At 34.3% G+C, this 45677-nt stretch carries 44 protein-coding genes and 2 riboswitches (1 of these 46 only partly in view); of the genes, 26 read left to right on the top strand and 18 right to left on the bottom strand.

What is annotated here, in order from left to right; genetic code table 11:
- Positions 1 to 316 precede the first annotated feature (316 nt).
- From RTY06_RS09050 to RTY06_RS09030, 5 genes are all read left to right on the top strand, one after another.
- Positions 317 to 949 (top strand): peroxiredoxin, encoded by a 633-nt coding sequence (locus RTY06_RS09050; RefSeq protein ID WP_116036891.1) that lies wholly within the window; start codon positions 317 to 319, stop codon positions 947 to 949.
- Positions 950 to 1001: 52 nt separating this feature from the next.
- On the top strand, positions 1002 to 1310 hold the full coding sequence (locus RTY06_RS09045) for a thioredoxin family protein (RefSeq protein ID WP_312824374.1): 309 nt from the start codon (positions 1002 to 1004) through the stop codon (positions 1308 to 1310).
- A 10-nt stretch (positions 1311 to 1320) separates the two neighbouring features.
- A complete protein-coding gene (locus tag RTY06_RS09040) occupies positions 1321 to 1569 on the top strand; it encodes a DUF6952 family protein (protein ID WP_027381819.1) in 249 nt (82 codons plus the stop codon).
- Positions 1570 to 1695: 126 nt separating this feature from the next.
- A complete protein-coding gene (locus tag RTY06_RS09035) occupies positions 1696 to 2703 on the top strand; it encodes an adenosine deaminase (RefSeq protein WP_312824372.1) in 1008 nt (335 codons plus the stop codon).
- A gap of 24 nt (positions 2704 to 2727) precedes the next feature.
- Positions 2728 to 3000: a hypothetical protein gene (locus tag RTY06_RS09030; protein WP_312824371.1), complete on the top strand. Its 273-nt coding sequence runs from the start codon at positions 2728 to 2730 to the stop codon at positions 2998 to 3000.
- Between the two features lie 107 nt (positions 3001 to 3107).
- Here RTY06_RS09030 and rsgA read toward each other — a convergent pair whose 3' ends face one another.
- The 9 genes from rsgA to RTY06_RS08985 all read right to left on the bottom strand — a co-directional run bounded on the left by rsgA (position 3108) and on the right by RTY06_RS08985 (position 16051).
- Positions 3108 to 4034 carry a ribosome small subunit-dependent GTPase A gene (rsgA, locus tag RTY06_RS09025; protein WP_312824378.1) on the bottom strand — a complete coding sequence of 309 codons (927 nt, stop codon included), beginning with the start codon at positions 4032 to 4034 and terminating at the stop codon, positions 3108 to 3110.
- A 102-nt stretch (positions 4035 to 4136) separates the two neighbouring features.
- On the bottom strand, positions 4137 to 5216 hold the full coding sequence (locus RTY06_RS09020; protein WP_312824370.1) for a chorismate mutase: 1080 nt from the start codon (positions 5214 to 5216) through the stop codon (positions 4137 to 4139).
- A 427-nt stretch (positions 5217 to 5643) separates the two neighbouring features.
- Entirely contained in the window at positions 5644 to 5949 is a 306-nt protein-coding gene (locus RTY06_RS09015; RefSeq protein WP_312824369.1) for a hypothetical protein, read from the bottom strand.
- A gap of 311 nt (positions 5950 to 6260) precedes the next feature.
- Positions 6261 to 7343, bottom strand: coding sequence for a DNA polymerase III subunit gamma/tau (dnaX, locus tag RTY06_RS09010; RefSeq protein ID WP_312824368.1), 1083 nt, complete (start codon positions 7341 to 7343; stop codon positions 6261 to 6263).
- Positions 7344 to 7556: 213 nt separating this feature from the next.
- Positions 7557 to 8081, bottom strand: coding sequence for a hypothetical protein (locus tag RTY06_RS09005; protein ID WP_312824367.1), 525 nt, complete (start codon positions 8079 to 8081; stop codon positions 7557 to 7559).
- Between the two features lie 82 nt (positions 8082 to 8163).
- Positions 8164 to 9396 carry a 2-oxoglutarate dehydrogenase complex dihydrolipoyllysine-residue succinyltransferase gene (gene odhB, locus RTY06_RS09000; RefSeq protein ID WP_312824366.1) on the bottom strand — a complete coding sequence of 411 codons (1233 nt, stop codon included), beginning with the start codon at positions 9394 to 9396 and terminating at the stop codon, positions 8164 to 8166.
- Positions 9397 to 9459: 63 nt separating this feature from the next.
- The gene (locus RTY06_RS08995; RefSeq protein ID WP_312824364.1) at positions 9460 to 12273 is read right to left on the bottom strand and encodes a 2-oxoglutarate dehydrogenase E1 component; all 2814 of its coding nucleotides are present in this window, start codon (positions 12271 to 12273) and stop codon (positions 9460 to 9462) included.
- Positions 12274 to 12399: 126 nt separating this feature from the next.
- Positions 12400 to 13434, bottom strand: a complete 1035-nt coding sequence (locus RTY06_RS08990) for a polyketide cyclase (RefSeq protein ID WP_312824363.1) — start codon at positions 13432 to 13434, stop codon at positions 12400 to 12402.
- Positions 13435 to 13453: 19 nt separating this feature from the next.
- Entirely contained in the window at positions 13454 to 16051 is a 2598-nt protein-coding gene (locus RTY06_RS08985; RefSeq protein WP_312824361.1) for a BamA/TamA family outer membrane protein, read from the bottom strand.
- Here RTY06_RS08985 and RTY06_RS08980 point away from each other — a divergent pair.
- The gene (locus RTY06_RS08980; protein ID WP_312824359.1) at positions 16037 to 16765 is read left to right on the top strand and encodes an RNA methyltransferase; all 729 of its coding nucleotides are present in this window, start codon (positions 16037 to 16039) and stop codon (positions 16763 to 16765) included. The two genes, RTY06_RS08985 and RTY06_RS08980, sit on opposite strands and share 15 nt — an antisense overlap.
- A gap of 3 nt (positions 16766 to 16768) precedes the next feature.
- Here RTY06_RS08980 and RTY06_RS08975 read toward each other — a convergent pair whose 3' ends face one another.
- The 5 genes from RTY06_RS08975 to porQ form a co-directional block, all read right to left on the bottom strand.
- Positions 16769 to 17263, bottom strand: a complete 495-nt coding sequence (locus RTY06_RS08975) for a phosphoribosyl-ATP pyrophosphatase (RefSeq protein WP_312824357.1) — start codon at positions 17261 to 17263, stop codon at positions 16769 to 16771.
- A gap of 3 nt (positions 17264 to 17266) precedes the next feature.
- Positions 17267 to 17575, bottom strand: coding sequence for a hypothetical protein (locus RTY06_RS08970; RefSeq protein WP_116036664.1), 309 nt, complete (start codon positions 17573 to 17575; stop codon positions 17267 to 17269).
- A gap of 91 nt (positions 17576 to 17666) precedes the next feature.
- Positions 17667 to 18044 (bottom strand): YtxH domain-containing protein, encoded by a 378-nt coding sequence (locus RTY06_RS08965; RefSeq protein WP_312824355.1) that lies wholly within the window; start codon positions 18042 to 18044, stop codon positions 17667 to 17669.
- An 87-nt stretch (positions 18045 to 18131) separates the two neighbouring features.
- A complete protein-coding gene (gene cmk / locus RTY06_RS08960; RefSeq protein ID WP_312824353.1) occupies positions 18132 to 18809 on the bottom strand; it encodes a (d)CMP kinase in 678 nt (225 codons plus the stop codon).
- Between the two features lie 67 nt (positions 18810 to 18876).
- A complete protein-coding gene (porQ, locus tag RTY06_RS08955) occupies positions 18877 to 19875 on the bottom strand; it encodes a type IX secretion system protein PorQ (RefSeq protein ID WP_409450838.1) in 999 nt (332 codons plus the stop codon).
- Between the two features lie 182 nt (positions 19876 to 20057).
- Here porQ and pyrH point away from each other — a divergent pair, with 182 nt between their 5' ends.
- Complete coding sequence (gene pyrH / locus RTY06_RS08950; protein WP_116036668.1) at positions 20058 to 20765, top strand: UMP kinase; 708 nt, start codon at positions 20058 to 20060, stop codon at positions 20763 to 20765.
- 96 nt (positions 20766 to 20861) lie between these two features.
- A complete protein-coding gene (gene frr, locus RTY06_RS08945; protein WP_116036670.1) occupies positions 20862 to 21416 on the top strand; it encodes a ribosome recycling factor in 555 nt (184 codons plus the stop codon).
- Between the two features lie 68 nt (positions 21417 to 21484).
- Here frr and RTY06_RS08940 read toward each other — a convergent pair whose 3' ends face one another.
- Together RTY06_RS08940 and RTY06_RS08935 are read right to left on the bottom strand one after the other, a co-directional pair.
- Positions 21485 to 22210, bottom strand: coding sequence for a LytTR family DNA-binding domain-containing protein (locus tag RTY06_RS08940; RefSeq protein WP_312824347.1), 726 nt, complete (start codon positions 22208 to 22210; stop codon positions 21485 to 21487).
- Positions 22207 to 23286 carry a histidine kinase gene (locus RTY06_RS08935; RefSeq protein ID WP_312824345.1) on the bottom strand — a complete coding sequence of 360 codons (1080 nt, stop codon included), beginning with the start codon at positions 23284 to 23286 and terminating at the stop codon, positions 22207 to 22209. The genes RTY06_RS08940 and RTY06_RS08935 overlap by 4 nt, the downstream gene beginning before the upstream one ends.
- Positions 23287 to 23471: 185 nt before the next feature.
- Between RTY06_RS08935 and RTY06_RS08930 the strand changes: the two genes are divergently transcribed.
- The 12 genes from RTY06_RS08930 to RTY06_RS08875 all read left to right on the top strand — a co-directional run bounded on the left by RTY06_RS08930 (position 23472) and on the right by RTY06_RS08875 (position 33938).
- Positions 23472 to 23900 carry a hypothetical protein gene (locus RTY06_RS08930; protein WP_312824344.1) on the top strand — a complete coding sequence of 143 codons (429 nt, stop codon included), beginning with the start codon at positions 23472 to 23474 and terminating at the stop codon, positions 23898 to 23900.
- Between the two features lie 3 nt (positions 23901 to 23903).
- Positions 23904 to 24869, top strand: a complete 966-nt coding sequence (locus RTY06_RS08925; protein ID WP_312824343.1) for a DUF6268 family outer membrane beta-barrel protein — start codon at positions 23904 to 23906, stop codon at positions 24867 to 24869.
- Between the two features lie 38 nt (positions 24870 to 24907).
- The gene (locus RTY06_RS08920) at positions 24908 to 25921 is read left to right on the top strand and encodes a YncE family protein (RefSeq protein ID WP_312824342.1); all 1014 of its coding nucleotides are present in this window, start codon (positions 24908 to 24910) and stop codon (positions 25919 to 25921) included.
- 12 nt (positions 25922 to 25933) lie between these two features.
- Positions 25934 to 26266 (top strand): multidrug efflux SMR transporter, encoded by a 333-nt coding sequence (locus RTY06_RS08915; RefSeq protein ID WP_312824340.1) that lies wholly within the window; start codon positions 25934 to 25936, stop codon positions 26264 to 26266.
- A 93-nt stretch (positions 26267 to 26359) separates the two neighbouring features.
- Positions 26360 to 26920, top strand: a complete 561-nt coding sequence (locus RTY06_RS08910) for an AraC family transcriptional regulator (protein WP_312824339.1) — start codon at positions 26360 to 26362, stop codon at positions 26918 to 26920.
- An 18-nt stretch (positions 26921 to 26938) separates the two neighbouring features.
- Entirely contained in the window at positions 26939 to 27475 is a 537-nt protein-coding gene (locus RTY06_RS08905) for a DUF2199 domain-containing protein (RefSeq protein ID WP_312824337.1), read from the top strand.
- 5 nt (positions 27476 to 27480) lie between these two features.
- On the top strand, positions 27481 to 28020 hold the full coding sequence (locus RTY06_RS08900) for a helix-turn-helix domain-containing protein (protein ID WP_312824335.1): 540 nt from the start codon (positions 27481 to 27483) through the stop codon (positions 28018 to 28020).
- 88 nt (positions 28021 to 28108) lie between these two features.
- Entirely contained in the window at positions 28109 to 29020 is a 912-nt protein-coding gene (locus tag RTY06_RS08895; RefSeq protein ID WP_312824333.1) for a hypothetical protein, read from the top strand.
- Positions 29021 to 29089: 69 nt separating this feature from the next.
- Positions 29090 to 29986, top strand: a complete 897-nt coding sequence (locus RTY06_RS08890; RefSeq protein ID WP_312824331.1) for an EamA family transporter — start codon at positions 29090 to 29092, stop codon at positions 29984 to 29986.
- Positions 29987 to 30005: 19 nt separating this feature from the next.
- Entirely contained in the window at positions 30006 to 30440 is a 435-nt protein-coding gene (locus RTY06_RS08885) for an Imm63 family immunity protein (protein WP_312824329.1), read from the top strand.
- Between the two features lie 87 nt (positions 30441 to 30527).
- On the top strand, positions 30528 to 31013 hold the full coding sequence (locus RTY06_RS08880) for a hypothetical protein (protein ID WP_312824328.1): 486 nt from the start codon (positions 30528 to 30530) through the stop codon (positions 31011 to 31013).
- A 228-nt stretch (positions 31014 to 31241) separates the two neighbouring features.
- On the top strand, positions 31242 to 33938 hold the full coding sequence (locus RTY06_RS08875) for a copper-translocating P-type ATPase (protein WP_312824327.1): 2697 nt from the start codon (positions 31242 to 31244) through the stop codon (positions 33936 to 33938).
- A gap of 209 nt (positions 33939 to 34147) precedes the next feature.
- Here RTY06_RS08875 and RTY06_RS08870 read toward each other — a convergent pair whose 3' ends face one another.
- On the bottom strand, positions 34148 to 36928 hold the full coding sequence (locus RTY06_RS08870; RefSeq protein WP_312824325.1) for a TonB-dependent receptor domain-containing protein: 2781 nt from the start codon (positions 36926 to 36928) through the stop codon (positions 34148 to 34150).
- A 103-nt stretch (positions 36929 to 37031) separates the two neighbouring features.
- A riboswitch (SAM riboswitch) is annotated at positions 37032 to 37134 on the bottom strand.
- A 481-nt stretch (positions 37135 to 37615) separates the two neighbouring features.
- Between RTY06_RS08870 and RTY06_RS08865 the strand changes: the two genes are divergently transcribed.
- The 4 genes from RTY06_RS08865 to RTY06_RS08850 all read left to right on the top strand — a co-directional run bounded on the left by RTY06_RS08865 (position 37616) and on the right by RTY06_RS08850 (position 42602).
- Positions 37616 to 38311 (top strand): NAD-dependent deacylase, encoded by a 696-nt coding sequence (locus RTY06_RS08865; RefSeq protein WP_312824323.1) that lies wholly within the window; start codon positions 37616 to 37618, stop codon positions 38309 to 38311.
- 297 nt (positions 38312 to 38608) lie between these two features.
- The gene (locus tag RTY06_RS08860; RefSeq protein WP_312824321.1) at positions 38609 to 40120 is read left to right on the top strand and encodes a carbon-nitrogen hydrolase family protein; all 1512 of its coding nucleotides are present in this window, start codon (positions 38609 to 38611) and stop codon (positions 40118 to 40120) included.
- A gap of 67 nt (positions 40121 to 40187) precedes the next feature.
- The gene (locus tag RTY06_RS08855) at positions 40188 to 40988 is read left to right on the top strand and encodes a DUF4197 domain-containing protein (protein WP_312824319.1); all 801 of its coding nucleotides are present in this window, start codon (positions 40188 to 40190) and stop codon (positions 40986 to 40988) included.
- 122 nt (positions 40989 to 41110) lie between these two features.
- A riboswitch (SAM riboswitch) is annotated at positions 41111 to 41211 on the top strand.
- Between the two features lie 89 nt (positions 41212 to 41300).
- Positions 41301 to 42602 carry an aminotransferase class I/II-fold pyridoxal phosphate-dependent enzyme gene (locus RTY06_RS08850; RefSeq protein ID WP_312824317.1) on the top strand — a complete coding sequence of 434 codons (1302 nt, stop codon included), beginning with the start codon at positions 41301 to 41303 and terminating at the stop codon, positions 42600 to 42602.
- Positions 42603 to 42693: 91 nt separating this feature from the next.
- On the opposite strand, the gene RTY06_RS08845 is transcribed toward RTY06_RS08850, so the two are convergent.
- Positions 42694 to 43347 (bottom strand): CoA transferase subunit B, encoded by a 654-nt coding sequence (locus RTY06_RS08845; RefSeq protein WP_312824316.1) that lies wholly within the window; start codon positions 43345 to 43347, stop codon positions 42694 to 42696.
- A gap of 277 nt (positions 43348 to 43624) precedes the next feature.
- Between RTY06_RS08845 and RTY06_RS08840 the strand changes: the two genes are divergently transcribed.
- Together RTY06_RS08840 and RTY06_RS08835 are read left to right on the top strand one after the other, a co-directional pair.
- Positions 43625 to 45424 (top strand): ABC transporter ATP-binding protein, encoded by a 1800-nt coding sequence (locus RTY06_RS08840; protein WP_312824314.1) that lies wholly within the window; start codon positions 43625 to 43627, stop codon positions 45422 to 45424.
- 57 nt (positions 45425 to 45481) lie between these two features.
- On the top strand, positions 45482 to 45677 hold the start of the coding sequence (locus tag RTY06_RS08835; RefSeq protein WP_312824312.1) for a hypothetical protein. 860 nt of this gene lie beyond the right edge of the window; the window shows 196 of its 1056 coding nt (coding positions 1–196); its start codon is at positions 45482 to 45484; the stop codon falls past the right edge of the window.

The following is a 45677-nucleotide window of genomic DNA, read 5'->3' as shown; positions in this document are numbered from 1 at the left end:
TTTCCTATCAAAATATTATTTAATTTTGTCTAAACTTTTGGGTGCAGTCTATTTTAAGTGGTGTTTTTTTATTTCAAAAATTTGAATTTTCTGACTTTGCTCATTTTATTTGTTAAGTAATTGTTTGAAATTTGGAAAGAATTATAATCATTTTTTGATATAAAATAGTCATTTATACCTTAAGACACTGATATAACACTGTTAATTTAGAGTCATTTGGCTTGATAGATTTTATAAATCAAATTTTAATATTCAATTCACAAAACCTTTGTAATTTCGCTTCTGTTAATTTTAAACAATTTAAAACTTAAATATTATGTCATTAGTAGGTAAATTATTCCCAAGTGTTGCGATCGATGCAATGAGCGAAATGGGCGATGATCTTAAGATCAATGTATTTGAAGAAGCAGTGAATAATCAGCAAAAAGTGATTTTGTTCTGGTATCCAAAAGATTTTACTTTTGTTTGCCCTACAGAATTACACGCTTTTCAGGAAGCTTTACCAGAATTCCAAAAAAGAAACACTGTAATAATTGGTGCATCTTGTGACACAAACGAAGTTCATTTCGCTTGGTTAAACACACCAAAAGACAACGGAGGAATCGAAGGTGTAACTTATCCAATCCTTGCTGATACGCACAGACAATTGGCAAACATCCTTGGGATTGTTGACCAAGATTTGGATTATGATGAGGAAGGAAACGAAGTTTTCACAGGTTCTAACGTAACTTACAGAGCAACTTATTTGATCGACGAAACTGGAAAAATCTTCCACGAATCAGTAAACGATATGCCATTGGGTAGAAACGTGAAAGAATATCTTAGATTGATTGATGCTTATGCACACGTTCAAAAACACGGAGAGGTTTGTCCAGCAAACTGGGAAGAAGGTAAAGAAGCTATGAGTGCCAACAGAAACTCTACTGCTGAATATCTTGCTAAAAACTAATTGATTTTTTAAAATCAATTATCATTTATTATTAACCATTAATAATTGTAAAATGTACATAGAACTAACAGAAGATAACTTACAACAGATTGTAAGTGAGAATGACAAGGTAGTAGTTCAATACGGCGCAACTTGGTGTGGAAACTGCAGAATTATGAAACCAAAATTCAAAAAATTGGCTTCTGAAAATGACGGAATTCCTTTCTACTATGTTGATGCAGAAAAATTACCGGAAAGCAGAAAGTTAGCAACTGTTGACAATTTGCCAACCTTTGCAGTATTTCAAGGTGGAACTTTGAAAAATCAGGTTCAGACCAATCAAGCAGAAAGTCTTAACAATCTTTTCAACGAGATTAAATAATTGAAATAGTATGAAATTACCAATTATAAGACAGTTTTATCAAAACCAAACGCCAGAAAATCTGGAAGCAACTTTGGAAGTTTTGGAAAGTTTTTCAGAATTCCGAAATGTTTCTGAGGAAGACTTGAACGTTACTGGAGAATTGATTACAAACATTTGCGGTGCTTTGGAAGTTCACGCCAACGTTAATAACGGAATGAGCGAAAAAGATGCTTTGAACTCCTTTGCTCAAAAAGTAATGGGTTCAATAGACAAATAAATAGTTTATTTTTTGTAGAAAAAGGCTTTGGAAAGAGATTTCTAAAGCCTTTTTTAATTTTATTAATTTCTTAATGTTTTAAAATTATTCTTTTCTTATTTTTACTTTTCAACAAATCAAAAAACTATGAAAGATTTTATATCAGCTTTACCAAAGGCAGAATTACATTTACATATCGAAGGAAGTTTTGAACCGGAACTGATGTTCGAAATTGCCCAACGAAACCAAATCGAAATCCCATATAAAACCATTGATGATGTTAAGAAAGCTTATCAATTCTCTTGCCTTCAGGATTTTTTGGACATCTATTATGCTGGAGCAGGCGTGTTGATTCACGAGAAAGATTTCTATGATTTGGCAATGGCTTATTATCAGAAATGTTATGAAAACAATGTGATTCATACCGAAATAATGTTCGACCCACAAACGCATACACAAAGAGGAATCGCTTTCGAAACTGTTATCAATGGATTACAAAAAGCAAGATTGGATGCGAAGGAAAAATGGGGAATCAATTCCTTATTTATAATGAGTTATCTAAGACATTTATCAGAAGAGTCCGCTTTTGAAACTTTGAAACAATCACTTCCATATAAAGATTTGATTACTTCTGTCGGTCTGGATTCTTCCGAAATGGGAAATCCTCCCTCCAAATTCAAAAATGTATTTGAAGCGTCTGTAAAAGAAGGTTATACTCCTGTTGCTCACGCCGGAGAAGAAGGCCCATCTGAGTATATTTGGGAAGCTATTGACATTCTCAAAGTTGCAAGAATTGACCACGGAAACAGATGTCTAGAAGATGAAAATCTGGTTCAGGAAATTGTGAAAAGAGATTTAGCTTTAACAATTTGTCCACTTTCCAATCTTGAATTGAGAAATACAGATGTAATGACCAATCATTCACTAAAAAAGCTTTTAGACAAAGGCATCAAAGCTACAGTTAATTCCGATGATCCGGCTTATTTTGGAGGTTATATGAATGCTAACTTTGAAGCAGTTCAAGAAGCATTGAATCTTTCAAAAGAAGATATTATTACCTTGGTTAAAAACTCTTTCAACTACTCTTTTGCAACCGATGAACAGAAGAAATCTTATCTTGAAAAAGTGGATGAGGTTGTTGCTGATTTTAGATAAAACTTAAATATAAGCTTTTTAGAAATGAAACAAATTTTCTTTCTGTTTTTCTTAACATTATCACTAATAGCTTTTTCTCAAAAGAAAATTAACGATACTATCAACTGTAGTTTTAGAGAAAATAAAAGCTCAGTTTGCCCAATTTGCAAAAGTGATAAAAAGGTTTTACCTATATTTTATGGTTTAACGACCGGAAAATTTATGAAGAAAAATAAAAAGAAATATTATTTCGGAGGTTGTGAACTTACCGGCTGTGATCCTCAATATTATTGTAAAACTGATCGTTATAAATTTTAACATTATTCAATTCTTAGGAATTATGTTCTCATTTTTAAATAAGCTACTCCTTAAAAAGACATTAAATATTTTTAATATATGAGACCTTAATTATGATGTGTGTTTTTTTATTTCTGATTAATTTCTTCTGCTTCATCCATCAACTTAAGATAAGTGCTATATCTCGTTTCATCTATTTCTCCAGTTTCTAGTCCTGCAACAACAGCACATTTAGGTTCGTTGATATGCATACAATTATGATATTTGCAATCTCTTCCTTTTTGGAAAATCTCTGGGAAATAATGCTGAATCTCTTCTTTCTCAACATCTATCATCGCAAATTCCCGAACACCAGGCGTATCGATAACAGAACCTCCAAAATCCCAAAAATGCATCTGAGCAAAAGTTGTTGTATGTTTTCCTTTAAGAACAGATTCCGAAATTTCTCCAGTTTTGATGTGTAAATCAGGCTGTAATGCATTAACTAAAGTAGATTTCCCACAACCAGAATGTCCAAAGAAAACGGAAGTTTTGTCTTTTATCTTTCCAACAAGCAAATCGAGATTCAGCTTTGAATAAGAAGATATTTCCAAAGTATTGTAACCAATGTTTTGATACATAGCTTCAATATTTTCTACAATTTCTTTTTCTTCAACACTCAAAGTATCCATTTTGTTGAATAAAATTAATGGAGAAATATTGTAAGCTTCGCAACAAGCTAGAAATCTATCCAAGAATCCTAAGGAAGTCTCAGGGAATTTCAAAGTATAAATAAAGCAAGCAATATCTACATTAGAAGCAATAATATGCGCTTCTTTGGAAAGGTTGACCGATTTTCTGATGAGATAATTCTTTCTTGGGAAAATCTTGGTAATCCAAGCTACATCATCCTGTTCCAAAGAAAACTCCACCTCGTCACCTACAGCTAAAGGATTTGTAAGTCGGGTTTTTATCAATTTGAATTTGCCTCGAATTCTGGCTTCAAAGATTTGTTTTGTCTCAGATTCCAAAACCTGATACCAGCTTCCGGTAGATTTGATGATGATTCCTTTCAAACAGTAGAATTTTGTATTGGGCAAATTTAGAAATTTAAAACTAGCATCTACAAAAAAAGAAGCTAATAATTAGCTTCTTTTCTTTTTATACAATCAATCAGATTATTTATCAATCATAATATGGTTTTGAACCTCGATACTTTCTTCGTGAATAGCTTTGAAAACTTTCTCGATAAACTCTTGAGACATTCCTGTTTCATTCGCCTTTTGAGTCGCGTATTCTGTAATCACTTTCCAACGTTCTGGTTGGAAAATAGCGATATTATTTTCTTTCTTAAGCTTACCAATTTTTTCAGAAACTTTCATTCTTTGAGACAAAAGCTCAATTAATTGAAAATCCATATCACTGATTAAAGTTCTGTGTTTTCCCATATCGTCTTCGTATCCAGAGATATCAGAATTACGAACCTGAAGATTATTAATCATTTCTGCTAAAACTTCTGGTGTGATTTGTTGAGAAGCATCACTCCAAGCATTATCCGGATCACAGTGACTTTCGATAATCGCACCTTGATATCCTACGTTAAAAGCTTCTTGAGCAACTCCAGCCAAGCCAGTTCTGTTTCCACAAATGTGTGAAGGATCAATAAACAAAGGAACATTTGGGAATTGATTTTTGAAGTCTAAAGCAATTTGCCAGTTCGGGATATTTCTGTATTTAGTTTTTTGATAAGTTGAAAAACCTCTGTGGATTGCACCGATGTTTTCCACACCTTGACCTAATAATCTTTCCAAAGCACCAATCCAAAGCGCTAAATCTGGATTCACTGGGTTTTTAACTAAAATTGGTTTATTAGTTCCTCTTAAAGCTTGCGCAATTTCTTGAACCGTAAATGGATTAACAGTAGAACGCGCTCCGATCCAAAGAATATCAACATCCGCTTCCAGCGCTGCAAAAACGTGATGCGCATTAGCAACTTCAGTCGCTGTTTTGAACCCGAATTCTTCCTTTACCTTTTTCAACCAGTTAAGACCAATTACGCCTACTCCTTCGAAACCATTGGGTTTTGTTCTTGGCTTCCAGATTCCAGCACGGAAAGCAGAGATTTCTGCACCGCTTTCTTTCAGTCTTTTGGCAGTTTCCAACATTTGAGATTCACTCTCTGCGCTACAAGGTCCTGCGATGATCATTGGATTTGCAAAGTCATTGATCCAATCGTTTTTTAATTCATTAAGGTTCATATTTTAAATTTTATATATTTTTAAATTAATGCAATAGTATATCTGTTATAAATCTTGATTTATAATTCTTTTCCAAAAAGTTACGTTTAAAAGTTTTAAATGAGTCACAGGAAATTGAATATTCCCGCAGTTTTTTGAGAAAGAAATCTAGTTAGCTAAACCAATAAAATCGGTAATAGTTTCTAAAATTTCTGTGATAAGTTCCAAAAAAGCTAAATAATCCGTCCCAGTAAAAGACAGATTGTGCAGTTGTAAAATATGGAAATTTGTTTAATTCCATTTTATTAATTCCTTTACTTCAAGGAATTTTAGCTTATTTTAATTAATAATATTTCTTCTTGTCTTGAAGAAATCTTGAACAAAGATATAAATTAATACGACATATCAACTATCAAAATAATTATTTGTTGACAGAAATCATAAATTTTTACGACAAGTCAAATCGCATCAAGTCATCCAAATCTTTGAGTAACGGATTGATTTCAACAAATCTTTCGAAGATTTTGCGCTTCGTCATCACTTCTTTTTTGATTGTCAAATCAGTTGCATAATCGATTTCAAATTTAAAATTATTGACTTTGTGTCTGAAATGATTAAAAAACTCTGGACTTACTCTATCAAATTCTGACTTAGCAAATTCTGAAGAATACTTTACAGTCACCTGGTTTTCATCAGATTTTTCTATCTTAAAACTATTGATAGCATTATAGACAAACGTATTGGTCTTTGCCAAATTTTTCACAAAAATCTCCCACTCTCTATCTAAATCTGTTTGTGAGAAATGATTGGAAGGAAGATTCTCATCTTTAATCTCAGAGAATTCATCTTTCTTGATTTCTTCTTTTTTCTCTAAAGCAGCTTTTATACTGAATTTGGAACCGGAGTTAGTTTTCGCAATTGGCGCAGACGCTTTCTGAATTTCTTTCTTTGGTTCCTCCCAAACAGATTTAACAGGTTCAGGCTTTGATTCAGCTTGAACTTTTGTTTCAGGAGAAACAGTTTTATTTTCGGAAATTAAATTAGCTTCAAGAAGTGGCGCTAATATTAAGAACTTTTTTTTTTAGCTTCTAAACCTGCTGTTAGACTTGATAATTGCATTAGCGCAATTTCTACTGTCAATCTCGGGTTTTTGGAATTTTTATAATTGATGTCTGCAAAATTGCAAATCTCAATTCCGTCAATCAGTTGCTGAGCAGACCATTTTTGAGATTGTTCTGCAAACTTAGCTTTGGTTTTCTCTCCAACTTCAATTAGATTCAAAGTTTTCGGATTCTGAGCCATCATCAGGTCGCGGAAATGATTTCCTAATCCGGCAATGAAAATATGTGGGTCGAAGCCTTTTTTCACAATCTCATCAAAAGCTGTCAAAACTCCTGGAATGTCATTTTCTTTTGCTAAATCTACAATTCTAAGATATTGATCGTAATCGAGAATATTCAGAACTTCTGCAGCTTTCTCAAGCGTAATATTCTTTTGGGAAAACGTACTTAGTCTGTCAAAAATAGACAAAGCATCTCTCAAAGCACCATCTGCTTTCTGAGCAATCAGATAAAGTGCATCATCTTCGTAAGTGATACTTTCCTTTTCAGCAATTTTTCTAAGATGCTCTTGAATATCTTCAATCGTAATTCTTTTAAAATCATAAATCTGACATCTCGAAAGAATCGTTGGAATAATCTTATGCTTCTCTGTTGTTGCAAGAATGAAAATAGCGTGCGCAGGCGGTTCTTCCAAAGTTTTCAGGAATGCGTTGAAAGCAGCCTGAGACAACATATGAACCTCGTCGATAATATAAACTTTGTATTTACCAACTTGAGGCGCAAATCTTACTTGATCAATCAATTCTCTGATATCATCAACAGAGTTGTTGGAAGCCGCATCTAATTCATAAATGTTAAATGCAAATCCATCATCATCTGCTGCTCCAGATTTTTCATTGATTTTTCTTGCTAAGATTCTGGCGCAAGTTGTTTTACCAACACCTCTTGGTCCACAGAATAACAGAGCCTGAGCTAATTGACTTTCATCAATAGCGTGTTCCAAAGTATCGGTAACGTGAGATTGTCCAACGACAGTGTCAAACTCTTGCGGACGGTACTTGCGTGCAGATACGATGAAATTTTCCATTGTCCAAAAGTAAGGATTAATTGTGAATTTTGGAAATGGTTTTACCAGATTATTTGTAATTGGGATTAGTATTTTCAGCCTCTGTATTTATTAAAGACAAGTTCTTGCGACAGATTAAATTTGAAGAATTAAATTAGTACAAAAATTAATTATTGATAATTAATCAATGACATTTCAACAGAACTTATCTTTTATATTTAAATTAAGAAATTACTAATTATCATCATTGTTCAGAAATCGTTCGAAACTATCATCATCATTATCATCATCGTATTCGTTCAGCAAATCAGCAATATCATGAGGATTTTGAACATAATCTATAGAAATTCCCGGTGGATTGAAGAGACCCCATCGGTCAGTAACGAACTGCTTTTGATCGAAACCAGCTACCCATTGTAAAAAAAGAGTTCTAAATTCCTCTATCTGACGATAAACAATTGAAAAATATTTACTGTCTTTAAAACCGCGTTTGTTCATTAGATTTCCCAAACCCTCAATATCCAAACAACCACTTCTAATTAATGCAGCACAATACATTTTAGTGTCATATCGCTTGCTCTCCTCTGCTCTAATTAGGTTTTGCGTTATTCTAGAACTAGCTCTAACTATGAGACCATTAAGAAAAACTAAGAATACTTTATTTTCCGGAATCAGTTTAGAGATTGATTGAAGCGTTTCGTCTATTTCCTCTGCCTTTTGATATAAGGGCGATTCGAAAAAAATTTCCATTGGATCCATTTAATGTTTTTTTAGAAAGTAAAGATAACAAAAAAAAGAGAGCAAAAATTTGCTCTCTTTAAAATATCTTGATTGTAAATTTTTACAATTCTAATGCTTTTCTTTCGTCGCCATCCATTAGGAATTCTACCGGATTGTCAATCGCTTCTTTCACAGCCACCAAGAAACCAACAGATTCTTTTCCGTCGATGATTCTGTGGTCATAAGACAATGCAACATACATCATTGGTCTGATAACAACTTGCCCGTCAATTGCCATTGGTCTTTGAAGGATATTATGCATTCCCAAGATTGCAGATTGAGGAGGATTGATAATTGGAGTTGACATCATAGAACCAAAAGTTCCACCGTTGGTAATAGTGAAAGTTCCCCCAGTCATTTCGTCAACACTGATTTTACCATCTCTTACTTTTATTGCCAAATCTTTGATATTAGCTTCAACACCTCTCAATGTCATATTTTCAGCATTTCTAAGAACAGGTACCATCAAACCTTTTGGTCCGGAAACTGCGATAGAAATATCTGTAAAGTCATAATTCACTTTGAAATCTCCATCGATAGATGCATTAACGTCTGGATAAAGTTTCAATGCTCTAGTTACAGCTTTTGTAAAGAAAGACATAAATCCAAGTCCAATCCCGTGTTTTGCAGCAAATTCTTCTTTGTATTGTTTTCTAATTCTGAAGATTTCTGACATATCAACCTCGTTGAAAGTCGTCAACATTGCAGTTTCGTTTTTAACAGAAACCAATCTTGCAGCTATTTTTCTTCTAAGAACTGAAAGTTTTGTAGTTGATTGAGATCTACTTCCACCAGCTGGAGCACTTCCCATTGCAGGAACAGAAGCCGTTACAGCATCATCTTTTGTGATTCTGCCATCTCTACCAGACCCCGTTACTTGGCTTGGCGCAATTCCTTTTTCGTCAAGGATTTTCTTAGCAGCAGGAGAAGGTGTTTGAGCAGCGTAAGTTTCAACTTTTGGAGCTTCTGCTTTTACTGGAGCTGGCTCTTCTTTTTTAACTTCTGCTTTTGGTTCTTCTTTAGGAGCTTCAGCAGCACCTCCTGCAGGTTTTGCAGCATCCATATCGATAAGACAAACCACCTGACCAACTTGCACCACTTCTCCTTCTTCTGCTTTCAAAGTGATAACACCACTCTGTTCAGCAGGAAGTTCCAAAGTCGCCTTGTCAGAATCTACTTCTGCAATTGGCTGGTCTTTTTCTACATAATCACCGTCTTGGACTAACCACGTTGCAATTTCAACTTCTGTGATTGATTCTCCCGGTGAAGGAACTTTCATTTCTAATATTGACATACTAATAATTGTTTTTAATTTCAGAACAGCCGAAACTGTTATTCTTTATAGTTTATTAATTTATTAAGCCGTTACTGGTTTTTTTGCAGGTTCATCATTGCATTGAAAAACCGAATTGATAATTTTGGTTTGGTTTTTCTCAAACATCTTATGACTTCCCGGAGCTGGTGTTCCACTAGCAACCGGAGAAATCAACTGGATATTTGTATCACGGAAGTTTCTTAAGATGAAACTCCAAGCACCCATATTTTCAGGTTCTTCCTGAGCCCAGATTAATTCTTTTTTGTTAGAATACTTATCAAAGATTGAATTGATTTTCTCAAAATCCAATGGATAAACCTGCTCCAGCCTTACCAAGGCTACTTTATCATCATTGATTTCTTCTTTTTTAGCCAATAAATCGTAATATAATTTACCTGTACAAAGTACTACTCTTTCTACTTTTGAAGCATCGGCAGTTGGGTCATCCAAAACAGTCTGGAAACTTCCGTTTGCTAAATCTTCCAATGGAGAAACTACTTTTGGATGTCTCAATAGAGATTTAGGTGTCATAATAACCAATGGTTTTCTGAATCCGAATTTCATCTGTCTTCTCAACAAATGGAAATAGTTTGCAGGAGAAGTAATGTTTGCAACAATGATATTTTCGTTTGCCGCTAGTGTCAAGAATCTTTCTAGTCTTGCAGAAGAGTGTTCCGCACCTTGACCTTCAGACCCGTGAGGTAACATCATTACCAATCCGTTTTGGATTTTCCATTTTTCTTCAGCAGCTACCAAATATTGATCAACAATAATCTGAGCTCCATTAGTAAAATCTCCAAACTGAGCTTCCCAAATAGTCAATGTTTTAGGCGCTGCCATCGCATAACCGTAGTCATAACCTAGAACACCATATTCTGACAAATGAGAATTATAAACATCAAATCTTTGCTCGTTGATGTGACGAAGCGGGATATATTCTTCTTCTGTATCTTCTGTTTTCACAACCGCATGACGGTGAGAGAACGTCCCTCTTTCCACATCTTCTCCAGAGATTCTCACATTGTAACCTTCTGTTAAAAGTGTAGCATAAGCTAACAACTCTCCTACTGCCCAATCCAAAGAATTATTCTCCACCATTTTGATTCTGTTCTCAAAAAGACGGGTAATTTTATTAATGAATTTCTTGTCTCCTGGAAGTGTAGAAATCTTAACAGCTAATTCTTTAAGTTTTTCTAAATCGTATTTTGTATCAACATCAGATTTAGAAATACAGCCTTTACCTCCAAGTGGGAAATCTGTCCAGTCATCTTTCATAAAGATGTCCATTGTATTTTTCTCGATTTCTTTGGAAGCATCAAAGTTTTCATCAAGCAAAGCTTTGAACTCCTGCTCCATTTTTTTCAAAACTTCGTCAGAAACAACATTTTCTTTAATCAAAAGCTCTTTATAGATCTCTCTTGGATTCTGATGTTTTGAAATCGTTTTATAAAGATTTGGTTGAGTAAACCTTGGTTCATCACCTTCGTTATGTCCATATTTTCTATATCCTAAAAGATCGATATAAACATCTTTACCAAACTTAGCACGGAAATCTGCAGCAAATCTAATTGCGTGAACAACAGCTTCTACGTCATCAGCATTGATATGCATCACTGGTGAATCTGTCACTTTTGCAATATCTGTACAGTAAACTGATGATCTTGCATCCATATAATTGGTTGTGAAAGAAACTTGATTATTCACAACAATGTGAACTGTTCCTCCTGTTCTGTAACCTTCAAGATTCATCATCTGAGCAATCTCGTAAACAATACCTTGTCCAGCAATTGCCCCATCACCGTGAATGATAATTGGTAAAACTTTGGAATAATCGTCTTTGTAAACGTTATCTACTTTCGCTCTACAAATCCCTTCTACAAGAGCACCAACCGTTTCAAGGTGAGATGGGTTTGGAGTAAGGTTGATTCTTACTTCTTCTCCATTTGCAGTCGTGATTTTTTTAGAAGAACCCAAGTGATACTTAACATCACCAGAGAAAACATCTTCTTCAAATTCTTTCCCTTCAAATTCTGAGAAAATCTGTTTGTAAGACTTTTGGAAAATATTAGTCAAAACATTTAGACGTCCTCTGTGAGCCATACCAAGCACAACTTCATCAACACCTAATTGTGAAGAACGCGTAATCAATTGATCAAGTGCAGGAATCAAAGATTCGCCACCTTCCAAAGAGAAACGTTTTTGTCCAACGAATTTTGTATGAAGATAATTTTCAAATGCAACCGCTTGGTTCAGTTTGAAAAGGATTTCAGTTTTTTCCTGAGCAGAAAGACTTGGATGGTTTTCGTTAACATTAACCCATTCCATAATCCATTTTTTCTCTTCTACATTCTGGATGTGCATATATTCTACACCGATAGAATCACAATAGATGTTCTGAAGGTGAGTAATAATTTCCTGCAAAGTTGCAGGACCTGGCATCCCAGTCTGAGTTGCAGAATTAAATTTTTTATTCAAATCATCCTTGGACAATCCGAAATTTTCTATATCAAGTGTTGGAAAGTAATGTCTTCTTTCTCTTACTGGATTGGTTTTTGTGAAAAGGTGACCTCTTGAGCGATAAGCTTCAATTAGATTAACAACCTTAAATTCTTTTGAAATATCTTCAGAAACTGAATTATTCGTAACAGCTTGTTGCGCATATTGAACAGGAGCGGAAGATTGTGGTTTTGAAACTTCAATCTCTCCATCTTCTCCATAATATTCTAATGCGAAATCAAAACCTTGAAAAAAAGATTTCCAAGAAGCTTCCAAAGAGTCTGGGTATTTTTGGTACTGCGCATACATGTCGTCTATCAACTGAGCATGTACGGCATTTAGAAATGAAAATTTATCCATTATTACAGATTATCTGTTATTTTTTTAATATTAAATAATTGTCAACAAAATTACTAAATTTTTGCTGATCAACATTAAATGTACTGATTTATTCCGTTAAATATACGTGATATTTATCAGATTTTTTTAACGAAAAACTGGAAGTGACAATTTTAGTTTTACATCCTGAATATCAGCAGGTTCTTCCAAAAACTCTTCGATTAACTGACCATTTCTGAGCGTATCCTTCTTTGCCATTTTTAGTAGTTCCTGGATGTTCTTCACTCTATCATTGTAATTTCCTTGAAAATAAATCACATAAGTTTTGGAGGCATTAAGAGTTTGAAAGTTGAAATTATTATCACTTACAGAAACTCTTTTTGACAATGGAATACCATAGAAATAGGAAATCTCTTTATCTTTTAGATTAGCAGGGTTAATTAACAAGACAGGATTACCAAACTCATCATCTTTTTTTGCCAAATCGGATTTCACAAAGTTAAGAACCTTACTATGATTCATCATCACGTTTTTGAAGAGAATTTCCTTTGTATTTCTCGTACTAACATTGACTCCCAAAAGCAGCCCTCCTTCTCGGTTTTCTACCATTACGCTATCGTATTTTACAGAAGCCAAAAGTTGATCTTTATCCACTTTGTTACCCAAAAGTTGGAAAAGATTTTTCATACTTTTATCAATATTCTCTACAAAAAAATCTTCTGCAACTAAGTTGAGTGACCTTTGCAAATAATCCCTTTTAGGCGTATGAATATTCCAAATCAATTTTGTTTTATCACCAGACGGAATGAACTTTACATCTATCAAATAGGGATTATCGCTATCTCCTTCAAAAAGTTGGTAACGTATTGAACGATTCTCATTAGAGTATCTAATAAAAAGATCGCCATGATCATTATTTTTTGGATCAGAAAATTTCATCGCACTTCCCAAACCTTGATAAGGTGTAAAGAAACTGTAACTAGCATCTTCTTTTTCATTAAAAAAATCATTCCAAGAAGTGAAGTTCTGAAGATTGTTAAACTGAGGAAAAACCTTATCTACGGGATAAGCAATCTCCGAATGATGAACAAAACTCTTGCTTTCATCCACAAAATTCATAGAAAGTGAGTAAATCCCGAATAGAGCGAGAATTATAATGATGATAAATTTTAGAAAACGCATTTTTGTATAATACTAATTTTTAGAATGGATAACCTATTGCAAAGTTAAAAGTTGGTTGTAAAAGCTTGATTTTGTCAACAACCCATCTCTCACCCTCTGGTCTATTTGGATCGTGCATTTTGTAAGCCATATCCAATCTGAGATTTACATAAGCTATGTTCATTCTAATCCCGAATCCACTGCCAACTCCCATTTGGCTAATGAATTTTTTGAATTTGAACTGATCTCCAAAACCATTATCCTTGAGTCCCCATATGTTTCCAGCATCTGTAAAAAGAGCAGCTTCAAATGTATCTGTTAAGGGAAGCCTGTACTCTATACTAGTTGTCAATTTAACATTATCCATTGCATAAGAACGTATCCTTCTGTCTAATTGAGAATCTGCAGGTCCTAACCCACCAAAAGCCATCCAGGCTCTAATATCATAAGCTCCACCGTTGAAATAAGATCTTATAAAAGGCATTGACGAAGAATTACCGTACGGAATCCCAATCCCTACAAATTGACGAAACGCCAAAGTATGAGGCTTGGCTCTATCATTGAAAAAAGAGAAATATTTCTTAAAATCAAAATCAAATTTGATAAATTGAGAAAAAGGAATCTTGAATATCGTTTTGGAATTCCCAGACAAGACACCATCCTCTTGTTCTCTTTTAGACAGCATATTAAGAACATTACCGGCCACCTCTACTTTCCCACTAAAAAACATTGGGTTGGCATAATCTTTTTTCCCAATCTCATTGTAGATGAAACTATAAATAGTAGAAGAGATGATGACATCCTGCGTCTGACGATCTTTATTAATAAGAGATTGTCTAAAAGCATTCATTGTATCTTGATCTGCTTCTGGAATAGATGCTAAGAAAGCCTGATCATTAACAATCATTTTTGATATCTGATCATAAGAATAGTTATCTGTATTCACGTCAGGATAAAGTGATTGATACCAAGCAAAAACAGCTCGCCTTACAACATCTTCTGCCGGAAAATAATCGTAATAATTATCCTTATTCTGAGTTAAACTTAATTGGGTATTGAATAATGTTAACCTATGCTGAATCCTTCCATCATCAACATTAGCTGCGTAATTAAGACCTGTATTGAAGTTAATTCTTCCCAATCCAATATTATTCTGTACAGATGCTCCTAGATTAAGACTTGTTGTGGGAGAATATCTTTTAGGAACTACTTTATAATATTTTCTAAAAGGAACCAACAATCTAGGAAATTGGAGCGAAGTCTGAGCAGATAACTCATAAGCATTGAAAAGAGCGTCCGGATTTTTAGGATCTTTTGTTGTACCAATAACTCCGGAGAAACTAGTTATCAAATTCTCTGCTCCGCCAAAAACATTTCTAGTTGTAAGATCTACTGATGGAGAAAAACCAAAATTAAGAATCTGAGAATAATGAATATCCGTTGCAATATTAAACTCATATTTTGGCAAAGGTCTAAGAACATATTCTACATCGATAATACTGTCTCTTTCTGCAGCAGTTCCTTCTTTACGAAGTTCATCAGAAGCTTTTAGAATTGTAAAATTGTTCATTGCAATCAGATTTCGTCTCGTAAGATCAAGATCAGATTGTTTATAGATTTCTCCTTTTTTAATAATAACTGGTAACCAAAGAGAGTTTTTGCTATAAGCACTATCTCTTCTATTGATGTAGATCCCTCTTAAACTATCTTTGAGAGGTAGTTTATCTACATTATTAGAATTCCGAACTACAGAAACCTTAATATTTCCAATAGTAGCTTTTCTATAAGGTGTATCTAAAGAATCTTTATGAATATTCATCACCAGAGGAACATTCTTTCTACTTTTCAAAGAATCTGCAACAAAATAAATATCCTGATTATCATTATTAAATTTATAATAACCATTATCTTTCATCAAATCATTAATCCTGATGATTTCTTTCTCCAAAACACTTTCATCCAGAATTTGTCCCTTTCTTACAAGACTTTTATCTAGCCTGGATTCATATAACCCTCTGATATTTGGATCTGGAATATTATAAAAATAATCTTTGATATAGGTTGGATCTTTATGAGTGATAACATATTCTACTTCCGCTTTTTTTGCTGCAGAATCTTTTTCCAGATTAGTTTTCACCTCTGCATCCCAATAACCTCGGTTAATTAATCTATTATTGATACTTTTTGCACTTTGCTTTGTTTTAGCATCACTTAAGATTACTGGAGCATTTCCAACTGTGTGAAAGAATCTGTTCCAGAAAAGATTTTTCCCAACATATTCTGGATGATTATACTTCACAAAAAGAGAATCCCTAAGTTTCTGATTTCTCATTTCGCTTGGGTAGGTCATATACTCTTTAAGAATTGTATCATACTTAGGATTAGCTGCATTATAAAACATCAATCCTAGCGGAACAACCATCAGTGTTTTTTTATTCGGTTTCTGAGCTACTAGATCTGGAAGCTCATCACCTAAAATCTTACCATCTGTGTATTCGAATTTGTTTTTTGTAAGAAGATATTCTCCGTCAGGAACTTTTTTGGTCACATTACATGCGTACAAAATCACACTTAAAATTGCGGAGTAATAAAATATATGATATTTTTGAAAATATTTGTTACTATGCTTACGGCTCATATTATAAAGACTATACAATCTCTGGACAAAAAGAAATACAGGCAAAAATACAATTTGTTTTTAGTTGAGGGTAATAAAATCATAAAAGAACTACCCAATTCTGGCTACGAAATTGAAAACCTATATTCCATAGATCCGGAAAATATCACTTTCAAAACGCATGAAATTGAGAAAATCTTGCCTAATGATCTCAAAAAAATAAGTTTTCTTCAACATCCAAAAGATTCGGTGGCGGTTTGTAAAATTCCAGAGAACAAATATTTGGAAAATGTTTCTATTCAATTGATTTTGGATGGGATTCAGGATCCTGGAAACCTGGGTACGATTATCAGACTTGCCGATTGGTTTGGGATAGAACAGATTATTTGTAGTAATGATACAGTGGATGTTTATAACCCAAAAGTAATCCAAGCTACAATGGGTTCTTTTCTAAGAGTCAATGTTTTTTATACCGATTTGGAAGAATACCTCAAAGAATACAACCATCCTATTTTTGGGACAGATATGAATGGAGAAAACATCTACGAAACCAAATTTCCGGAACAATTCTCATTAGTTTTTGGCAACGAAGGAAATGGACTAAGACCTTCCACAGAAGATCTTATTTCCACAATGATTACAATCCCAAGATTCGGAAAATCACAGTCCACAGAAAGTTTGAATGTTTCTATGTCTGCTGGAATCATCTTAGGAGAAATCTTTTCAAAAAAATAGATTTTAGATTAATTTTTCTATACTGGATGTCGTCTTATTTTTTTGATAATCGTCCAGTTTTTTTCTGATAAACCTAAGTGCATAAGGCGCAACATAAACCAATGCAAGACCTAAAGCTTTTCTTTTCCAATTTTTATTCATCACACTTTTTTTTGCAAAATTACTTACTAGTGCCACAGTTCCCATTTTGATTGTTGTTTCCAACAACCCTGATTTCACGCCATCGTTAGCCAAATTTAAAACATTTTTTCTGGAAGCCGTCTCCTTCATCCCAGAGGAGATTTCTCGCATAATATTTTGAGTATCCAAAGAAAGAGATTTCTCACCATCCTCATCTTCTGTTTCTTTCAAGAATTTATCGGTAAGTCCATTGGTCATTACACTCAGACTTTCTTTTTTACTTTTAAATGTTAAGATATCTTCCAGCTCTTCAATTTCTTGTTTTAGAAGACGCTTTTCGCTTCTTAATTCATCAAGATTAGTATATTTGGTAGCCATAATTTATTTTTTTAAAAATTCGATAACTTGATTTGCAATTACTGTTACAATCTTTTTCTTGAGTAAGAATACAGCAATCATCAATACAAAATAAAAACCAGCTACAATAAGAAATCCATATGCCACACTCCCAATAGCTTGCCCAATTAAAAACGCAATTCCAAAATTAAAAAGAATAATAAAAAATGAGAATGCTATTAATACAATCGAAAGAAAAGCAATAATCCCGGCAGATAGTGAAGATTTCTCTGTGAATTGGAGCTTAAGAAGGTCCAGACGTTTGGTCGTATAATCTTTTATTATATCAATCATAAGAATCTTATTAAATTTAAAATTACACTTTTATTTACAAAAAAAGGAATTTAGAGACTAAATTCCTTTCCGAGAAAACTAATCATAAGGCTTATTTCAAACCGTCCAATTCAGTTTCTACGTCTTTTACAACATCAGATGTCTTAGAAACAATCTGATCTTTATATTTGTCATAGCTATCTTTTACGGTAGATGCTACGTTTTGAGCAGTTTCTTTGAAAGTAGATGACAAAGAGTTGTATTTATCTTTCACGCTGTGAGAAACTTCAGAATATTTGTCTTTTACAATTTCAGAAGTTTTACCATATTCGTCAACGGCTTTATCTTTTAGATCGTTAGCTTTGTTTCTGATTTTTTTTCTTGTTTCTTTACCTTCTTCTGGTGCATAAAGTAATCCTAAAATTACACCTGTCGCAGCTCCCGCCAACAATGCAGCTAATACCGCTGCTGAGTTTGATTTTTTTGACATTGTTATTATTTTTGTGTTAATTATATATTGATGTTTCTAAATTTACAACTAAAATGCCAAAGAAAGAAACCTATTCTTAAAATTTTGTTAAAACTTTTTAATAAAGGATAAAATGAGCTCGATGGTTTCTTCTTTATTAATGTTCGTATTATCAATAAGAATAGCATCATTTGCTTGTTTCAGAGGAGAAACCTCTCTTTCGCTATCAATTTTATCTCTGGTAATTAGGTTTTGCTTCACAGTTTCAACATCCGTTTTTTCTCCTGCTGCTTCTAATTCTAGAAAACGTCTTCTTGCACGCTCATCCTGACTTGCTGTCATGAAAAATTTGTAATCGGCATTCGGCAAGACAACAGTTCCGATATCTCTGCCATCCATTATGACTCCGCCCTTTTCTGTAATTTCGCGTTGAGTTTTCAATAAAAAATTTCTGATATCTGCCTCCTTTGCTACCTGACTTACATTATCAGAAACCTGTGGAAATCGAATCTCTTTATTAATGTTTTTACCATTAAGAAATAATTGCAATTCACCATCAATGTTTTGAAACTCAAGATTAATATTTGGAAGGTTAGAAATCAGTTTATGGATATCCAGTTTTTTGTTTTCGTCTGTACAATTCTGTAAAGCAAAGTAAGTGATTCCTCTATAAAGAGCACCTGTATCCATATGGATAAGACCTAATCTTTTAGCAATAATCTTAGAAATCGAACTTTTCCCTGTGGATGAAAAGCCATCGATAGCAATTACCGGTTTTTTTGTCATACTGCAAATGTAATAAGTATGTCAAAAAAATAAAAATTAAATATTTAAGAAAATTAAAGTATTGGAACTATCTCCTATTCCCTCCAAGTTCTATCAAATCCATTGTAAGCCCCAACATGTTGACATTAGAGGAATTGTGATAACGCATATGGGAATAATCAAAACGGAAAGAAGAAATCTTAATACTAAAACCTGCTGATAGCCCAGTAAAACTTCTTTGATCCAAAACTGCCAGTTCGCCGCCTCTTTTTACGTTGTATCCAAATCTAAGATTAAAAGCTTGCCCTGGAAACAATTCTGCTCCAAAAGATAAGTGATCCAACACTTTCCTACCAAATTTGGTTTCCTGTCCATTAATATCTGTTGTGGAGGAAATATCCATCTGTTGCAGATCGTGTGCAGTGACAGTTAATGCCACCGGAAATTGATCCAAAATTTTTGTATAACCAAGATCTACTCGGAAAGGCAACCTTTCCCTTACTCCATTGTATGGTCTTATCTGATAACCAAAATTTCTAAAAACTAAAGAAAGTGTTTCATTACTTTTATCAAAATAATAAGTTACACCCGCATTTCCAGTAATAGCAGATGATGAATAGGTATCTATTTTTGAAGTAATATAATTCGCATTAATACCAATCGTCCAATTATCCTCGAACTGATAAGCATAACCAATTCCAACAGATGCATCTATTGCAGAAAAATCTCCATTAACAACAGCATTCTCGTCTGCTCTAGGTATAGATCCATAATCCATATATCTTGCATTGAAAGACATAAGGTGCCCATAATCCAAATCCCTCACATAGCTGATACTACCAATTTTTGTATCTGCAAGATAAGATGCATAATTTACAGATAACATATTATCCATCTCAAGATTCATAAGAGCTGGATTAGCTGCCGTAAAATTGACATCGTAATCACGAACAGAAATCGCATCTCCCAAAACAGCTTGTCTTGGAGAAATGGGAATATTAAGAAATTGATAAACCGTGGTTCCTGTTTGAGAAAAAACCACACTCGAAATAACGATAAAAAAAAGATTGTAAAACTTCTTCAACACTCTATTTTAGCTTTGCAAAAATAATCTATTTTGACGCTTATCAAAATTTTCATACGACTATCTTTTTCATTAACGTAATTCTTTTCCTTTCATTATATTTGCACTGTCAAATTTTAAAATAATTTTGAAATCTTGATTCAGATGTTTCAATTGACAAAATAAAAAGTAATTACAAAATATAGATGAAATACAAAAGAATCCTCCTGAAACTAAGTGGTGAAGCACTAATGGGAGAACGCCAATACGGGATTGACAACGACAGACTGAAAGAATATGCTGTCGAAATCAAAAAAGTAGTCGACAAAGGCTGTGAAGTTGCAATCGTAATTGGTGGTGGAAATATTTTCAGAGGATTAGCTGGCGCAGCTAAAGGAATGGACAGAGTTCAGGGTGATTATATGGGAATGCTAGCCACGGTTATCAATGGGATGGCTCTACAAGGAGCTTTGGAAGATGCCGGTATAATGACTAGATTACAATCTGCTATCGAAATGAACAAAGTAGCTGAACCATTCATCAAAAGAAAAGCTGTACGTCACCTTGAAAAAGGAAGAGTCGTAATCTTTGGAGCTGGAACAGGGAATCCTTACTTCACAACAGATACCGCTGCAACTCTTAGAGCAATCGAAATAGATGCTGATGTCATTTTAAAAGGAACAAGAGTTGACGGAATCTATGACAGCGACCCAGAAAAAAATGTAGATGCAGTGAAATTCAACAGTTTGTCTTTTGACGAAGTGTTTGAAAAAAACCTAAAAGTAATGGATATGACTGCCTTTACACTAAGCCACGAAAACAAATTACCAATCATCGTTTTTGATATGAATAAATCCGGAAACTTAGAAAAACTAATCGAAGGAGAAAATATCGGAACACTGGTTAACGTTTAAATGAAGATTGATTTTTGATATTTGTATAAAAATCATTTATCATTAATAATTCATCATTCATAAAATATGTGTCAATTATCAAATTTTAAATATACAATGGAAGAATTAGAACTCATTGTAGCATCGGTAAAGCAAGAGATGGATGCTGCAATCAAGCATTTGGAACACGCTTTTCAAAAAATCAGAGCCGGACGTGCTTCTACATCTATGGTTCAGGACGTAATGGTAGAATATTATGGCGCTCCAACTCCACTTAGTCAAGTTGCCAACGTATCTGTAGTAGATGCAATGACGCTTTCTATACAGCCTTGGGACAGAACAGCTTTGGGAGCAATCAGCAAAGGAATTGTAAACTCTAACCTTGGTTTTGCACCTTCTAATAATGGTGATGTTATTATCATCAATGTACCGCCTTTAACAGAGGAAAGAAGACGTGAATTGGCAAGACAAGCTAAAGGCGAAACAGACCAAACAAAGGTGACTATCAGAAACGCAAGACAAGAAGGCAACAAAGAACTGAAAAGATTGGATGGTGTTGCAGAAGACCTTATTAAAGGTGTAGAAAAAGACATCCAAGATTTGACAGACGCTTATGTAAAGAAAGCTGATGAACACTTGAAAGTAAAAGAAGCTGAAATCTTAAAAGTATAATCTTATATTTTTAAATGAAATAAAAAAACCTCGTTTCTATTTTTTGAACGAGGTTTTTTATTGACTTTCTAATTATCCAAATTAAGCGATCCTCCAGAATAAACCCGAAAAAACTCTGCACGGAAAACCTCACCTAAAGGAATCTCCGATTCATCAACAAAAATATTATGATTGTCAAACGAATCGATGAAATTAATATTAACCACATAAGACTTACTGACACGTAGAAACTTTCCAGCGGGCAATTTCAGATGTGTTGTTTTTAGATTCATTGCTGTGATTAGCTTTTGCGTTTTCGTATGGATGACAACATAATCTTTGAGACCTTCTATGAATTTGATTTCCTCGAACTTCAATTTATAAAATCTTCTTTCGGATTTAATGAAAAGAAAATCATTGGTGTTGGATTCAATCGTATTTTTGATTGTAGATTGAGAAAGTAATTGATTATATAATTCTGCTTTTTGGATGGCTTTTTCAAGTCGCTGTTTTTCAATTGGTTTCAAAAGATAATCTATCGCGTCCAACTCATAACTTTTCAAAGCATATTGGGAATAAGCTGTTGTGAAGATAATCAAACTTTGTTTGGGAAGTTGTTCTGCGAATTCCAGACCTGTCACCAAAGGCATTTCTATATCAAGAAATATAAGGTCAACATCATTGGTTTTAAGAAATTCCAAAGCTGTCAAAGCATTTGAAAAATCCTCTAATATTTCAATATTCGATACTTCTTTTATTAGTGACCGCATTTCTGCTCTTGCCAATGGTTCGTCATCTATGATTATACAGTTCATATCGGAATGATTAGGTTAACAATGTATTCTTGATCTGTTAAAGTGGTTTTCAAATCAAATTGGTCTTGATACAAAAGTTCCAGTCGTCGTTTGATATTCGCTAATCCAAGACCTCCGCATTTTTCATTGGATAGGGAATAATTTGGATTTCGGGAATTAATACAGCTAAAATGCAAATGTTGATTTTTGATTTCTATATTAATATTCACATAAGACATTCCGCCATTTATCTCAACGCTGTGTTTGACTGCATTTTCTACAAAAGTTGTGAATAGATTCGGTGGAATAAAAGTCATGTTCAGAAGCTTTTTATATGTTTCGGTTTTGATATCAACATTGAAGTTTTCTCTCCTTATTTTCTCCAGATTAATGAAGTTGGACAAGAATTCGATTTCTGATGTTAACAAGGTTTTTTCCTCGTTATTTTCATACAATTGATAACGCAGAAACTCAGACAATTTGATGATAACAATAGTTGCTTTTTCTGGATCTGTCCTTATCAGAGCTTTTACATTATTCATCATATTGAATAGAAAATGCGGATTGATTTGGTTTCGCAATTCTTTCAATTCCATATTCAGAGTTAGATTACTAAGCTCTGTGATTTTCTGATTGTCTTTTATCCATTTCTGTAATAGTTTTACAGTTGTGCTCATAAAAATAAGCGGAATACACATTATGATGCCTTCGTAAAGTCCTCCTTTTCTATCTTCATATCTTAAAGATTCTACTCTATAATCAGAAAAAAAATGTTCAAAACAATAACCGATAAGATTAAGATTAACAATTCCCATCAAGATTAACAAAGCAAAATAGCCGATGTAATGTGACTTGAAAAAGAAAAAAGGAACAAGAATGTAAATATTCACATACATCATCACAACAAGTGATACATAAACCACAGATATAATAGCGTATCTGTAAGGTTCTTTGTACCAATGCCAAAACCTGGTAAAATAAAGCAATACAAAAAAGAAAAGCAGAAATACAATATGCCGTAAAATCTTATATTGATCTTTGATCAGCAGATCAATGAAAAAATGATCTCTTAATTCTTTGGATTTATATTTCAGCATACGATTTTGAAAATTCAAAAATAACTAATAACGGTCACAAACCTGATAATATTATACGAACCCCGAAGTTTTTTATACCAATTTTCAGGACTGGGGATTTGGTATAATTTATCAAGGTGTTTGTATAAAAAAACATTTCTCAATAGTTATTCTCCATTCCTTTGCTTTGTAAAATTTAAAAAAATATGGAGCTTAACGTTTTTCAGGAGTTAACAGACCAGATAGATTTAGAATGTTTCTATATGACACCGTCTCAACAGGAGGAGAAAGTAATTCAGGTTATTGATTTGCATCAGTTTATAGATTCTTATCATCAGAGTTTGACGGTTATCGACTATATCAGTCATCTTATCAATATCATCGAAGAAGATAATGTAAGAAAAGGAATCTTATTCTATGATTTCAAATATGATTTGCAATTGGACCTTTTGACTTCGGTAGCATTTAAAACTCAGAATCAGCTTCAGGAACTTTGGTTTGTTTTTGTGGAAGAAGATAATATTACAAACTTTTCTCGTCATTTAGATTTTATCAAAGAGAATGGAATCGATTTGTTCTACAGCAAAATATTCATTTTTAATTTCTTTCAATCTGCCATCCATTCTTTAAAATAAACTATGAAAATCCTAAATAAAATCATTCTTCCATTGGCTATTTTGCCTTTGAACAAAATCATCGCGCAGAAGAAAGACAGTATTCCGCAAAAAGTAGTAGCTTTTGTCACAGACAAATTCCCTCAAACAAGAGACCTGAATGTAGAATTCACTCAACTGACACCTTATAAATTCTCTCCCGAGTTATATGACGCAGATTTGCCAGAAAACAAAATCAAAAACTATCAGCAGGTAAAAGCCAATGCCAATGTCTATTTCATCAAGAATAGAAAATGGATGCTGAGCACAAGTCTCAATTACAGATTCACACATCTAGAGTCTGAAAACGAAATGCCTTTGTTCAACAATGAGCAAAACTTCCATTATCATTCGGAAGCGTTGAGCTTAACAAGATTTTCAAAACTATTCAACAAAATAGCCATCTATTCTGCAACAGCATCTGTGGACGGTAGCGAACAAAATTTTGAAAGAATCCGAGGAATGTTAACAGCTAGTCTTGTCTTGAAAGCTACAGCCGACACCAAAATGACCGTCGGTCTTGCTGTAATTATCGACCCAAGTGCACAAGTTCCCGCAATGCCTATTTTCACTTATGAGCATAGATTCGGTAATGGTTGGGTTGCTGATGTGATTTTACCGAAAAAGGTGGTGATGAGAAAAGATATTTTCAAAAACGGAAGACTTTCCCTTGGAACCGAGATGGACGGAACCAACTTCTATCTCTATCCCGATGGCAAACGTTACGAGTTCCGACAGTTGGAAATCAATTCCGGTGCAATGTATGAGCATAAATTGGGGAATAATCTAATTGGAACTTTGAAAGCAGGATTACGTGCAACACCTTCCTCACGGATATTTGCTAAAGAAGATTCTTTCAAGGATTATATCTTCGATATGAATGCCAAACCGTCTTTCTATTTCAATGTAGGAATCTCTTACAATCCTTTTGGAAAACCGAGACAGAAGTAAAAATCTTTCCTTAATTTAGATTCATATTTCCGAATCTAATGAAGTCTGCTTTTTATCTTATTATTCTAATCATTTCTAATTTTGTTTCTGCCCAGTCCAATTATATTTTAGCCTTATCCAAAGGTGAAAAAAGCCTAATCGTTTTAGACTACAAAACTTTAGAAGTCGTTTCCAAAATCCCTGTGGGAGAAGACCCGCACGAGATTGTCACCAATCCGGAACAAACTTTTGCTTACATTTCCCGTCCACAGATGAATGCGAGCGGACATCAGATAGAAATCGTGAATATGAAAACTCTTCAGCACGAGAAAACCATCGATACTACTCCGCTTTATATTCCGCACGGTTTGGTTTATCATGAGAATCAACTGTGGTTTACGGCGCAGGGTTCAAAAGCGGTTGCTGTTTATGACATTAATAAAAATCAGACAGAGCAGATTTTTGGGACAGGTCAGGATTTTACACATCTTCTTTATGTCACACCTGATGGCAATCGTTTCTATACTACCAATGTAGAATCTGGAACTGTAAGCATCTATGAAAAGAAAGAGATCCCACCTTATATGCCTCCAACAGGTGTTCTTCCTCCGAATGCAAAACCAAGACTAGAATGGCGACAGACTTTGGTAGATGTAGGATTAGAGGCAGAAGGTTTTGATATTTCTAAAGATGGAAAAGAATTATGGACAGCAAAACCCGACGGAAAAATCGTTATCGTTGACCTAGAAAACAAAAAAGTAAAAACCGAAATCGACACCAAAGTTTTGGGATTACATCGATTAAGAATCACACCGGACGGAAAAGCAGTTTGCATCGTAAGTGTAAAAACTGGCGATTTGCTATTCTATAATTTCAAAAATCATCAATTGGAAAAACAAATGAATATCGGACAAGGTGCAGGTATCTTTATGGATGCACCAAATAACCGAATGTTCATTTCCTGTACTCCCAACAATTATATCTCTGTTATTGATTTAATGAAAAGAAAAGAAATCAAAAAAATTAATATTGCGAGACCAGATGGTATTACTTCTACAACAACTGCTTTATAAAAACCAAAACCAATGAAAAACTACCTCTTCCTTGCAGCTGCCATTATCTGTGAAACCATTGGCACATCATTCCTCAAAAAGACAGAAAACTTTAGCAAACCTCTGCCAACATTGATATTCATTGTTGCAATAGCATTATCTTTTTACCTATTGACCTTTGCGATTAAAACTATTCCAATTGGTATCGCTTATGCCATTTGGTCGGCTGTTGGTATTGTTATGATTTCCACGGTTGGCTATTTTGTTTATAAACAATCATTGGATTTTCCTGCTATTTTAGGGATTGCTTTTATCGTGATAGGTGTGGTGATTATTAATCTTTTCTCCAAATCATCTGCGCATTAAACTTGGACACTACATTTTTTTCTTAAATCTTTGTGGCACGACGTTAAAAAACAAACATTCAATTTTTCAAGCATAATTCCTTAAATTCGTGAGATGAAAATTGCTGTCAAAAATATGGTTTGCAACCGCTGCATTTCTGCGGTGGAAGATATATTGGAGGATTTGAAAATTGAAGTTAATCAAATTTCATTAGGCGAAGTTGAAACGAAGAATCAGATTTCAGATAAAGAACTCGAGACGTTGAACTTGAAACTCAAATCAACCGGATTTGAAATCTTGGAAGATTCTTCTAAAAAGCAAATCGAGAAAATCAAAACCTTGATGATCACAAAAATTGCTGAAGAAGATTTGGGCGATGATTTTATTTTGTCTGAGTTTCTGAGTTCTGAATTATACAGAGATTACAGTTCTATTTCCAAGCTTTTTTCTCAAAACGAAAATGTGACTTTGGAACAATATTTCATTCTTCAAAAGATTGAAAAAGTGAAAGAACTTTTGCTTTACAAAGAATTGAATCTGACAGAGATTTCGCAAAAATTGGGTTACAAAAGTGTTCAACATCTTTCCAATCAGTTCAAAAAAATCACAGGTTTCTCTCCTACTCAATTTCTGAATTCTAAAGAGAAAAAGAGGATTGCGCTGGATAAGGTTTGATAAATAGATCTAATTACAATGAAACTATTTAAACTCAAAAATAAAGAGAATAAATTCAAATGTAACTGTTGTGGAAAAATCTATGACAATATTCCTATGACATTTGGAAATGATTATCCAGCTTTTTATTATTCGATTCCAGACGATGAAATTGAAAACAGAATAGAATATCAAAAAAGCCTTTGTGTTATTGATGAAAAATATTTCTTTCATAGAGTTAGGTTAGAAATTCCAATTTTAGATTATTCAGAAAATTTGAATTTTGATATTTGGACAACAATCAGTGAAGAAAATTTCATAAAAAGAAATGATGATTGGAACAATTCTGAGCGCACTGATAACGAACCATATTTTGGTTGGCTTGAAAATGAAATCCCAACTTATTTTGATACTTTTCATTTGGAAACTATTTCAAGAGAAAATGAAGTTGGCTTAATTCCATCGCTTGAAATCATTGATGAAAATCACCCATTATACTTTGACCAACAAAATGGAATTACATTAGAAAAAGCTCAAAAAATAGTTCAAAATATTTTAGAAAAACAGCATAACTGAGTCCTATGCAATCCAAAGTCAAAACCCTTCGCGAAGCCAAAAACCAGACTCAAACCGAGCTAGCGGAAAAATCCGGACTTTCGCTAAGAACCATTCAAAGAATTGAGTCCGGAAATATCCCAAAAGGTTTTACTTTGAAAGCCATTGCAAAGACTTTGGAAATTGAACCGGAAAATCTATTTTCTAAGAAAGAAATCATCCCAATCGACAGAGCAAAACTCATCAATCTTTCTGCTTTATCCGGAATGATTATTCCGTTTGGCGGGATTATTTTTCCTACGATTTTGACTTATAAAACTCAAGATTCTGTTAATCGAGAATTGGGAAAAAGTATTATTTGTGTTCAGATTATTTTGGCACTTTTTGTTTCGATTTCTTTGATATTAAGTCCGTTTATTCAGCATTGGCTTTCTATCCAATTTCCATTGTTTTTAATTCCATTAATTGCTTTTATCGTCATCAAACTTTGGATTGTAATCAAAAATGGAATCAGTCTCAATCAAAACAATACGCTCTCTATAAAACTGAAAAACAACTTCTTATAACCTAAGTCACAAAACTGACGTAAAATTGTCATATCATTTTCACAGCAATTTCGATTTCAAAAACCGAATCTTGCAGAAAAATTTGACAATGAAACTTTTTAAGAAATTAGCGTTAGGATTCTTAGCCGTTTTGGTTTTGATATTGGTTGGCGGATATATTTATTTCGACCAGAAATTTACGCCGGAAGACAATTATTTAACCGTCAAAAACGAAAGCGGAAACATCCCGATTACTTGGCTCGGAAATGAGAAAAACGTTTTGCTTCTTCCGATTCATTTTTCCGGAAATCCTGAGACTTATTATATGCAACTTGATACAGGTTCGCCTTACACGGTATTTTATTCCAATTCGATAAAAAACATTAGAGAAATTTCTATCAATAATGAACGGGCTGAAACTTCTTTCTTTATTGGAAAAACCGAGATTTCATCCAACCGATTTAAAATATTTAATAAAGGAAAAAATAAAGAAAAGGATTCGATTAAAATCCTTGGAACAATTGGTTCTGATGTTTTGGAAGACCGAAAAACCGTGATTAATTTAAAAAACAATCAAGTGGTTTTTAATCTGAATGAAATCCCGAATGAATTTAAAAATCAACTTTTTGAATTCAAATTCAAGAAAAGAAGAATTGTTATTAATGGAACTTTGAAAGGTGAAAAACGAAAATTCTTATACGATTCCGGAACCAGCGCTTACGAATTGCTGACCTACAAAGAAGAATGGCAAAATCTAAAAACACCAAATTCAAAAATCAATATCGAAAAAGAACAATCTTGGAACAACGTCCTGACAACTTACACGACTGATTGTAATGAAAATATCACATTCAAAAATCTGCAGATTCCTGTCAAACAAGTCACTTATGTTGAAGGTTTTTCCGATGCGCAGTTTTCTATGATGAAGTATTCTGGAATGACGGGAATGCTGGGCAATAAAATCTTCCTGAACAACAGCATTTTTATTGATTGTGTTGATAATAAATTTGGACTAAACTAATCCTAATTTATAATAGAATTCCTCCAAAAGATAGCTACTTTTGCAATTGATTCTAAATGAAACAACGACTTGAATAATCTAAAATTCTATCTCGCAGCAATTGTCGCTTTCTCCATTTGGGGAACATTCAGTTTGGTTTTGAAACCGCTTCATTCTTACGCTTCTTTGGACATTCTGTTTTACAGAGTTTTTAGTTGTGCGCTGATAATGACTTTGATTTCCCTACTTTTCAAAAGAAAGCAACTGAAGAATAATCTGGATTATTTCAAATCGCTTCCTGCAAAAGGCAAACAAAAGACGATTGGACTGAACGTTGTTAGCAGTATTTTGTTGACTGCGAATTGGTTTTCTTTTATCTATGTGATGAATCACGTGAATGTGAGAGCAACTTCAGTAGCTTATCTCGTTTGCCCGATTATTACAACGATTTTGGCTTATTTCATCCTCAAAGATAAACTCACAAAACTGCAATGGTTATCTGTTTTTCTGAGTTTCTTGGGATGTTTGCTTTTGTCATACACCAGTTTGAGCGATATGTTTTACAGCAGTATCATTGGTTTTACTTATGCGTGTTATCTTGTGAGTCAGACGAAGAACAGCCAATTTGATAAGTTTTTGGTTCTCAATTTCCATATGATTATCGCGGCTTTGATTTTATTACCGTTTTTTCCAGCTTATTCCGGACCGATTCCAACAGAATTTAAGTTCTACTTCTTTGTAGAAATCATTGCGGTGATGTACACGATTATTCCGTTATTACTCAATCTTTTTGCATTGAGCGGAATTGCATCTTCCAAAGTGGGAATGATTCTGAATATCAATCCAATCATTGCTTTTATCTTAGCAAGCACAGTTTACGGAGAACCATTGAGCCCGATTCAGATTTGTGCATATGCGTTGATATTTGTTGCAGTAATTGTGTTCAATGCAAAAGAAATTTTCAGATTGAAGATGGAGAAAGTTTGAATTTAAAAGATTAATAAAAATGGAAAAATTAAATATTAATGACATTCAAAATATTGTTGAAAATCTGATAAAAAAACTTCCAAATAAAGTTGATTTAAGTTCTTTTGTAACATTCGGAAATCAGGAAGACTTAGCAAAACCTAATATTGAAATTGATGGTTTACAAAATCTCCATTTCATAATTGTTGAACGTGGAAATGAATTGGAAAGAAAAATCACAAAAAATTTAGATGATTTACTTTACTGGATTTTTGATATAATTACTTTCAGGCAAGCTTTAGACTATGAATTACAAAATAGAAATGAAAATTTTGACTCTCGCAGAATCTTCTTTAGAAAACAAGAAGAATTATTATCATTGATTTCTATTGATTGGAAAGAAAAAAAGGAAAATGAACATAAGGATATATTGAAACATCATCCCTTCCGAGATAAAATTCAATATAAGTTTTAAAAAGCAAACCCTATTTAGATTCATTAAAAATAAACTTTACAACACAAGCTTTTTTAACTATTTTTACATCACAATAAATAATTAAAAATGAGAAAACTAATATTCGGAGGAATCTTGACTTTAGGAGGACTTTTGACCATCAATGCACAATGTAAGACTGTTTCTTCAATCACAGAAAATTTTGATGCTTGGAAAGATATCGACAAATGCTGGACAGTTCAAAAAGGAAAAGCAATGCTTTACGCTAGTGAGAAAAAAGTCATTTTCTATTCGATGACAAATCCAAAAGAAAATATGTATCTCATTACACCAAAAGTAAAAGCAGGAAACTATACTTTAAGTCTTGATATCACAGATAACGGTGGAGAAACTTCATTGGAGATTTTCTCAGTTGGAAAAACATCTGACCCAAAATCTTTTGTTTCCATAGCTAAACCTCAAGAAATTACAAAAGAGAAAAAAGTCATCCATATCAGTTTGAAAAAAGATAGCCACGTAGGTTTGAAAGTTCTTTTGAATGGTGTTCATCAAGCTGTTTATGTGGATAACCTATCTTTGAAACCGAGAAAATAATTTTCTTAAAAATAAATCTTACAGAACAAACCTTCAAAATTCTTGAAGGTTTTTGTTATAATTGGATATAACATATTTCCATTTATTTATAAGTTCATTCATTCTATTTTTTAGAAATTTGTATAATTAATAATAACCTGAGCGAAGCTAAGTAATCTTTGTGACCGTAAAAACATCGAATTACTAATCAAAAACCTTGTGCACTTTGTGTTAAAAAATTTAAGAAAAATGGAAAATCACAATCATCATAATCACGACCATCTACATCTTAATCAAAGAATTTCGCCAAGTTCCGTCTATTATTGCCCGATGGAATGTGAAGGAGACAAACTCTATTTCAAACAAGGCAGATGTCCGGTTTGTAATATGTTCCTAGTTCCGATAGAAGAACGCGAAGACCACAAAAACAAACCCCAAACTTATTCAAAAACCAATTTGCCGGAAAGTTTTAAAGATAAAATCGGAGACTATTTTTGTCCGATGTTCTGCGAAGGCGACAAAACTTACGAATCAGATTCCGGTTGTCCGGTTTGTCATATGCATTTGGAGCAAATCACGCAGGAACTTGTGGACAACAGTGTGACCCCTAGCGGAGCCGAAGGTACTCATCAACATCATTCTCACAATCATCATAAACCAACAATTAATCAATCAAAAAACGCTGGAAAATACTATTGCCCAATGTTCTGTGAAGGCGATAAGGTTTATGATTCCAACGTGGGTTGTCCCGTTTGCGGAATGGATTTAGTCAAAATCCCAGAAAAGAAAGCTGTTGAATACACTTGTCCAATGCATCCTGAGATTGTACAAAACGAACCCGGGAATTGCCCCATTTGCGGAATGGACCTAGTTCCAAAACCATCAAAAGATAATAACCACGAAGATGAAACTTACAAATTATTAAAGAGAAAATTCTGGACAGCTTTAGGATTTTCTGTTCCTGTTTTTATTTTATCGATGGGTGGGATGTTCATTGATTGGCCATTTTCTCAGCAGGTTCAAGGGATTTTAGAATTAATTCTGACGTTACCGGTTCTGTTTTATGCAGGTTGGTTTGTGATGAAACGAGGCTGGGTTTCCTTCAAAACCTGGAATCTCAATATGTTTTCGCTAATTGCTTTAGGTGTTGCATCTGCAATGATATTTAGTTTGATAGCATTATTTTTTCCAAATATTCTTCCTCACGAATTGGCTCACGGCGGAAACGTTCCACTCTATTTCGAATCTGTTTGTGTGATTCTGACTTTAGTCATAATGGGACAAATGATGGAAGCCAGAGCGCATATGAAAACAGGAAAAGCCATCGAAGCTTTGATGAATTTGTCACCCGACACAGCCAATGTGATTGTTGACGGAAACGAGAAAAAAGTATCATTAGCAGAAGTTAAAATCAATGATATATTAAGAGTCAAAGCTGGTGAAAAAGTTCCTGTTGACGGAAAAATCATCGAAGGTAATTCCAATGTTGATGAATCAATGATTACAGGAGAACCAATTCCTGTTGAGAAAAAATCTAATGATAAAGTCACTTCGGGAACGATTAACGGCAACGGAAGTTTTCTGATGAAAGCCGAAAAAGTAGGCGATGAAACTTTGCTTTCTCAAATCATCAGAATGGTCAACGAAGCCAGCCGAAGCAAAGCTCCTATTCAGAAATTGGCAGATAAAATCTCAAAGATATTTGTTCCGACTGTTATTGGGATTGCTGTTCTAACATTTGTTTTATGGTATATTTTCGGAGGAGAGAATAAGTTGATTTATGCGTTCGTCAATGCTGTTGCGGTTCTGATTGTCGCTTGTCCTTGCGCACTTGGTTTGGCAACTCCAATGAGTCTAATGGTCGGAATTGGAAAAGGTGCGCAAAACGGGATCTTAATCAAAAATGCGGAAGCTCTTGAAGAGATGCACAAAATCAATGTTCTGATCACTGATAAAACCGGAACTCTGACAGAAGGAAAACCAAGTCTTGACCATATTGAACCACTTGAAAATACAGATAAAAATGAATCAAGCGAAGCGTATGTTGACCAACGGGAAAAAATTTTAAAATTAGCAGGCTCATTAAATCAGAATTCTGAGCATCCTTTGTCTAATGCGGTTTTAAGTGCGCTTCGAGAGTCTCCGCGTGACAATATTGACTTACAACTAGAAAAAGTTCAGAACTTCGAAAATATCTCTGGAAAAGGTGTAAAAGGAACCATTAATCAAGAAGAAGTTTTATTAGGAAATGAGGCTTTATTAAAACATTTCAATATTGAAATTCCCGAAGATTTAAAACAAAAAGTAATTGTAAGTCAAGAGCAAGCAAAAACCATTTCTTACTTAGCAAAAGATGGAAAAGTTCTTGGATTCTTAAGTTTCTCAGACCAAATAAAAGCCACTTCAAAACAAGCCATCGATTATCTTCATTCTCAAAATATCGAAGTGATAATGATGACCGGCGACAACGAACATACCGCAAAAGCTGTCGCAACAGAATTGGGAATCCAACATTACAAAGCCAATTGTCTCCCAGAGGACAAAATGAACGAAATCAAAAAACTGCAAAGCGAAGGAAAAATCGTAGCAATGACCGGAGACGGAATCAATGATGCTCCGGCTTTAGCTCAATCTAACATCGGAATTGCAATGGGAACAGGAACTGATGCCGCGATAGAAAGTGCCGAAATTACATTATTAAAAGGCGATATTCTCGGTGTAGCAAAATCAAAAATATTGAGTGAAAAACTATTGCAAAACATCAAAGAAAATCTGTTTTTTGCTTTTATCTACAACGTTTTGGGAATTCCGTTAGCCGCTGGATTGCTCTATCCTTTCTTCGGAATTTTATTAAGTCCGATGATTGCTGCGGCGGCGATGAGTTTCAGTTCTGTTTCTGTTATTTTGAATTCTTTGAGGTTGAATAATGTAAAGCTGGAGATTTGAGTTAAACCACAAAAGTCACAAAAGGGAATGAAATTAGATTTAATTCAAGATCAAAAAAGATTAATTACAAAACTTTGATGAACTTTTTGACAAACTAAAAAAACATAAAATCTTTTGTGACTTTTGTGGTTTCAAAAAACCAAAACGGCATCGAGAAAACTCCCGATGCCATTTCAAAACAAATATAAAAACCTTAAAAAAACGTTTTATTAAAAAGAAACTGTCAGCTTACTGAACACATATCTACCATTCTGTCCAAATTGTGCTGTGGATCTAGAATAGACAAATTGGTCATTGTTAGATGATGCTGCAATGTTTCTGGTTGGATAGATATCAAACAAGTTATTAGCACCAAGTGTTAGGTTAAAATTCTTACTGATGTCATAACCAATGGATAAATCTGTAATGATTTTGTCTGTAATCAATTGATGTTCATTTGGAAGAATCACACCATCAAAATTAGCATCTACGACATCTGCCCCGTAAACTTTTCCATAATAAGTGTTTCTTAAATAGAAATTAAAATCGTTCCATTTCAAGTTATTAGAAAAACTAGCTTTGATTTTTGGAACAGAATCCTCCAGATAAACTCTAGATCTTTCACCAAAATAAGAAGTCTCCAATCCTGCATTTTTCAACAAATCGGAAGCATGGATATCTCCTACTTTTTTGGTCTCGTTAAAATTGATAGCAAAATCATTATTCAATTTAAATGCACCTAGGTTAGCGTGATGGCTAATAACTACATCCAGACCTTTGGTTTCGGTATCGATGGAGTTGGCAAAGAACTGAGCCGCATTTACATTTGCATTTTCAAACTCAGCATTCACGAGTCTTTGCTCATCTGTTGTTGGGTTAGAAAACCTACTAAACTGGTCTGTCAATACAATTCTGTCATCAATTCTGATGAAATAAGCATCTGCAGTAATGTTCAAATTCAATGATGGAATTTTATAGGCAAAACCGGCGCTCACAGATTTGGATGTTTCTTGCTTCAATTTAGGAATACCAAAACCTTTTGCAATAGCAGAATCATTACTGAAAGTTCCTACTTCTCTCAAATTACCATTTACAAATTGTGTAGATGTTGTGTTGTAATAAATCTGATGAATAGAAGGCGCACGGAAACCTGTAGAACCAGCAAAACGGAAGTTAAGATCTTTTGATAATTTGATTCTTGAAGCCAATTTATAATTGAAAGTTGAACCAAAATCAGAATAATCCTCATAACGCACCGCCGCATCTACCAAGAACCAATTGGTAAAATTAAATTCTACATCCGCATAAGCAGCGTAAGCATTTCTATTTCTATCTGTTCTATTAGCTTCTCGGAAACCTGCAAAAACCTGTGAACCACCTGCAAGTGCAGCTCCAAAGAAGTCTGTTGGATTAACCGAAGTTGCTGTTTGTGGATTACCATTCACATCATAAGCGGTGTAAGATGCTTCCTCTCCTGGATTGATCTTAAAATTCTCGTGGCGTTGTTCTGCTCCGAAAGCGACATTAAGACCTTGGAAAACATCGAATTGCTTACTGAAATCTAAATTAATTGTATTCTGTAAAAATTGCAATCCACCAGCTCTGAAAGAACTTGGAGAATTGAATCTCAAACTTGTATTGCCCGTGTTTTCAATCGTATAATCAAAACTGTTTTGACCAAATGTATTACTGAAATCTACATTCCAACCGTCCCATTTTCCTTTAACACCTGCCGATAATGACAAATCCTGAATCTTCGTATGGATCTCTGGCAAATATCCATCCAAATACAAACCTGTAAAAGTCCTGGATTGATTTGGTCTTCTGAAGAAACCACCAGACTGTCCGTCACGGATTGAATACCCTCCAAAAGTATAAACTTTCCAATCCTCATTCAAAGGCACTTCTATATTAGCAAATAGCTGATGATTATTCAGTTTAGACTGTCCCACTTGCATGTTGAAGTCTTTTCTAGTTTGACCTCTGTAAGCCAATTCCTGATCAGTGTAGTTAGCTCCCAAAAGTGCTTGTAAAGCCGTAATAGAATTAGCATTCTGGATATTATTCTGGAAACCAGAGTCAAAATAACCAACACCCTGAGCATACTGATGAATTAGGTTTACGAAATCTTGTTCCCCGGCTGTACCTTTCAAGTTATTGATGTTGTTGAAGTAAGAAGAAAGATTGACTCCGTTTTCGGATGCTCTTTTTTCGATAGCATTGTACGCGTTGTAGATGTTTCCACTTTCTGTTCCTGCTCTCCTAGTAGGATCACGGAACTGGGAAGACCAAGTCAGGTTATAGAAACCACCTCTCTTTCCTATTTTATTTCCGTAGTTCAAATCTACTTGGAATTGCTGTCCATCATAATTTCCTGTATGGTCTTTGGCAGCATTGGTAAGATATCCCCCATAATTTAGCTGTCCTGTCAGTTTTCCAGTATCTCTTTTTAATTGAAGATTCATAACTCCGGCAATCGCATCAGAACCATATTGCGCAGAAGCACCGTCTCTCAAAACTTCAATTTTACTTAAAGCAAAAGCAGGAATGGCGTTCAGGTCAGTTCCAACAGTTCCTCTTCCTGGTGCACCGTTTACATTAACCAAAGCTGATGTATGTCTTCTTTTTCCATTAATCAAAATCAAAGTCTGATCTGGTCCCAATCCTCTCAACTGAGCAGGGTCCGAATGGTCAGAACCGTCAGCATTGGTTTGAATGGTTGAAGTAAAAGATGGTGCAATTGTATTCAGTATTTGATTGATGTTGGTTTGAGGCAAACTTTGCTGAATGTCTTTTAAGTTAAAAACATCCACAGGAACGGGACTGTCCGCTTTGGAGCGTCCACCACTTCTAGAACCTACCAGAACAACTTCTTCGATTTGTTTATCAGAAGTTGTGTCTTTCACTGGTTTGGTTTCCTGAGCTTGGGTTAGATAGATTCCTGAAAAGAAAACTACGGCTGTAGATACCACAGCTCTTTTACTAGAATTAAACATCGATTTTTGAATCATATTTTTAAATTTTACGTTTTATACAAAAAAAAGAAAACTTCTCCCAGACAAGTCTGAAAGAAGTTATATTGAGACGGCATTACAACCGCAATTAAACATTTTCAACTTATCTTTCCTTTTTTCAAAGGCTGAATGTAACACCTTACCAAAGTGGCAGGTTGTTAAGACTTCAATAGGTCAGTTCCCTCGGTCTTTCTTAATAAGTATGACAGCAATTCATTATCACAATGCAAAAGTATAACAAGAATTTTTCTTCAGCAAATTTAATTCATACTATTTTGATATAATAAATACCATTAGCATTTAAAGAACTAATAATCAATCTTTTATTTTATAAAATTTTTAAACCAACACAAAACTCAAAACAAATTATAAAAATTACTAAAATCTCAAATTATTCTCATATAAATTACGACTTTCATAATTCCAACAATAAAAACTTTTAAAATAAAAATTGCAATTTTTTAAGGCATTTCTTCGGGTTTTGTTCGGTTATTCTTCGGAAAAAGAATTAATTTACCGAAGAACGCCCGAAGAAACCTAGGAAAAAAGCAGAAAACAATCGTTAAAACATACAAATAGTACAAAAATATCATCGGTAAAAAAAACATCCTTTTTTATCACAATTCATAATATATTTTAAGATAATTGATTCTAAATTTTTAATTTTGAGGAATGTATAAAACGATGAAAAAAAAACTAGTTGTACTTTCCGGAGCAGGCATCTCCGCAGAAAGTGGGATAAAAACGTTCCGAGATTATAACGGTCTTTGGGAAAATCATCGTATAGAAGATGTGGCTTCGCCCGAAGGTTTTGCACGCAATCCAAAACTGGTTTTGGATTTTTATAACGCCAGAAGACAACAACTAAAAGAAGTAGAACCCAATACGGCGCACAAATTGCTTGCAGAATTGGAGAATTTTTTTGATGTTAGTATTATTACACAAAATGTGGATGATTTGCACGAGCGGGGCGGGTCTTCCAAAATCATACATCTGCATGGCGAGTTGACCAAAGCAAAATCTGTGAATGAGAATAGTAAAATTGTTGATTATACAGATGATATCCAAGTAGGAGATCTGCACCCAGATGGTTCGCAACTCCGCCCACACATTGTTTGGTTTGGAGAGATGGTTCCCGAGATGGACAACGCGATAGAGATAGCCTCCCAAGCAGATTTGTTTTTGATCATCGGGACCAGTATGCAGGTGTACCCTGCCGCTTCTGTGATCCGATATGTGCCTGAGCATTGCGAAGTTTTTGTCATCGATCCCAATCTTGACACTCCTAATTCTTTTACCAAGAATGAGAATTACATCAAGTCCTCAGCAACAGAAGGAATGAAGCAATTAAAAGAAATTTTAATCAAAAAATATAGATAAAATAACAAAAAGGGTAAGGCTTAGAGCCTGTTTAAATTTCATCAAAATTATTTTCACAACCTTTAAGAGTATAATTTTAATGAAATTTTATAGTGAGTTTTGCTCCCTTTAGGGCTGTAGCAAACAAAAATTATTTGAAAATAAATACTTGAATAATTTTAAAAACAGATTCTTAGAATTCTTTGCTGAAAATAGAAAAAGTTACCAGAAACTTATTTTAAATTTATAAAGCAACTAAAATTTTCTTCATTTATTCTTTTGTGGCTTTTGTGGTTAATCAATAAAAATATATAAACTATGCAGGTAGAAATCAGAAAACTAAGTATTGACGATTATGATGAGCTGGCAGAAGCTATGCGGAAAGCCTATCCCGAGATTGATGATAATGTCTGGAGCAAACGGAATATCCAAAAACTGACCTCCATTTTCGCAGAAGGACAAATCTGTATTTTGGTGGACGGAAAATTGGCAGCAGCAGCATTATCAATCATCGTTCAATACGAATTGTTCGGAGATCAGCATACTTATAATGAAATCACAGGAAACGAAAGTTTCAACACACATAGCAACAATGGTAATGTCCTTTACGGAATCGAGGTTTTTGTTGACCCAGAATTTCGTGCTTTAAGATTAGGTCGGAGACTTTATGATGCAAGAAAAGAACTTTGTGAAATCCTGAACCTAAAGTCAATCATCGTTGGTGGAAGAATCCCCAATTATCATCTTTACAGCAAGGAATTGTCACCTAGACAATACATCAACAAAGTACGAAATAAAGAAATCTATGACCCTGTTTTGAGCTTTCAAATCGGAAATAATTTTTCTCCTGTAAAAATCCTAAAAGGTTATCTTAAAGGCGATGTAGAATCTGAGGAATATGCAGTTCTTCTCCAGTGGAACAACATCTATTACACGGCGAAGAAAAATACAATGCAGGACAGTGTGATTCGTCTTGGATTGATCCAATGGCAGATGCGACCCTTGAAAGATCTAGAGGATTTTTACAAGCAGGTTGAGTTTTTCGTGGATGCTGTTGCGGGTTATCAATCGGATTTTTGTTTGTTTCCGGAGTTATTCAACACACCTCTACTCGCTCCTTTCAATCATATGAATGAAAGGGAATCAATGGAAAAACTGTCTGAATTAACAGAAGAAATTAAAGAAAAAATCTCCGAATTTGCTGTCAGCTATAATGTGAATATCATTTCCGGAAGTATGCCGATTTTGGAAGACGGAAAATTGTATAATGTGAGTTATCTGCTTCACCGAGACGGAAAAATTGACGAATACAGAAAAGTCCATATCACACCTAACGAACGAAAATACTACGGTATGACCGGCGGAAACGAAATTAAAGTTTTTGACACAGATTGTGGGAAAATCGGAGTGATCATCTGTTATGATGTTGAGTTTCCGGAGTTACCAAGATTGCTGGCTGACCAAGGAATGAAAATCCTCTTCGTTCCTTATCTCACAGATACTCAAAATGCTTATACCCGTGTAAGGCATTGTGCAGCAGCAAGAGCGATTGAGAACGAATGTTATGTTGCCATTGCCGGTTGTGTAGGTAACCTTCCTGGTGTTAATAATATGGATATACAATTTGGTCAAGCCACTGTTTTCACGCCTTCGGATTTTGCTTTCCCTTCCAACGCTATAAAAGGAGAAGCTACACCAAATACAGAGATGACCTTGATTGTGGATGTTGACCTCAATCTTTTAAAAGAATTGCATTACAACGGCGCTGTTAAAACCCTGACAGACAGAAGACAGGATTTATACGACGTGATTTTGAGAAACCAGAGTTAAATTTATTTATGAAACTATTTTAACATCGCTCAGATTTAATCATCTAATTTTGTGAAAAATATATTTAATGAAAAAGACATATATCGTTGCGGCTGGATTATTATTTTCAATTTCTACTCAAGCACAGATTGGTGATATTTTTAAAGCCGTGAAAGATAAAACGGGTATAGACTTGAGCAATCCCAAAACACAAAGTTCAACCACTACAACTAAATCAACTCAAACTACAACGAACAATTCCAACATAAACCTTGGAAGTTTGACCTCGACTCAGATTTCTTCCGGATTGAAAGAAGCCTTAAATCTAGGCGTAAAAGAAGGGGTACAAAAACTAGGCGTAACCGATGGTTTCCTGAAAAATGAAGCTGTAAAAATCTTAATGCCTGAAAAGCTAAGAAAAATCGACACTACACTTAGAAGTTTAGGGATGGGAAGCCTAGCAGATCAAGGTGTAAAATTACTAAACAGAGCTGCCGAAGATGCTGTAACAGAAGCTACTCCTATTTTTGCCAATGCCATTACGTCTATGACCATTACAGATGCAAAAAACATTCTTCTTGGAAGTGATAATGCGGCAACCACTTATCTGCAAACCAAAACACAAAGTCAGCTTTTCACAGCGTTTCAGCCAAAAGTGCAGGCTTCATTAGGCAAAGTTGGTGCAGATAAAGTTTGGAGTAACCTAATTTCAAAATACAACACCTTGACAGGACAATCTGTAACCACCGATTTGAATGAATATGTGACCACAGAAACGATCAACGGGGTTTTCAAAATGGTAGCGGAAAAAGAAACAGGAATTAGAAATAATTCTGCGCTGAGAACGACTTCCATTCTACAACAGGTTTTTGGTGCAGTTAAGAAGTAATAGATATCAAAAATATAAAACTGTTGTAAAAAGACAGTTTTTTTTACAAATTAATATCATACTTATTTGGTAGGATAAATATTATTTATAAATTTGCCCAAATAAAAGTTCTTAAAAAGAACAACTTATCAAGAAAGGTGGAGGGATTTGACCCTTAGAAACCTTAGCAACCTGCTAATTATGGCAAGGTGCTACATTCAAACTCAAAAGAGGAAGATAAGTCAAAAAGATAATTTCAATTTTAGATTAGTACTCTTTTGACTTGTAACCCAGAGTCAAAAGAGTATTTTTTTTAAACTTAAATTATAATATATGAGTCAGTTAAAATTTGAAACTTTACAGTTACACGCAGGGCACGATATAGACAACACCAACTCTAGAGCTGTACCTGTTTATCAAACAACTTCTTACGTTTTCAACAATGCAGAACACGGCGCCAATCTTTTTGGACTCAAAGAGTTCGGGAATATCTACACCCGGATTATGAATCCAACTACAGATGTTTTCGAAAAAAGAATTGCAGCTTTGCACGGTGGTGTAGCAGCTCTAGCCGTTGCATCTGGTCACGCAGCACAATTTATTGCAATTACCAACATCTTACAATCTGGAGATAATTTTGTGACTTCTCCGTTCTTATATGGCGGTTCTCATAATCAATTCAAGGTTAGCTTTAAGAAGTTTGGAATAGAGGCTCGCTTTGCAAAAGATGATAATCCTGAAGATTTTGAAGAATTGATTGATGAAAATACCAAAGCGTTGTATCTGGAAACCATTGGAAATCCTACGCTGAATGTACCGGACTTTGAAGCTATTGCTAATGTTGCGAAAAAACATAACATTCCTTTGATTGTTGACAATACATTTGGAGCTGGTGGATTTTTATTCAAACCTTTGGAGCACGGCGCAAACATTGTTGTAGAATCTGCCACAAAGTGGATTGGAGGACACGGTAATTCTATCGGTGGAATTATTATAGATGGTGGTAATTTTGATTGGTCCTCGGAGAAATTTCCGCTTTTATCAGAACCATCCGAAGGTTATCACGGTTTGGTATTTTCTGATGTTTTTGGCAAAAATTCGCCTTTTGGAAATATTGCATACATCATCAAAGCCAGAGTTGAAGGACTGAGGGATTTTGGGCCTGCTATTTCTCCTTTCAATTCATTCCTTCTGTTACAAGGCGTAGAAACTCTCTCTTTACGTGTAGAAAGAACGGTGGAAAATTCTCAAAAAGTAGCCGAGTATCTAGAAAAACTAAACGTGGTAGAAAAAGTATTTTATCCCGGCTTGGAAAGCTTTCCTGATCATCAGCTCGCTAAAAAATATTTTAAAAACGGGTTCGGTGGTGTTTTATCTTTTGAATTGAAAGGTGGAAAAGAAACTGCTACAAAATTTATAGATAATCTAAAACTATTCTCAAATCTTGCTAACGTAGGAGATTCAAAAAGCTTAGTTCTTAACCCAGCTTCAACTTCTCACTCTCAACTTTCTGAGGAAGAACTCAAAAAATCTGGTTTAGCGCCTGGACTTGTACGTCTTAGCCTTGGCATAGAGCATATTGATGATATTCTGGAGGATATTAATCAAGCATTACAAAAAACTTTTGACCAATAGTTCATGAACAGATTACAATACAAACTACTACTTTCTTTTATAAAAAGGAGCTTCATCTTAGAAGTTCCTTTTACTTTTGTTGTCATTTTAATTAAAACGACATCTCCGGAATTTCTCCTTCAATAATCAATTCAGCTTCTGTAGCTTTTATAATATCTTCAACCGAAATTCCCGGTGCTCTTTCCAAAAGCTTGAAGCCTTTATCTGTGATTTCCATAACCGCTAATTCTGTGACTACTTTTTTCACACAATTCACGCCTGTTAGAGGAAGCGTACATTTTTTCAAAATTTTAGACTCGCCAGCTTTGTTGACGTGCATCATCGCGACGATGATATTTTCTGCAGAAGCAACCAAATCCATTGCACCGCCCATTCCTTTTACCATTTTCCCAGGGATTTTCCAATTGGCAATATCACCGTTTTCGGAGACTTCCATTGCTCCCAAAATTGTCAAATCCACTTTTTGGCTTCTAATCATCCCAAAACTGAAAGCCGAATCAAAAAAAGAACCTCCGGGAAGAATTGTAATCGTTTGTTTTCCTGCATTAATCAGGTCTGCATCTTCTTCGCCTTCGAAAGGAAAAGGTCCCATTCCCAAAACACCATTTTCACTCTGGAATTCCACCGAAATATCCTCAGGAACATAGTTGGCAACCAAAGTCGGAATCCCGATTCCAAGGTTAACATACATCCCGTCTTTCACTTCTTTTGATATGCGTTGCGCGATTTGTTCTTTTGTAAGCATAGTAAAATGTTATACTGCAATATATACAAATTCTGCTTTACACAAAAGTACGATTTGTGAAAAGCTTGCTTACAAAATATTAGCCGTGTTTTTTACCACATCCGCACATAGATTTTTTTGAAAAACTAAGAAGAAATAGTTCCTTTTCAAACTCTATTTCACCTTTCAAGAAAGACATTTCTATGTGCTTATGTGGTTTTATTAATCTCAGATATACTCTTAGTCAATATTATTTCTGAACCAATCAGATTTATATCATTAAATTTGCAACATCATTATGAAGACATTATTTCGTTACCTCAAACCACACAAATGGTTGCTGATTGCATCCTTATTTTTAGCAACAGTCAATCAGGTTTTTTCTTTGTTTGCGCCTGCTATTACGGGTAATATTTTAGATAATCTAGTCACACATCCTCACTTTTTCGATAAAGAAAAACTCTTACCTAGAAATCTGAATCAATTTCTTTACGGAACCGATATTTATCACGGTGCATTTTACTTTTTAGGATTACTGATTGGAACTGCAATGGTCAGCAGAATTGCAAAGGCGTTTCAGGATTACGCTGTGAATGTCATTACTCAAAAATTCGGAGCTAATATTTTTACCGACGGTTTACAGCATTCTATGGCTTTGCCTTATCAGGAATTCGAAGACCAGAGAAGTGGCGAAACGTTATCGATTTTGACTAAAGTAAGAGAAGATTCGGTGAAGTTTATTACTAATTTCATTAATGTCTTTTTTGGGATTTTGGTAAGTATCATTTTCGTTTCAGTTTATGCGATTAGATTGCATTGGTCGATAATGCCGGTTTATATTGTCGGTATTTTTCTGATTGCATTCGTCACAAATCTTTTAAGTAAAAGAATCAAAAATATTCAGAAAACGATTGTTGTAGAAACTACAAGTTTGGCAGGAAGTACAACCGAAAGTTTGAGAAACATCGAGATTGTAAAAAGTTTAGGCTTAACAAAACAGGAAATCAATCGCCTGAATAACAATACTTACAAAATCCTTGGACTGGAATTAAAGAAAGTAAAAAGCATTCGTTCATTGAGTTTCATTCAGGGAACAATGGTCAATTTTCTTCAACAGTTGATTACTTTGACACTTTTATATTTGATTTTCAGAAACATTGTAACACCGGGACAATATCTATCATTGATGTTTTATGGATTCTTCATTTTTGGTCCGATGCAGGAAATTGGAAATATCATTATTTCTTATCGTGAAGCCGAAGCATCTTTGAAGAATTTTGATAATCTGATGAAAAAACCAGTCGAACAAAAACCTCTGACGCCGAAACAAATCGGTGCGATTGAAGAACTGGAATTCAAACACGTTTCTTTCAAGCATCAATCCGCTCAATATAAAGCTTTGAATAATATTTCATTCGATGTTAAAAACGGAGAAACAATTGCTTTTGTTGGTCCGAGTGGTTCGGGAAAAAGTACATTAGTAAAATTACTGGTTGGATTGTACCGACCTCAGGAAGGGAATATTTTCTATAATAAAATCAACGGAAAAGAATTTGACTTTGATGAATTACGAAATCAAATCGGATTTGTAACTCAGGACACACAGCTTTTTGCAGGAACAATCAAAGAAAATCTTCTTTTCGTGAATCCAAACGCCAGCGAAGAAGACATCGAACTCGCATTGAAAAAATCAAGCACTAAAACTTTATTAGAACGTGCTGAAAAAGGAATCGAAACAGTCATTGGTGAAGGCGGATTAAAGTTAAGTGGTGGTGAAAAACAAAGAATTGCGATTGCAAGAGCATTATTAAGAAAACCAAACTTATTAATTTTTGACGAAGCGACTTCTGCTTTGGATAGTATTACTGAAGAAGAAATCACTTCAACCATCAAAGATATTTCACAACAAAAAGAACAAATCACAGTTCTAATTGCTCACAGATTAAGCACCATTATGCACGCAGACCGAATTTATGTTTTGGAACGCGGACAAGTCATAGAAACCGGTTCTCACGAAAACCTGATTGCAGAAAAAGGTTTGTATTATGCAATGTGGAGACAGCAGATTGGGGAGAGGAAAAATTTAACCCAATTTTAAATAAATAATTATTACAAGCGAGTCTAAAATACTATCTTTTAATAAAAAATATGGATAATGATTACTGAAGAATCTTACAAAAAAACATATAAAAATATCTTTGAGAAATTTAATATTGACCAAAAATTTATACTTCAAACTAAGCTAGAACTTCCTTATCAAATACCAGTTCCTGATGGTTATGTTGTGATGTCAGAATTCGAAGATAAAAAAGATTATTGGTCTTTTTTATTCTTCACAACTTTAAAGGTAG

It is taken from the genome of Epilithonimonas sp. (genome assembly GCF_032055105.1).
Lineage (GTDB): Bacteria > Bacteroidota > Bacteroidia > Flavobacteriales > Weeksellaceae > Epilithonimonas.
Note: the sequence above shows the minus strand (reverse complement) of the source record. Positions and strands in the feature narration are given on the sequence as shown.

What these genes read in the sequence shown, in the direction of transcription:
- RTY06_RS09050 (WP_116036891.1), top strand. Translation starts at nt 317, where the DNA reads ATGTCATTAGTAGGTAAATTATTCCCAAGTGTTGCGATCGATGCAATG.
- RTY06_RS09045 (WP_312824374.1), top strand. Translation starts at nt 1,002, where the DNA reads ATGTACATAGAACTAACAGAAGATAACTTACAACAGATTGTAAGTGAG.
- RTY06_RS09040 (WP_027381819.1), top strand. Translation starts at nt 1,321, where the DNA reads ATGAAATTACCAATTATAAGACAGTTTTATCAAAACCAAACGCCAGAA.
- RTY06_RS09035 (WP_312824372.1), top strand. Translation starts at nt 1,696, where the DNA reads ATGAAAGATTTTATATCAGCTTTACCAAAGGCAGAATTACATTTACAT.
- RTY06_RS09030 (WP_312824371.1), top strand. Translation starts at nt 2,728, where the DNA reads ATGAAACAAATTTTCTTTCTGTTTTTCTTAACATTATCACTAATAGCT.
- RTY06_RS09020 (WP_312824370.1), bottom strand. Translation starts at nt 5,216, where the DNA reads ATGAACCTTAATGAATTAAAAAACGATTGGATCAATGACTTTGCAAAT.
- dnaX (WP_312824368.1), bottom strand. Translation starts at nt 7,343, where the DNA reads ATGGAAAATTTCATCGTATCTGCACGCAAGTACCGTCCGCAAGAGTTT.
- RTY06_RS09005 (WP_312824367.1), bottom strand. Translation starts at nt 8,081, where the DNA reads ATGGATCCAATGGAAATTTTTTTCGAATCGCCCTTATATCAAAAGGCA.
- odhB (WP_312824366.1), bottom strand. Translation starts at nt 9,396, where the DNA reads ATGTCAATATTAGAAATGAAAGTTCCTTCACCGGGAGAATCAATCACA.
- RTY06_RS08995 (WP_312824364.1), bottom strand. Translation starts at nt 12,273, where the DNA reads ATGGATAAATTTTCATTTCTAAATGCCGTACATGCTCAGTTGATAGAC.
- RTY06_RS08990 (WP_312824363.1), bottom strand. Translation starts at nt 13,434, where the DNA reads ATGCGTTTTCTAAAATTTATCATCATTATAATTCTCGCTCTATTCGGG.
- RTY06_RS08980 (WP_312824359.1), top strand. Translation starts at nt 16,037, where the DNA reads ATGCTTACGGCTCATATTATAAAGACTATACAATCTCTGGACAAAAAG.
- RTY06_RS08985 (WP_312824361.1), bottom strand. Translation starts at nt 16,051, where the DNA reads ATGAGCCGTAAGCATAGTAACAAATATTTTCAAAAATATCATATATTT.
- RTY06_RS08975 (WP_312824357.1), bottom strand. Translation starts at nt 17,263, where the DNA reads ATGGCTACCAAATATACTAATCTTGATGAATTAAGAAGCGAAAAGCGT.
- RTY06_RS08970 (WP_116036664.1), bottom strand. Translation starts at nt 17,575, where the DNA reads ATGATTGATATAATAAAAGATTATACGACCAAACGTCTGGACCTTCTT.
- RTY06_RS08965 (WP_312824355.1), bottom strand. Translation starts at nt 18,044, where the DNA reads ATGTCAAAAAAATCAAACTCAGCAGCGGTATTAGCTGCATTGTTGGCG.
- cmk (WP_312824353.1), bottom strand. Translation starts at nt 18,809, where the DNA reads ATGACAAAAAAACCGGTAATTGCTATCGATGGCTTTTCATCCACAGGG.
- pyrH (WP_116036668.1), top strand. Translation starts at nt 20,058, where the DNA reads ATGAAATACAAAAGAATCCTCCTGAAACTAAGTGGTGAAGCACTAATG.
- frr (WP_116036670.1), top strand. Translation starts at nt 20,862, where the DNA reads ATGGAAGAATTAGAACTCATTGTAGCATCGGTAAAGCAAGAGATGGAT.
- RTY06_RS08940 (WP_312824347.1), bottom strand. Translation starts at nt 22,210, where the DNA reads ATGAACTGTATAATCATAGATGACGAACCATTGGCAAGAGCAGAAATG.
- RTY06_RS08935 (WP_312824345.1), bottom strand. Translation starts at nt 23,286, where the DNA reads ATGCTGAAATATAAATCCAAAGAATTAAGAGATCATTTTTTCATTGAT.
- RTY06_RS08930 (WP_312824344.1), top strand. Translation starts at nt 23,472, where the DNA reads ATGGAGCTTAACGTTTTTCAGGAGTTAACAGACCAGATAGATTTAGAA.
- RTY06_RS08925 (WP_312824343.1), top strand. Translation starts at nt 23,904, where the DNA reads ATGAAAATCCTAAATAAAATCATTCTTCCATTGGCTATTTTGCCTTTG.
- RTY06_RS08920 (WP_312824342.1), top strand. Translation starts at nt 24,908, where the DNA reads ATGAAGTCTGCTTTTTATCTTATTATTCTAATCATTTCTAATTTTGTT.
- RTY06_RS08915 (WP_312824340.1), top strand. Translation starts at nt 25,934, where the DNA reads ATGAAAAACTACCTCTTCCTTGCAGCTGCCATTATCTGTGAAACCATT.
- RTY06_RS08910 (WP_312824339.1), top strand. Translation starts at nt 26,360, where the DNA reads ATGAAAATTGCTGTCAAAAATATGGTTTGCAACCGCTGCATTTCTGCG.
- RTY06_RS08905 (WP_312824337.1), top strand. Translation starts at nt 26,939, where the DNA reads ATGAAACTATTTAAACTCAAAAATAAAGAGAATAAATTCAAATGTAAC.
- RTY06_RS08900 (WP_312824335.1), top strand. Translation starts at nt 27,481, where the DNA reads ATGCAATCCAAAGTCAAAACCCTTCGCGAAGCCAAAAACCAGACTCAA.
- RTY06_RS08895 (WP_312824333.1), top strand. Translation starts at nt 28,109, where the DNA reads ATGAAACTTTTTAAGAAATTAGCGTTAGGATTCTTAGCCGTTTTGGTT.
- RTY06_RS08885 (WP_312824329.1), top strand. Translation starts at nt 30,006, where the DNA reads ATGGAAAAATTAAATATTAATGACATTCAAAATATTGTTGAAAATCTG.
- RTY06_RS08880 (WP_312824328.1), top strand. Translation starts at nt 30,528, where the DNA reads ATGAGAAAACTAATATTCGGAGGAATCTTGACTTTAGGAGGACTTTTG.
- RTY06_RS08875 (WP_312824327.1), top strand. Translation starts at nt 31,242, where the DNA reads ATGGAAAATCACAATCATCATAATCACGACCATCTACATCTTAATCAA.
- RTY06_RS08870 (WP_312824325.1), bottom strand. Translation starts at nt 36,928, where the DNA reads ATGATTCAAAAATCGATGTTTAATTCTAGTAAAAGAGCTGTGGTATCT.
- RTY06_RS08865 (WP_312824323.1), top strand. Translation starts at nt 37,616, where the DNA reads ATGAAAAAAAAACTAGTTGTACTTTCCGGAGCAGGCATCTCCGCAGAA.
- RTY06_RS08860 (WP_312824321.1), top strand. Translation starts at nt 38,609, where the DNA reads ATGCAGGTAGAAATCAGAAAACTAAGTATTGACGATTATGATGAGCTG.
- RTY06_RS08855 (WP_312824319.1), top strand. Translation starts at nt 40,188, where the DNA reads ATGAAAAAGACATATATCGTTGCGGCTGGATTATTATTTTCAATTTCT.
- RTY06_RS08850 (WP_312824317.1), top strand. Translation starts at nt 41,301, where the DNA reads ATGAGTCAGTTAAAATTTGAAACTTTACAGTTACACGCAGGGCACGAT.
- RTY06_RS08845 (WP_312824316.1), bottom strand. Translation starts at nt 43,347, where the DNA reads ATGCTTACAAAAGAACAAATCGCGCAACGCATATCAAAAGAAGTGAAA.
- RTY06_RS08840 (WP_312824314.1), top strand. Translation starts at nt 43,625, where the DNA reads ATGAAGACATTATTTCGTTACCTCAAACCACACAAATGGTTGCTGATT.